Source organism: Pseudomonas sp. PvP009 (assembly GCF_017832995.1).
In the GTDB taxonomy this organism is placed as follows: domain Bacteria; phylum Pseudomonadota; class Gammaproteobacteria; order Pseudomonadales; family Pseudomonadaceae; genus Aquipseudomonas; species Aquipseudomonas syringae.
Genome location: NZ_JAFIBG010000001.1, coordinates 1 through 57,671, shown reverse-complemented (window position 1 = coordinate 57,671; position 57,671 = coordinate 1). Strand labels below are relative to the sequence as shown.

Sequence of the window (57,671 nt, the reverse complement as noted above, 5' to 3'; positions counted from 1 at the left end):
GCATTTGGCTGGTCAGGGTTTCTTCGAGAAACTCGAAGCATTGCGTACTGACGTGAAACGCAACCTTGATGTCCTTGAGGTTTATCACCTGTGCCTGGCACTGGGCTTTGAAGGCAAATACAGCCTCGAGAAGAAAGATCAACTTCGTTACATCGCCAATACCCTGGGGCAGGACATCGCTCGTTACCGAACCCCGCGCAAAGCGCTTTCCCCAGATTGGGCACTGCCCGATCAAGTGTCTCAGATGTTCCGTTATGAAGTCCCCTTGTGGCTCTACCTGGTACTCATCGCACTGATATGCGGTGCCGTTTACCTGACCCTGGACTGGCTTCTGGGCAAAGAGGTGGCAGCACTGGCCGAACAGGTCCGTCAGCTGTTCGGCGTTTAATTCAGTTACGGATCCGGTCAGGAAGACATGAAAGCATTATTGCGTTGTTTAAAAAATTTCTGGTTTGCACTGGCACTCCTGTGGACAGTCGGTTTGCTCGCCTGCTGGCTGGCACTCCCGCGCTGGAATTTCACGCGGGAAAACATTTACGTGGCCATGGCGCTGATCAGTGCCTTCTGCCTGCTGCTTATTGTGCTGCGTCAGTACCGCAGAATTCGCGCCGAACAGAACATCGAAAGCCTGGTGCAACTGGAGGTAGACCGGTCGTTAGGGGCCGAGGGCGAGTTTCGTGACCAACACGTACTGCGCGAGCGCCTCAAACACGCTATATCGATGCTGCGCTCATCGCGCTCTGCGGGCGGCGGCGGAGCATCTGCGCTTTCTGATCTGCCATGGTATCTGGTCGTCGGCATGTCAGCATCGGGCAAGACCTCGCTACTGACACGCTCAGGTCTGTCAGCGACCATTGCCGGAGCCCAGGCGAGCGGCATGGACAGCGGGACTCAGCACTGCGACTGGTATTTCAGTCCTGACGCAGTCTTGATTGATACTGCGGGCCGCTACTTGCGCGATGACCAGTCAGCCAGCGAGTTCGCCTCGTTCCTAAAGCTACTGCGCAAGCAACGCGCCAAACCCGCCGTTAACGGGTTGATTCTGGTGGTGAGCCTGCCAGAGATTGTCTCTGCTACCTTGGCCGAACGCGAAGCCCTGGCTGCCCGTCTGGTTTCTCGTATTGATGAATACAGCGAATGCCTGGGTGTTAACCCTCCGCTTTATCTGATGCTCAGCAAGACAGATCTGCTGCCAGGCTTCAACCAAGCCTTCGACGGCATGGACACTGCACAACGCCAGCAGCCTCTGGGCATGACGTTCGCCTTGTCGGATGTGCGCGCCAAAGGCCTGCGCGCCGTCATGGAAACCAAGTTTGCCCATTTGCTGGAGAGCGTGCGACACCACGTGGATACTCAGCTGATTATCGGGGGCAAAACCGCCAGCGCCGAGCTGCTGCAATTTCCCAATTACTTTGCCGAACTGTCGACCGTTATCTCTGGTTTTCTTGACCAGTTCGAACGCTCAGCGCAAGGGCATACGCCTCCTATCGTGCGAGGCGTCTATTTCACCAGCGCCCTGCAGACAGATGAGCAGTTGCCACCTGTCTATGAGGATGCTCTTGGAGATTACTACGCGCTTGAGCCCAAAGAGCATCCGATACACAGCGATATACGTAGAAAGATAGGCGACAAGAGCTACTTTATTACTGAGACATTTCGTCAGGTAGTGTTCCCGGATCGCAATCTGAGCCTTTACTACTCACGCCTGGGCCGCACACGATCCTTGACCCCTGCATTGATCGCGTTAGCGGCTTTGGCAGGTATAGGCTTGATCGCGTGGGAGGCGGTTTCTTATAACAAAAACCGTGAAATGCTGGCGGGCATCGCAAACGAATTGACACAGCTTGAGACTGCAGCCGATCGGTCAGATCGGCTGCGCTCGGGACAGGCGATGGAAACATTGCGTGTTTACCTTAGCGAGTTCGAAGGATACGGCAATCACGGCGTACCCTTCGCGTTGGGCGCAGGCCTGTACAGCGGCGATGATCTGCTGATCCCGCTGCGTGAGGCGTACCTGCAGCAGCTATGTACCCAAGCGCTGGAGCCCATCGGCAAGTACTTGCAGGTGCAACTGCGCGAGCTTAACCAGTTTGCTCAGACGGTGGATCGGAGCCCACTGGCGCCTACCGATAAACGTCGCTCGGCCAAGTCCCCGTTAAAAAAACCGGCAAAAACACCGAGCATCAGCGCGTTGAAAGCGACTGTCAGCCTTCCGCGTAACAGCGCAGATCTGACCGGACAGTTACGCTCGGGCGTCAACGAGGCAGGTGAAGCCGGGCGTCGCAGAACGCTGGATGCTCTTCGCGATAACGCCAAGTCCGAATCAACTACGGATCTTGCCGAAGACACCGCACTGACTGCCGGGTTGTCACTGTCGGAAGACAGCCTCAGCCGGCTGACAGAGCAACAAGTGTCTTCAGTGATCAAGGCTTACAGCGCACTTAAGCTGTACTTGATTCTGTCGCGTCCGGATGAACACCGCGATGCCGAATTCGTTGCTGATGAACTTCCTCAAGCCTGGGCACTGGCGGCGCAGGCAGAGGGCCAGGAGATCAGTCCAGCACTGATTGAAGCCAATACCGCGATGTACGTGCGCTACCTGCAACAAGGTACCGCGCCAGCGCTGCGACGTAATGAGCAACTGGTCAACGAAACACGGCAGAGCCTGCGTTCCTTCATGATCGCCAGTTCTCTGGTTGATCGTGAGTATCTGCGCCTTCAGCTGGAGTCGAGCCGTCAGTTCCCGTCGCTTACGCTATCGGACATGGTGCCCGCAGCCGGACGTGATCAGTTATTTTCGGCGGAAGCAGTACCTGCCATTTACACCCGACAAGGTTGGGAAGAGTTTCTGCAGCCCGAACTGATCAAGTTGCTGTCAGGCAACCTGCGCAACGACAGTGACTGGGTACTCGATAGCGAAGGCAGCAATGGCATGGTTCAGAAAGCCAACTTCGTGCGTGAGCTGATGGCTCGCTACAAAGCCGACTACGCAGATGCCTGGTTCAGGATGCTCAGAGGCGTAGGTGTGCGTCATTTCACCGACATGGCCAATGCTACCGAGCGTTTATCAGTGCTTAGCGACGTGCAGAACTCTCCCGTCAAGAGTCTATTGCACGCCGTGAACCAGAACACGTCGTGGGACTTGCCCAAAGTCAACTCTGCGGCGTCTCCGAATAAAGCGGACGACGGGTTCTGGAGCGGCATCAAAGGCACCTTCAGTACTCAGAGCGAGCAAGCCGAAAGCCTGGTAGTGACATTGCCACGTGTCGACGATGGGAGTCTGGCAAAACGCTTCGAACCCGTCGCACGCCTGTTCGCAACGCAAAATGCAGAGGGCGCGGACAGCACGGTGATGGATCGATATCTGGCAGCGTTACGCAAGCTCAAAGTGCGTTTGACCAACATTCAGCGATCGCAGGATGTCGGCAAGAACAGCAAGCTATTGATCAGCGAAACACTGGAAGGACAGCCGTCCGAAGTTACACAGGTACGCAACTACATCGAGACCAGCGTCGATACCAGCGAAGGAGGCCTGTCGAACTCCTTGCAACGCCTGTTCAACTCGCCACTGCAGTTTGCCTGGGAAACACTTCGCGACCCGGCTGGCCAACAGATCGCAAAAGCATGGTCGCAGGATGTCGCCCGCCCCTGGAAACAGGTCATGGCTTACCGGTACCCCATTGTGGCTGGCAGTGAAAACGAGGCATCAGTCAAGGATTTGCAGCGTTTCGTCGATCCTGAAACAGGTTTGCTGCCCGCGTTCAAACGCAACGAAATCGGCAACCTCGCCGGCGGCGAAGGATTGGGCATGGGTACAGGCGGCAACGCTGCGCCTCTGGTCAATACACGCATGATTGACAGCATCGACAAGGCCAGCTCGGTAGGACAGGTCATCGCCAGTTTGTCTGATCGTGAAAACGGCTTCGAAATCATGCTGGAGCCATCGGCTCGTTACACGGACATCATTTTCACGCTCGACGGACAGGAACAGCATTATCGAAACGGTCGTACCAGTTGGAACCGGTTCTCCTGGCCGGGTACCTCCAACGCACCGGGGGCACGTCTGGATGTAGTGACTCTGGAAGGCCAACGCATCACTGTTTTCGACTACCCGGGCCGTTGGGGCTTGCTGAAGATGAACGACAGTGCTCGCGTCACCGATCTGGACACGGTTCAGCAACGTTTCAGCTGGCAGTCGGCCGCCGGGCCGGTAAGCCTGGTCGTTCGTAACTATGGCGGCGTCAAAATGACTGACCTGGCACAGGTCAAATCATTGAGCGTGCTTAACGACCCTGGGCAGAAAAACTGATTATGGCAAGCCATCGCAGAGGGGGCACAGCCTGATGATCGGATGTTTTGGCAAAGTGCCCGCGAGTGCCGACTTCGTCAGTTTGAACGGAGCCCTGCCTGAGGTATGTGAGTTCGATCTGTGGCTACAAAACAGTCTGGGACGCATGCAGACGCGTGAGGATTGGCGGGAATTGTTTGATGAGTTGCCCGTGTGTTTTTTCTCATACCGCAGTCGCAATGGACAGTGGCTGCTGGGTGGATTCATAAGCTCGCGGGACGCCAGCGGCAGACGTTATCCATTTATGGTGTTTCAAAGCATAAAGGTGGACTCCAGCGACCCGTTCACCAATCCGCACACGTTGTGCGAATTGTTCGCCGGGCAGATCAAACCGCTTCTCATGCAGGGCGCGCAAGGGGCGGATATAGAGCAGATTTTTGCTCGACTCAGAACCATGCGTCTGTGGACCGCCAAGGACTTGGATCTCTATCGACGTGTGCATGACAAGTTTCTTATGGACTTTAACCTGCGTGATGTGTCGCGGCCACTGCGACACAGCTATCCGGAGTTCGGTACCCAGTCGGGGCTGGCCAGCCTTTACAAACTGCGCAAGGCCATGAGGAACAATGAGCCGCCCGCAATAAGCCTGCCTCTGCCAGCAGAGAGCGGCCTGAAGCGCCCGATGGCTGACTTGTGGTGCACATTGCTGTCACGTCTGCGCGGCAAAACGGGCATGCCGGATGTCAGCGTGCTGGTAGACAGCTTTATGCGCCCAGGGCTGCTGTGCTTTCCGTCGCGTGGAAACAGTGAAATGTATCGGATGTTGACCGGTATCGCTGCATCCGAGGACCGCTACAACCTGCTGGATCCTTTACCGGAGCCCGCGTCTGCCGCCTCGCTTGTGTTGCCTGCCGATCACCTTGCATTGAACGACTTTATTGAGCGTTTTATAGACGCTCGGGATGAACAGTATTGATGAACAGGCTCAAATATTACTTTCTCAAGTACCAGCCATATGTTCTGGGGATTGCGTTCTTCCTGGCCATCTTCCTGGTGTGGTCGCTCGGTGTAGCGATGGGGTTTTCCTCCCTTCACAGCCTGCTGGCCGGGATAGGAGTGTTTCTGTTGCTATCGGCTGGTTATGTCCTTTTCATGGGACGAAGCCACGCACCGCGCCACGACCTTGAAGCGCTTCTACGTGATGACGCCGATCAGGCCGTGTTGAATTCCAGCCCGCAGGATCGCGAGGAAGTCAGCCTGCTACGCGAGCGCCTGCTGCAAAGCATCGAGCGCCTGCAGGGCAATTCAGGGAAGAACGCATCCAGTAAGGACGCACTCTATGCCCTGCCCTGGTACCTGGTAATCGGCCAGCCCGCGTCCGGCAAAAGCACCATGCTGTATCAGTCCGGATTGAATTTTCCCTATGCGGAGCGCGAAGGCGCACGCGTCGCAGGACTAGGCGGCACTCGCAACTGTGACTGGTTTTTCAGTTCTGAAGCAGTGTTACTGGACACTGCCGGCCGCTATATGGATAACCAGGAAGAGGCTGGCAAATGGCGTGCGTTTTTAAGTCTGCTTCGACAACACAGGCAACGACGCCCGCTGAACGGCCTGATCGTCGCAGTGAGTGTAGAGGATGTTCTGAAGTCAACGCCCGACAGCCTCGAACGTCTTGCCAAGCGCCTGCGCGAACGCATTCAGGAAGCGCATGATCTGCTTGAGCTGCGCCTGCCTATCTATCTGGTGTTCACCAAATGCGACCTGATACCAGGCTTCACTCACTTCTATCGCCAGCTCGATAACCAGACTCGTGGCGAAGTAATGGGCAAGACATTTGCTCACGAAGGTTTCAGGCAGTCCGATTGGGGTAAGCGCTTCACTGCGGCAATGGGCGAATTGGTAGACCATTGGCAGCAAATTGCCGATCAGCAATTGGTGCAACAGGACATTCAGCTGACCAGACAGGACCCGGCGGCGTATCGCTTCCCTCTGGAACTGACAGCGCTCAAACCATTGCTTGAGACTTTTGTTACCGACTTGCTCAGAGCGAACCCGTATCAGAGTGCCGAGCTGCTCCGCGGCTTCTATTTCACCAGTGCACTCGACGCTGATAAAGCTACGCAGGGATTGTATGCACAGCATATCACCGAGCGCTTTGCGCTGGCCGACTCGTCAGCCGAACTGCCGGTTACCGGGCAGACGCAGCCGATGTTTATCAATAGCCTTTTTCAGAAGGTCATTATCCCTGATCAACATCTTGTGGCGCTGTACACCAGCAATCGCAGCGAAACCCGGCGCAAAGGTATATGGATCGGCACAGCCGCATTGGCAGGCTTGCTGCTTTGTGTAGGCTGGGGCGTTTCGTACAGCAATAACAAAGCAGCCATCCAGGCAATTTCCGGCGGGCTGGTCGCAGCACAGCAAAAAGACGAACACACCAGCGGCCAATACACCCAATGGCAGACACTGGATCAACTGCGGCAGACTTCATCAGATCTTTATACCCGTCACCACGGTGGCGGCGTACCGCTGAGCATGCGTCTGGGGCTGTACAAGGGTTATGACGTGGAGCCCTATGTACGTCAGCGCTATTTCGCACGTCTTGAAAGCGTAATGCTCAAACCGACTGCCGATAACCTGACCCGCTCGTTGTACCTGTTGAGCAGTATCAAGATATACCAGCGCAACGCGCCGACGCTTACAACCGTGACAGGAATCGACAGCGTCGAGCCGCGCGCGCTCCCTGTGGATAACCGCGCGCAGTCAGTTGCGACCTTTGGCAAGACCACGCTGGACACCTACTTGATGCTGTCCAAGGCGCAACGTGAGCAAGCCGATCCTGCGGTATTAAAGGCTCGCATTCCTGATTACTGGTATCCGGCGATCTACAAGCAGGTTCAACGCGATACAAACGTGTCAGCTCAAGCTGCTGGCGAGGTCGATGACTATCAGTTTGCCGGGCGTCAGATAGCATTCTATAGCGATCAGATCCGTGAACTTGACGTACCACGCATTCTCAACAATGCATTCTTGATCTCCAGCTCGCGCAATTACATAAATAGCCTGCTCTCACAGTCGTTGCGCGCTATCGAAACCATCACGCTGGAGTCCGACACCCTGTTTGCGTTTGGCCGCGCGGACTTTCAAAGCCTTGAGCTTGCCGGGCAACGCCAGTTGAGCGCCATCGCCGGGAAACTGCTGAACACACCGAACGTGGGCAAGATCGTGATCACTGGCCACGCAGACCAGATTGGCGATGCGCAGAGCAACCTGCAGGTATCCAGACAGCGCGCGCAAACCATCAAAACCTACCTGGTAGGTAAAGGCTTGCCGAGCGAACTGGTCGACGCGGTCGGCGAAGGCAGCAATAAACCACTGGTGCATTGCGACATGCAGATGCCACGCGCCGAGCTCATCCACTGCCTCGAGCCCAACAGACGAGTCGAAATCGAGGTGCGTGCGCTTAACTGAGCCGCCCCCAAGGTAAAACGATCGCCATGTGTGTGCCTGCTTCGGCATGCATGGCTTTAGAACGGCCCAGCCATTATGTGGCAGGGTCAAACACAGGGCGATCCAACTTGTGGATCAATGAAAGCCCTTTTAAGGAGAAATGAAAAATGGCATTTGACGCATTCCTCAAAATTGACGGTATCCCGGGTGAAAGTCTGGACGACAAGTTCAAGGACTGGATCGAAATCCTGAGCTACACGCACGGCGCTACACAGGCGACTTCGGCGACTGCCAGTTCGTCTGGGGGCGCATCTTCCGAGCGCGTTAACCTGAGCGACTTCACGGTTATCAAGTATGTCGACAAGGCTTCTCCCAAAGCCTTCGAGTCATGCTGCAAAGGCCAGCACATCAAGGAAGTTGTCCTCAACCTTAACCGTGCCGGCGGCGACAAGCTGACCTACATGACCATCACACTGGAAGAAGTGGTCATCTCTTCTGTCACCTTCCTGGGCAACATGCCTGTGGCTGGCGAAACCAAGGCGGAGAGCGATCTGCCATTGGAAGAGATCAAGTTCAACTTCTCCCGCATCAAGATCGCCTACACCCAGCAGAAGCGTTCCGATGGCGCAGGCGGCGGTAAAGTTGCAGGCGGCTGGGACCGCTCGTTGAACAAGGTCTACTCCTGAGTAAGGCCTCGGGCGACTGAAGTTGTTCGGCCGCTCAATCGAGGGTCCCGCGCCTGCAAGGGCGCGGTGGCCTTCTCTTTTCACCTTTGAATGCAGAGCCGTCCATGTCTGACATCCTCGAAGACCTTTCGCTGGCCACATTGCGTACACCCATTCAGGGTGGCGCGGGCGAAGACCTGAGTTTTTCCAGCCTGTTCGATCAGATCAAGGAGGCACGCCGCGCCGATGTCGACTATCTGACTCAGGGCGACTGGCAAACCGATCTGAAACAGGCCGACTGGGAACAGGTTGTGCAACTGGCCAGCGCCGGGATTGCAGAACAGAGCAAAGACTTGATGCTGGTCGCATGGCTAGGTGAAGGTCTGGCGCACAAATATCATTTCCGCGGTATCCGTTTCGCGCTGGCAGTGGCTCAAGCCATGCTGGAAGATTTCTGGGACACCCTGTTCCCTTCTCTGGAAGACGGCACCGAAGAGCGTTCTGCTCGCTTGGGGTGGTTGAATACAACCTTGGCCGAAGTGGTCCGTACGTTACCGATTACCCAGGGACAGGGCTACAGCCTGTTCAAATATGATGAATCTCGACAAGTTGAAAACCTGGCTCGACAGAACTCGTCGGCAATGAACCAGGCTCTCGAAGAAGGCAAGATCAACGCTGAATTGTTCCAGCGCTCGGTAGTACTCACCGACACCGATCACCTGAACCGCAAATACGCGGAAATGAGTGAATGCCTGGTTGCATGCAAACAGCTGCAGTCAACCATCGATAGCGTCTTCGAACGCGATATACCCAGTTTTCTTGCCCTCAACGATGTACTCACTCACGCTCGACAGCTTGTTGAGCGACTGCTCAAGGAGCGCGGTGTCGAACTCGTGACACCGGCAAGCCAGTCAAAAGAAGACGTTGCAGATGAGCCCGTCAAAGAACGACCAGCGGCACGCGACGACATTCCTGCAGCCAACGCCCCTATGCGCACCGTGCCACTGACCCGTGACGAAGCGTTTGCCTTGTTGCAAGGCGTCGCACAATTCTTCAAACAGACAGAACCCCACAGCCCGGTGCCCTACCTGGTAGAGCGCGCAATCAAATGGGGAAATATGCCGCTGGAAAGCTGGCTGAGCGATGTGATCAAGGATGGTAGCGTCGTCGATGGAATCCGCGATGTTCTGGGCACCCTGCAACAGCGCGACTAAAAGGCTGTGATAGCCACCAAAAGGAGTTTCAACATGCGTCCGATCATTTTGCTGAACGACCCGACCGACAAGGCCGGGGTTGTTGTCGAAGGATCTCCGACCACTCTGGTCAATGGTCGACTGGTGGCCAGAGTCGGCGATAAAGTCATGTGCCCGCATGGGGTCTGTGCAATCGCGACAGGTGACACGTCAACGTTGGTAGATGGCCGGCCGGTTGCCCGCCATGGCGACAAGACTGCGTGTGGCTCCAGTCTGATCGCCACCAACAGTGACTGTGGCATATTTTAAGGACGACAGCATGTTGAAGCCCTACGGCCAAGGTCATCGCTCTTTATGGGATGTCATTGGTGAGCGACGCGAACAGGAACAACGTCAGGCAACTCCGGCACGTCCGCCGGCAGACTATGACCTCACACGCGTCAAAATAGACAACGCCTGGCTGTGGCTGCCGAATCTCGAACCTGCTCAAGCGGCTTCAGGCGCATGGCTTGGAGCCGTTAACGGCGATTTTGAACACGACCCCAGGCTGGTCAGTCCGTCGGGCCACCGTTATAACCTGCGCCGCATTCGTCTGCCCCAGCACAAACCGGAAATCGATACGTTGCCACGTACGCTTCAACTGCTTGAGGCCATGCTCGCACAATGGGCTGATTTCGCAGCCAGCGTCGATTGGGAAAACACGAAGGTAGTACTGTTTGCGCCGTCGGGCATCGCCCCATCAGCATGGGAGAACCATGCGTTGCCGATCTGGCCGTTTGATTACCTGCCCGGCGAGGGTTTCGACACCCCTTCGCTGAACTTTGATGAATGGTTGCCCTGGGCGCTTCAAAACGATACCGAAGCTTCTACTCTGCTGTGCGTCAGCATAGACACCTGGGCGACAAAAGACCGGGCTGGCGCTCTATCCAGCGACGCCATGGTCGGTGAAAGCATCTCGATCGTGCACCTGCAGCGCGTAGACCACGCCAACCCCGACGAGGAAAATACCTGGCAACTCTATCCAGCCATGACTCGCGAACACTCTCCGCGTGCATCGCAGCCAAGGCAAAGCAGCGCCGATCTGCAACAGCTGGCAGAGGCCCTTTGCGAGCAGAGGGGTATTCAACCGAACGACATCCAGGCACTCGTCATCGACGGTCATCTTCATGACAGACGTCTAGAGCAGCTCTCTCATTACGCAAGTACCCAACTGCCGAACCTGGTGGTATCGGAGCATGTCACTGGGCAGGCATTGCTGGCAGGCGAGCGAGGAAGGAGCGCGACTCAGCTGACGTCGCTGGCACTTGCTTTTCACGTAGGCAGGGCGAGGCAGGGATCGGTGCTGATATTTGACAGACACGCCTCCACTCAGACTCAAGCCTGGTTGCTGAGTACCGGCAAGACGATAGCGCAAGCTGGCGATGAGGTAGCCGAACACCGCGGGCTTGAACACGACGGACAGAGCAAAGACTCATGAAGGAGAATTTCGATTTCAATCCAAAATCCTGCTCGATCAATGATCTGAATCCGGGTTGTGTCGAAATGTGGACACTTGGCCAGCAAGTGGCTGTCAGGCGCTTGTGCGTGAAGACCCGCGCCGAATACAAGCAACCGGCCAGGTATGAACTGCTCAAAGACTTCAGTACGCGGGCTGCGCGGATCGCAGGCAATTACGCACGTATTTACCTGGAGCAAGAGCACAACGGCCAGCCCGAACAAAAAGGACGGTTTTACTGGACAGGGCTAGCGGCGTTTGCAAGCAAACAGGTCATGTGTGCACTGGATTACTCCAGCAACACAAAAATGCGCTATTTGCCGCCCGCCGTACCGCCCTTGGAGATTACCAAGATATTTTTGGGCAAGGGAAACTTCTGGCTATTCCAGGACATCTTCGTCTGGCACTGGTTTTATATTAATTACCCGCAGCAGTTCAATGAGTGCATAAAAACTCGGGACTTCAGTACGTATGACCCACGATTCAAGCAAAGCTTTGCGCAACTGCCATGGATTGATGATGCGCTGCCAAGGATAAACAACCTGAAGGTGACTGATTATCTGGAAAGCGGCTTCAAGTTGATATCGGCCATTGAGAAGGAGCCGGCAGGCACACTGCGTGAAAAATATAAATTTCAGTCCCTCCTGGCAATTGCCAAACATGAACAACTGATGATACTGCAACCGTTGATATACGAGGATAAAAGCTTCAGGGCACTGTTGTACATGCAAACGTGGGTTGAGGGGTACGGGGATGTTCCGCGCCGACTGGCGTCCCTGAGTGTTGAATGCGATACAGGCGACCCGGAGCAGGATGTCATCATGTCCGATGGCGAGCTGTACGACGCCGAGGACAGAATGATCTTTATTACAACAATTGCCTCTACGTATCATCGGAGAATGCAAAGAAAAAATGTTGAGATGGAAAAGGCAATTATGACGATAGGGACGTGGAATGAACGCACTACTTAAATATATGATAGCGGCTTTCATACTGCTGACCGGTTGTGAGGCTTCGGATATGAATACAAAAAATCGTGAGATCGAACTCTCTCTTGGAGTGTCAATTGATACTGTCTTGGCTTCAACATCTGTAAAACTGCGAAAAGACTGCGATGATACGATGTGCCTCTACCAATTTATAGTGCCGTCAAAATCCTCTGAACTGATCACTGTAAAGGTACGCTCAGCATCCACCATATTAGCGATTGAGAACGTTAGTTCAACCACTATCGTCACCAATCCATTGGGGCTTATTACAGATATAGACGTGTATGTAGCAGGAGTGTCAACCAATGCGAAACATGAAGACGCAATGGCGTACTTTTATCAACAAGTACAGAATCTAAACGCTGCGGGATGGCAGCGTTACATTTTCCCTAATGAAGCGAGAATACCCGGTACAGAAGCCGGCAAATTTACCAACATAAATGAAGTGCTAGGTAAAAATGTTGGTACAGGCCCCTGGATGGACCCGAATCTCAAGCTTACGAAGCAGGTATGGGTCTCATTGCCTATGATCAATACGTGGATGTTCTACAGCGGTCACGAGTATCTTGATCTGATGGTACAGCGCGAGAACAGCAAAGACGACCCGCAAAACCGTGGATCTTACTTGTTTACATGGACGTTCAAATCAGAAAGTGAGTTCTACGCTGAATTCGTGAGAGCCGAAGATCACGCACGCTGGAGAGAACTTCTGCCTGCCGAATTAACCCGAATGGGGAAAGAGCGGCAAAAGACAGAGGCGCAGCTGAAAAAAATGGGCATCAAGATCGATGAAAACTATAAAGATGCCAAACCTCCCGTAGAAGCGGGTTAAACCGAAGATACGTCGCAAACCGATTCAAGCAGTAAAGGAGTTACACCATGGATCTGACATTCGGTACCGCCCTCAGCCAGAGCGGACGCCTGCTGCAACTCACCACCCCGCTGGGCGAGCATCAGCTCCAGGCCCTGCGCGTACACGGGGTCGAGCGCATCGGCCGTGTGCCCCGCTACACCCTCGACGTGGTGGTGCAGGACACCGAATACGATCCTGAAAAACTCATCGGCCAACCCGTCAGCCTGGCCATCCTCTGCGATGACGGTTCTCCCGCGCAGCGTCATGGCCTGGTCGAGAGCGTGCGCTATCTGGGTAATGACGGTGGTCTGCATGACTGGCAACTGGTCTTCGCGCCCTGGTTCAGCCTGCTCGAATACCGCCTGGATTGCCGTATCTGGCAGGACAAGAACCTGCCGGCGATACTTGAAGCCGTTTTCTCACTGTACGAACAGGCCAAGGGCAATTACCGTCTGGACCTGCGACGCGAATACGCCCCGCTGTCCTACGTCACCCAGTTCAATGAAAGTGATGCCAACTTCGTGCAGCGCTGGTGCGAACAGGAAGGTCTTTTCTGGTACGTCGAACATACCGCTGACAAACATTGCATCGTTTTTACCGACACAGTGGACACCCTCCCCGCGCTGGCCCCGCAGAGCATTCGCTTTCACACCCAGAACGCCACCGAGAAACAGGACGGCATTACCCAGTGGAGCAGTGGCTCGCAGTTGCTCAGCGGCAAGCTGCATTGGCGCAGTGTCGATTACCTGGCCCACGGCCAGCCACGCGAAACCGTGATGCCTGCTTTGCAGGCGGCTTCGGCGCCACAGGCGCTGGAACGTTACGAGTATCAGGGCCAATACGGCTGGCAGAAGCAGGACCGGGGCGAATGGCTGAGCCGCGTACAGATCGAGCAGCGTGAATCGCAGGCACGTCGTGTGCAAGGTCAAAGCGGCGTGCGGCAGATGGAAGCCGGACGCTGGTTTGAGCTGACCCAGCATCCGCTGTACGAACGCAAGGCGGCTGAAGAGCGACAGTTTTTGCTGATCGAAGTCGAAATATTCGCCGAGAGCAATTTGCCGCTGGCCAAGGAGAGACGCGAAGTGCCGGGTAGTCTGGCAGCGCTGTTCAGATCTGTTCGTCCTGAGCCATCACCCCTTACCGGTGTGGCAGATACGCTGGGCGTCGGCAGCCACGGCTTCTTCCTCAATCGCTTTGAAGGCCAGTTGCACAGCGTGCCGTTCCGCAGCCCGTCGGAGCATTTCAAACCCAAGAGCCTCGGCCAACAGACCGCCGTGGTCGTCACACCCAGCGGCCATGAAGTGTTTACCGACACCTTGAACCGGATTTGCGTACGCTTTCACTGGGACCGCCTGTCTCAGGATGGCGAGTTAGGTTCCTGCTGGCTGCGCATGATGCAACCGAGCAGCGGACCGGACTGGGGCAGCGTACATGTGCCGCGTGCCGGTGAAGAGGTGGTTATCACCTTCCTGGATAACGACATCGACCGGCCACTGGTGATGGGGCAAGTCTACGGCGGCCACAAACCCGCATGGCACTCCAGCGGCTTGATGGCCGGCTACAAGAGCAAGGAAGTCGGCGGCGGAGGTTTCAACCACTGGGTGATGGACGACTCGACCGGCCAGGTCCGTACCCAGATCCACAGCAGTCACGGCCACACCCAGCTAAACCTCGGTTACCTGATCGACCAGCGCGGCAACAACCGTGGCGGCCTGCGCGGTACCGGGTTTGAACTGCGCACCGATGCTTACGGTGCTTTGCGCGCCCAGCAGGGTTTGTACCTCAGCACCTGGAAACGCAGCGGCGCACAGGGCGCACAGATCGATGCCAGCGAAGCGCAGCAGCAACTGAAAAACAGCGAACAGCGCGTCAAGACCTTGTCCGACACCGCGCAACAGCACAATGCCCTGCCCATGCAGGAAGGCCTGGACAGCCTGACCCAGCTCAACAGCGATGCCGACGTGACTTACGGCAGTGACGACGGCGCCCCGAGCCAAGGCCCCGGCGAGCAGCAACGCAACGGCGGCGACACCGCTTGGGCGATCCGCAGCGGTGGACGTGGCAAGACACCGGGTTACCAGCAGCCATTGCTGATCGCCTCCTCCCCTGCCGATATCGCCACTGCGACCCCAAAAAGCACACACCTGCACAGCGGCAAACACCTGACCCTGAGTACCGGCGAAGACGTCAGCATCGCCAGCGGCAAATCCCTGCTGGCCAGCGTCGCGCAAAGCATCAGCCTGTTTGCGCAGAACGCCGGAGCCAAGCTGTTTGCTGCCAAGGGCAAGATCGAGCTACAGGCGCAAAGTGATGCGATGGAGTTGACGGCGCAGCAGAAGGTGATGATTACCTCAACCGCCGCCGGAATAGAGATCGCCGCACAGGAAGGCATCCTGCTCACCAGCGGTGGCGGCTACATCCGCATCAAGGACGGCAATATCGAGATTCATGCGCCGGGGACTATTGATGTAAAAGGAGCGAAAAAGACGTTTAGCGGGCCGACCAGTCTGTCGCACAGCTATAACGAGATGCCCAAGACCGACTTCGCGGACCCTTATGTGGTTCGCAAACAGAGCACTGGAGAACCTGCTGCTGGTATGAAAGTTGAAGTGACCCGCGCGGATGGGAGTGTCATGCAGTACGTTTCTGATGCCGCTGGGAAGATACCGCTTCAGCAAAGTCAGATTGCAGAATTTGTAAAAATCAAAGTGCTGGGAGAAGCGTAATGCCTGATTCCTCTTTCTTCGTCGCCCAGACAAACCAATGCATGGAGGCCACCCATGGGCAATAACAGCTCACACTCAACTGACAATACGCTCCATCTGGCTCAGGAACATGATGCAGACGGCGAGCTAATGGCCACTACGACCATGTCACGGTCAAACGACCCAGTGGAAAAGTCTGTTCCGTGTAAAAGCGGGAAAGTGGTTCCCATAATTTTCATACCCGGGATCATGGGTACCAATCTGATGAATATGAGGACCAAAAAAAGAGTGTGGGTAGCGCCGAATATTGATGGCGTTCTTCCAGTAGTCAAGACGGTAGGAGTGCTGCTAGGAAGCTGGTTCAAATCTGCCAAACAAAGGCAGGCTGAACTTGACTCAACACCTGGAGCTGTAGGCGTATATGAAGACGGAGAAGTCGAAGATGGCGGTTGCGGCTTATCCGAACAAGAATTACGCGTTAGAAAATGGGGCTCGATTATGCGCTCGGCTTATCATCCGATAATGGGCGAAATGCAAAGCCAGATGAATAACATCATGCTATCAGGTGATCCACAAGGTGACTGGAAGGCTCGCATCGATCAGAAGCCTGCAGACTGGGGAGATTGGGAGGAAAATCCAAGCCTCTCATCGCTAGCCGCTGCCAGCGGCCTGGAAAAAGCAGCAGATACTCAGTACGAGGTATGGGCAGCAGGCTATAACTGGTTGCAGTCAAATCATGACTCAGCGAAGTACGTTATTGACTACATTAAAGATACAGTGTTGCCCCACTATAAAGGAAAAGCTGAGAAAGTACTAATTGTCACCCACTCTATGGGCGGCCTTGTCGCAAGAGCCATGGTTAAGTGTCATGCCTTCAGTGAACTGTACGGCGTCGTTCATGGAGCAATGCCTGCAACAGGCGCGCCAGCAAGTTATAAAAGGGTGCGAGCGGGGTTCGAAGCATTGGCAGAAAAGAAGATCCTTGGGCGCGACGCTGCAGATGGGGTAGCAGTAATGGCTTTTGCAAGAGGCCCCTTAGAATTGTTGCCCACACGAGACTATAACAACGCGCAACCTTGGCTATTTGTCAGGGACCAGAAAACCGCAAAAAAGATGCTTAACCTTCCTAAAGCTTGCCCCTATGAGGAGATCTATAAGTCCGATCAATGGTGGGGTTTGATCCCGAAAAACAACGATAAACTATTTGACCCTGCGGGCCTTGTATCAAAGGGGAAGACAGGTATCACAAAGTTGAGCGGTGTAGATTCAAAGCAAGCATCTTTACGTGATCTATTCTACGAAGTTATTGATAGCGTAAAGAATTTTCACACTCAAATTGAGGAAGGCTATTACCCTGAAACGTATGTGCATTACTCGGCTGAATCAAAATCCCCGGATCTCTATACATGGGGCACTATCGAATGGGCTGCAAAAAACCTGGCAGGGCTCAATGTAGAGTCGGCGGAACTTACAGGGGATAACCTAGATGCCCAAGTGCAGCTCAATGGCATGTATTCGCTGGAAATCGGGCCTAAATTCTATCCTGGAGATGGTACAGTTCCTGCATTTTCATCCTCAGCTCCACGCGGCAAAAAAGAAGTAAAAGCGGCTTTCGCTCATGGGCAAAACAGTGACGGGCTTAACCAATATTGCAAAACAGGTCCGTTCAATAACTCAAAAGGCTATGGGCATCAAGACGCTTACACCGATAAAAGCGGCAGAACACTTTTTGCAACGCTCTATAGTTTGGTGAGGCTATCATCCAGAATTAGCTAAAAAACATTGCGCGAGGATAAACAATTGTACATGACAAATAGATTCTTACTCTGCATGTTTGCGCTAGGACTATTCAATAACTCTAGCGCATTAGCCAGTACTACTGAAGGTGGCAAAATGAACGATAATAGTTGGAACACTCACTACTTCGGTAGATTTGAAATTTCACTACCGCGTGGTTCAGAAGTCTCTGCAGACTATAAGCTATTCAACGAAAATTTAGAGCTGATTAGTAAAAACGGAAAGTCACAGATAAGAAACTCTGTCGACCAGAAAGTGGAGGAGTTGAAAAAAGGAAGAGCGATTGGAACACCAACTTTTTACGAAAAAACTGTCCCGCTAGATAATGGCAGCGTGCTTATAATTTCACGCCTTAATAAATTTCGCACCTTCAACGTATATCTACTAACTTCAAAAAACACTCTTTACCACATGATGGCAAATAATATATCTGAAGAAGGATTAGAGGGAGGAATCGAAAAAATGCGCATGTTAAGTAATGCAATCTACTTTCGCCCTCCTCAAGAGGCTCCCCCTCGAGGTGGTTTTGCAATCGAAGCCGGCTACACAATGCTCGATAATGATAAGTTTTTTGAAACCATTTATATGGGAGCGCAAATCGCCGGACACCCTGGTACCTACGTTAGCCTGCTGACCAAAAGCATCCTCACCCAAGAGGACAGTTTGATAAAAAGATTTGAACAGCGCCAATATGATGAGGCAATCGGAGAACTTGTTAACTCTGGAGCAGTTAAAACATTAAGAAAGCGGGAGCGCGTAGTAAATAACATTAAAACTGAAGAAGTAGCAGTTAGTGCACGCACAGATGGCAAACAGTTTTATGCTTTCCAAATAGAGTATGCAGGCACCATAGAATCTAATACGCGCCCCTATATTGCACTTGAGCTAGGCACACATGACAAAGGTAGTGACTTTAAAACTGACGAAGAGGCGTTGAAGTTTTGGGATCAAGTAGTCGACAGTCTAAAACCTCTGCCTTGACTAATCTATTCCTGCCTTGTCTTGCATAATGGGAAAATACTACATTTCCCATTATGCCATGGGACAGCCCAAGATAATGCGAGCATGAAGCGTTTGTCCAGACCGCATCAGAGTTACGCGGATATCCAGAGTTAAGGAGCTACACCATGGATCTGACATTCGGTACCGCCCTCAGCCAGAGCGGACGCCTGCTGCAACTCACCACCCCGCTGGGCGAGCATCAGCTCCAGGCCCTGCGCGTACACGGGGTCGAGCGCATCGGCCGTGTGCCCCGCTACACCCTCGACGTGGTGGTGCAGGACACCGAATACGATCCTGAAAAACTCATCGGCCAACCCGTCAGCCTGGCCATCCTCTGCGATGACGGTTCTCCCGCGCAGCGTCATGGCCTGGTCGAGAGCGTGCGCTATCTGGGTAATGACGGTGGTCTGCATGACTGGCAACTGGTCTTCGCGCCCTGGTTCAGCCTGCTCGAATACCGCCTGGATTGCCGTATCTGGCAGGACAAGAACCTGCCGGCGATACTTGAAGCCGTTTTCTCACTGTACGAACAGGCCAAGGGCAATTACCGTCTGGACCTGCGACGCGAATACGCCCCGCTGTCCTACGTCACCCAGTTCAATGAAAGTGATGCCAACTTCGTGCAGCGCTGGTGCGAACAGGAAGGTCTTTTCTGGTACGTCGAACATACCGCTGACAAACATTGCATCGTTTTTACCGACACAGTGGACACCCTCCCCGCGCTGGCCCCGCAGAGCATTCGCTTTCACACCCAGAACGCCACCGAGAAACAGGACGGCATTACCCAGTGGAGCAGTGGCTCGCAGTTGCTCAGCGGCAAGCTGCATTGGCGCAGTGTCGATTACCTGGCCCACGACCAGCCACGCGAAACCGTGATGCCTGCTTTGCAGGCGGCTTCGGCGCCACAGGCGCTGGAACGTTACGAGTATCAGGGCCAATACGGCTGGCAGAAGCAGGACCGGGGCGAATGGCTGAGCCGCGTACAGATCGAGCAGCGTGAATCGCAGGCACGTCGCGTGCAAGGTCAAAGCGGCGTGCGGCAGATGGAAGCCGGACGCTGGTTCGAGCTGACCCAGCATCCGCTGTACGAACGCAAGGCGGCTGAAGAGCGCCAGTTTTTGCTGATCGAAGTCGAAATGTTCGCCGAGAGCAACCTGCCGCTGGCCAAGGAGAGACGCGAAGTGCCGGGGAGCTTGGCGGCGCTGTTCAGATCTGTTCGTCCTGAGCCATCAGCGCTTACCGGTGTGGCCGATTCACTGGGCGTGGGCAGCCACGGCTTCTTCCTCAATCGCTTTGAAGGCCAGTTGCACAGCGTGCCGTTCCGCAGCCCGTCGGAGCATTTCAAACCCAAGAGCCTCGGCCAACAGACCGCCGTGGTCGTCACACCCAGCGGCCATGAAGTGTTTACCGACACCTTGAACCGGATTTGCGTACGCTTTCACTGGGACCGCCTGTCTCAGGATGGCGAGTTAGGCTCCTGCTGGCTGCGCATGATGCAACCGAGCAGTGGTCCGGACTGGGGCAGTGTGCATGTGCCGCGTGCCGGTGAAGAAGTGGTCATCACTTTTCTGGACAATGACATTGATCGGCCACTGGTGATGGGGCAAGTCTACGGCGGCCACAAACCCGCATGGCACTCCAGCGGCTTGATGGCCGGCTACAAGAGCAAGGAAGTCGGCGGCGGAGGTTTCAACCACTGGGTGATGGACGACTCGACCGGCCAGGTCCGTACCCAGATCCACAGCAGTCACGGCCACACCCAGCTAAACCTCGGTTACCTGATCGACCAGCGCGGCAACAATCGCGGAGGCCTGCGCGGTACCGGGTTTGAATTGCGCACCGATGCTTACGGTGCTTTGCGCGCCCAGCAGGGTTTGTACCTCAGCACCTGGAAACGCAGCGGCGCACAGGGCGCACAGATCGATGCCAGCGAAGCGCAGCAGCAACTGAAAAACAGCGAACAGCGCGTCAAGACCTTGTCCGACACCGCGCAACAGCACAACGCCCTGCCCATGCAGGAAGGCCTGGACAGCCTGACCCAGCTCAACAGCGATGCCGACGTGACTTACGGCAGCGACGACGGCGCCCCGAGCCAAGGGCCAGGCGAGCAACAACGCAACGGCGGCGACACCGCCTGGGCAATCCGCAGCGGCGGACGCGGCAAAACACCGGGCTACCAGCAGCCATTGCTGATCGCCTCCTCCCCTGCCGACATCGCCACCGCCACGCCGAAAAGCACCCACGTGCACAGTGGCAAGCACCTGACCCTGAGCACCGGTGAAGACGTCAGCATCGCCAGCGGCAAATCCCTGCTGGCCAGCGTTGCGCAAAGCATCAGCCTGTTCGCGCAGAACGCCGGGGCGAAGCTGTTTGCAGCCAAGGGCAAGATCGAGCTACAGGCGCAGAGTGATGCGATGGAGCTGACCGCGCAGCAAGGGATGAAGATTACTTCGACCGCTGCCGGAATAGAAATCGCTGCACAGGAAGGCATCCTGCTCACCAGCGGTGGCGGTTACATCCGTATCAAGGACGGGAATATCGAGATCCATGCGCCGGGGACGATTGATGTGAAAGGGGCGAAGAAGACGTTTAGCGGGCCGACCAGTCTGTCGCACAGCTATAACGCAATGCCCAAGACGAATTTTGAAAAAAGGATCGTCGTAAATTATCAAAATGGTGATGTAGCGCGTAACGTCAAATATGAAATACATCGCGATGACGGCACCGTAATAAGCGGTATAACGGATACCGAAGGTCGTGCCCAACAGCAAAAAAGCGACTTAATAGGTAAGTACCTATTCAAAATCGTTGAGTAATTGGAGAAGACGCATGGTTGATAATAGAGTTGTTCTCACGACCGAGATAGGACCTGATGGCCGCGAGCACGCAACTGTGCCTTTGGAAAAGGTTGGCTGTGAAGACAACCTACTTTATATCAGTCCAAGACAAGCAATACCCGTGATCTTCGTACCTGGAATAATGGGAACACCATTACTAGCTACAGGTAGCAATAAAAATCTAATCACAAAGCTGGATGGTAAATGGTGCTGGTTCCCTGATAGCATGCCGTGGTTAGGTTTTGTTAACTTTAGCGGTTTCAATACTCTTTCTGCCAAAGATAGAAAAAAACTTTTAGATCCTGCCAGTACTAAAGTTCCCTCAAAAACCGGGGAGGACTCACTCATTGTTCTTAAACAAGAAGATTGCATTCTTCCAATGTCCGAAATGAAAGCTCGAGGGTGGGGCACTGTAATATTGGGCGACCAAGGCTATGGAAGCTTTTTAAATTTTCTAGAGAAAAATTTCAGAAATATTTATAGTCAAGGCAAGATGAATGAGAACTTTAAGAGCGGCCTTACTGGAAACCAAGATGATGTAGAGAAATTCTCAGGCTATGAGAAAATCAGTGATGAAGATCTAAAGACTGTTTCTGGATGGAGTTATCCAGTTTACGCTTGCGGCTATAACTGGTTAAAAAGCAACGAAGACTCCGCAAAGAATCTTGAGAGCTATATAAATTTCGTATTGAACGACTGCAAGACTCGCCTTAAATATACATGTGAAAAAGTAATCATAGTGACTCATTCAATGGGTGGGTTAGTAGCAAGAATGTGTGCAAAAAAAAACCCACATAATATTATGGGTATTGTACATGGTGTTCAACCTGCTATTGGCGCAGGAACGGCTTATTACAGAGTGCGTGCGGGATGGGAAGATATCGCAGGCCGCTTGGCGATCGGTGCAAACGCTGTAGAAGTGACCCCAATATTTGCGTCTCCAGGACCGCTACAGCTTTTGCCTAATCATTTATATGGTAACAATTGGCTATCAGCACGGTGGGAAAATAATACTGGTGATTTACTAATGCAATTACCAAAGAACAACGATCCTTATAACGAGATATATGCTATCCCTAACAAGTGGTGGCGCCTAATGAATCCTTATCTTATAGACCCTGGAAACAAAAACCTAGAGAGCACTTGGAAACAATATATTACGGATCTTGTGACAGCAAAAGAGTTCCATGCGGAACTCGAAAACTACTACTTCAACCCAACTTATGTGCATTTTGGAGCAGATAAAAAACAACCAGCCTGGAATAAAATAACCTGGATAATTACTCCATTAAAAAATAACGCCATGATTTGGTCATCAAAACTGAATCAACAGCAGACTCCAAGTCTAGAATTAAATTCTGATACTGGCAGTAATAGCTTAGTCGTGAGAAATCTTGAAACTGCAGGGAAAATAGCCTATAGCACGTTTAATGGGCAAGGCGTAATCGGCGCAGATTATGCTGGGGATGCTTACCGTGCCCACATGGGCAAGCAAGATGAGGGCGGCGATGGAACGGTGCCAACACTGTCCGGACAAGCGCCTACTGCTCACGTAAAGTTTTCTGCAATGCTTAAAGGTTTCGCCCACGGCACATCATATGATAACCAAACAGTCAGAGCAGTAACCGTACACTCTATAATAAATATAGCTAAAAGAGCAAAAAATCTATGTTGACCGCGCAACTTAAAAAGAACTATGCAATCATAGCACTCGGCTTTGCCATCAGCTTATCAATTATTTTTATGCTATTTTACAAAGAGGAACCCGCAAAAATGCCAACCGCCAAAAGTACCAAAACATATTCCGCGGCCATCGCTCGCTACAGTGTTGAGATACCAGAGAGCATGAAGCTCGCTGATGTTGCACTCAACAAGAATGGCATTCCTATAAAGGTATACTTTGATTATATAAAACCGCGTGCAGAACGATTAGTCGACAGTTCACTGGCGGCGATAAAGAATAATGAGACAGGCCGTAAAACTATAGAAAAGCCAGCGGAGATATCACGCCCATCGGACACTGCGTGGCTCATTGCATATAATCACAAACGCCTGACAGGTGTTGATGTCTATGGTAAACCGATGAACGAGATTTCAAACAGCTCTCTAGGATTTGTGTGGAAAAAAAATATACTGCTGGAGGTAGGCGGAGAACGCACTTTAGAAGATCCATCTCGCATTGCTTTCTTAATGTCACGCTTTGATGTATCAGATGATAGGAATAGCGGGTTTTGTTTTGTCAAAGGCTGTATTGAAGGTAACGAAAATGAACGTGAGTCCGTAAGTGTTTCTTTTGAAGACACTAACATCAAGGGATTTAATATCGGATTCAACATTGACGCCTACCAAGGCGAACCTAACCTTCCACTTTCTGATCGGACGCCCAGCATCCCTGACTTGGAATTACCTGGCGCCTTAAAATGGCTCAGTGACTCAGACAATAGAATCAAAAAATTTAAAAACTCCAGTAGAGTGATACACGATTTTAACGGAGAAGAGATCATTGAAGGCACAACTCAAAAGCTGAATGGCACGTACCTAACTGAAATCACCGGTATGTGGTACTACCCCGGCATGCCGGAAGACGTTCAGAAACCAGAAATCAGGATAACCGCGACTTACTCGTTCACCTCCGATCATTTACCTGACAACGCTCCTAGTTTTCCAAACCGATCACAAGACGGTTTGACTGAAGAAGAATTTCTCTCAGCTTGGAACAATTTGCTTGAGTCTTTCCATCCGAATAAACTCTAAAAATCCGCTAAGACTTAGAATACCGAGAACACATGAAAAACCTATTAAAACTCATAAAATTCTGCGTATTTTCGGCAATATTAATTACTACTCATAGCGAGCCAACCTTGGCTCAAGAGACCGAAAAAAATTACATAACCACTAAAAAATGGGATGCGCATTACTTTGGAAGATTCAAACTAGAACTTCCTGCAAACTCTAAAGTTCTAACCGATTATAAGATATACAACGAAGACGTTGAACTAATCGGAAAAAACGGGAAATCCCAGATAAAATCAGCTGTTGAAAGCTACATTAATGACCTTAAAAAAGGAATAGCAAAAGGGACATCAAGCGAATACGAAAGAACGGTTCCGCTCAGCAATGGCAGCATTTTAGTAGTCTCTAGACTGAAAGAGTTTTATACGCTCAATGCTTACCTTCTGACGACTAAAAACACATTATATCGTATGGGTGCTGACGCGATTTCTGTCAAAGGTCTAGATGGAGCCATCAATAAAATCCGAGTGATTAGTGAATCTATATTCTTCAGGGCGCCTCAAGATGCTCCTCCTGCGGGCGGATTCGCTTTGGAAGCGGGTTACATCCAGCTTGATCCTGAGCAAGCATTGGAAGGTATTTACATGGGAGCACAAATTTCAACTCACCCTGGTACATATGTAAGTTTATTAACGCAGCAGATAGCTGAACATGAAGATAGCCTGCTAGAGCGATTTAACGGCAACAAAGGAGATGAATTCATTCCCGGCGGCGCTGAGTTGATGAGCAAGACACAGACACTTAGGAAGCGAGAGCGCATGGTTGGAAACCTCAAGGTGGAAGAGGTTGCTGTCACAGCGATCGTTAATGGCAAACGGTTCTATACATTTCAAATTGAACACAAAGGCACTCTGGAATCAAACACACGACCTTTTATAGATCTTGAGTTAGGTACACACGAAACTGGCAGTGATTTCAAGTCAGACGAAGAAGCTCTGGCTTTTTGGGATAAGGTAGTAGACAGCCTGAAACCGCTTCCCTGACTTGGCTATCTATACAGCAATAAAGAATAAAATAAATGGAACAATTTAATGCCCGACTTTATAGGCTACATACTAATTGCTCTAATCCTGGCATTGCCCCTCTACGGAGCTTGCTATGCACCGTTCAAAATACTGACGTTTCTGGTAAACGGCAAAAGCCCACTAAACCACATTTTGCGATATCAGTGTTTTATCTCATGCGCATTATCTTTCATCGCTGCTTTTTGCGCATTTTTCTTATACTTGGCGACACGTGGCAATTACGACTTTCTCATGCCCGTGGCATGCTACTTCTTCATCCAGGCGGTTTCGATGCTTATAATGACGATAAAGGCAAAGACAGCCATCTAAAAGAAACCACATGGACGACAATCCGTGTTAAATCAGGGATACGAGGCCATTCCAGGTAGTGGAGCTACACCATGGATCTGACATTCGGTACCGCCCTCAGCCAGAGCGGACGCCTGCTGCAACTCACCACGCCGTTGGGCGAGCATCAGCTCCAGGCCCTGCGCATGCATGGGGTCGAGCGCATCGGCCGTGTGCCCCGCTACACCCTCGACGTGGTGGTGCAGGACACCGAATACGATCCTGAAAAACTCATCGGCCAGCCGGTCGGCCTGGCAATCCTCTGCGATGACGGTTCTCCCGCGCAGCGTCATGGCCTGGTCGAGAGCGTGCGCTATCTGGGTAATGACGGCGGTCTGCATGACTGGCAGCTGGTCTTCGCGCCCTGGTTCAGCCTGCTCGAGTACCGCCTCGACTGCCGTATCTGGCAGGACAAGAACCTGCCAGCGATCCTTGAAGCCGTTTTCTCACTGTACGAACAGGCCAAGGGCAATTATCGCCTGGACCTGCGACGCGAATACGCCCCACTCTCCTACGTCACCCAGTTCAATGAAAGTGATGCCAACTTCGTGCAGCGCTGGTGCGAACAGGAAGGTCTTTTCTGGTACGTCGAACATACCGCTGACACGCACTGCATTGTCTTCACTGACACCGTCGATACCCTCCCCGCGTTGGCGCCCCAGAGCATTCGCTTTCACACTCAGAACGCCACCGAGAAACAGGACGGCATTACCCAGTGGAGCAGCGGTTCGCAACTATTGAGCGGAAAGCTGCATTGGCGCAGTGTCGATTACCTGGCCCACGGCCAGCCACGCGAAACCGTGATGCCCGCCTTGCAGGCCGCTTCGGCCCCGCAGGCGCTGGAGCGTTACGAGTATCAGGGCCAATACGGCTGGCAGAAGCAGGACCGCGGCGAATGGCTGAGCCGCGTACAGATTGAACAGCGTGAATCCCAGGCACGTCGCGTGCAAGGTCAAAGCGGCGTGCGGCAGATGGAAGCCGGGCGCTGGTTTGAGCTGACCCAGCATCCGCTGTACGAACGCAAAGCAGCTGAAGAGCGTCAGTTTTTGCTGATCGAAGTCGAGATCTTCGCCGAGAGCAACCTGCCACTGGCCAAAGAACGTCGCGAAGTGCCGGGGAGCATGGCGGCGCTGTTCAGATCTGTTCGTCCTGAGCCATCAGCGCTGACCGGAGTGGCAGATACGCTGGGCGTCGGCAGCCACGGCTTCTTCCTCAATCGCTTTGAAGGCCAGTTACACAGCGTGCCGTTCCGCAGCCCGTCGGAGCATTTCAAGCCGAATAATCCCGGCCCGCAGACCGCCGTGGTCGTCACGCCCAGCGGCCATGAAGTGTTCACCGACACCCTGAACCGGGTGTGCGTACGCTTTCACTGGGACCGGCTTTCCCAAGAGGGCGAACTGGGTTCCTGCTGGCTGCGCATGATGCAACCGAGCAGCGGCCCGGACTGGGGCAGCGTGCACGTGCCGCGTGCTGGTGAAGAAGTGGTCATCACTTTTCTGGACAACGACATCGACCGGCCGCTGGTCATGGGCCAAGTCTACGGTGGTCATAAACCCGCCTGGCACTCCAGCGGGTTAATGGCAGGCTACAAGAGCAAGGAAGTCGGCGGCGGTGGTTTCAACCACTGGGTGATGGACGACTCGACCGGCCAGGTCCGCACCCAGATCCACAGCAGTCATGGCCACACCCAACTCAACCTCGGTTATTTGATCGACCAGCGCGGCAACAATCGCGGAGGCCTGCGCGGTACCGGGTTTGAATTGCGCACCGATGCCTACGGCGCACTGCGCGCCCAGCAGGGTTTGTACCTCAGCACCTGGAAACGTAGCGGTGCTCAGGGCGCACAGATCGATGCCAGCGAAGCGCAGCAGCAACTGAAAAACAGTGAGCAACGCGTCAAGACCCTGTCCGACACCGCGCAACAGCACAACGCCCTGCCCATGCAGGAAGGCCTGGACAGCCTGACCCAGCTCAACAGCGATGCCGACGTGACCTACGGCAGTGACGACGGCAGCCCGAGCCAAGGCCCCGGCGAGCACCAACGCAACGGCGGCGACACCGCCTGGGCAATCCGCAGCGGCGGACGCGGCAAGACGCCGGGTTACCAGCAACCTCTGCTGATCGCCTCCTCCCCTGCCGACATCGCCACCGCCACGCCGAAAAGCACCCACCTGCACAGCGGCAAACACCTGACCCTGAGCACCGGCGAAGACGTCAGCATCGCCAGCGGCAAATCCCTGCTGGCCAGCGTCGCGCAAAGCATCAGCCTCTTTGCCCAGAATGCCGGGGCGAAGCTGTTTGCAGCCAAGGGCAAGATCGAGCTACAGGCGCAGAGTGATGCGATGGAATTGACCGCGCAGCAGGGCATGAAAATCACCTCTCTTGCACAGTTAGTGGAAATGTCTGCACAGAAAGAAATTTTGCTCACCAGTGGCGGCGCTTATATCAGGATCATACGCGGCAATATCGAGGTGCATGCGCCAGGCACAATAGACATCAAAGGTGCCAAAAAGACCCTCAGCGGTCCCGCAAGCATGGACTATGCAAATAAGGAGCTTCCCATCGCAGTACCCGCAGGGCTGTATGACGAGCAAAATCGCCTCATGACCACTCACGGTGTACCGCTTGAGGATGTCGCGGTCGAGGTTGATATTCCTGACGAAGGCAAGAAAATATTTTTTACCGACCAAGACGGTAATATTCCACGGATTTTTAGCGACAAGCCTGGTAATGGCAAGGTTACGCTGGTACCTGACGAGTTGATCGTGCCCGCGGGGTCGGACGAATACTCTCCGAGTAAAAAATCATGAAAGATGACTTTAACTTTAACCCTCATGCTTGCTCGATCAATGACCTGAATCCTGGATGCAAAGCGCTATGGTCGATCGGCCAGCAAGTTGCCGTTCGCCGATTGAGTGTACAGTCTCGCGTACCCTGCCTGAAACCAGCACAATATAAGTTAATAAGCGACTTTAGTGCACGTGCCGCGCGCATTGCAGGCAACTACGCCAGAATTTATCTAGAACAAGAGCTCAACGGGAAGCCCGCATTGAAGGGGCGATTTTACTGGACCGGTTTAGCGGCGTTTGCGAGCAAGCAGGTAATGTGTGCGCTAGACTATTCCAGCACTTCAAACTGGCGCTATGCATTTCCATCATTGGCTGCGTTTGAAGCAACAAAAAATTACTTAGGCAAAGGAAATTTCTGGCTATTCCAAGACATCTTCGTTTGGCACTGGTTTTATATAAATTTTCCAGAGCAATTCACTGAATGTATTGAAAAGCGCGACTTCAACAAGTACAACGAAGAATTCAAAGCGTCATTTAAAAAGCTGCCTTGGGCAGAAGACGCGCTACTGAAAATAGACAATCTCAAAGTCACTGATTATCTGAGACTGGGATTTTCCTTGATAGCTAAAATTGAAACCATCCGTGGCAGGGACGCCCAAAGACAACAGCAGCTAGCCTCTTTAATAGCCATCGCAAACCATGAGCAAAGGAAAATATTACAACCTTTAATCTATGAGAGCTTCGGATTCAAAACTCTTTTATACGGTCAATCTAAACTGGAGGGTCATTTCGGCGTGCCTCGTCGGCTTGCTGCCTTTAGCACTGCTTGTGAGTCAGATAATCCTAAGCTCAATGTAACAATGACCGAAGGTCAACTGTACGACCCTACCGAAAGAATGAAGTTTATCACTAAAATCGCAGACAAATTTCACACACTTATGGACATAAATAAAAAATATATGGAAAACACCATTATAGAAATATCGTCCTGGCACGACCATGCATAAAAAATTTTTTTTGACGCTACTTTTGTTTCTTACAGCCTGTGGAAACCCTGATATGAAACAGAAACCGCTACTGATAAAATTTAAACTGGATGAGCCTGTTGAAACCTTGCTTTCAGCGTCAACTGTGAATTTTGACAGGGACTGTAATGACAAAATTTGCTTTTACGATTTTGACATTCCTCTACAAAGCTCAAGCAAGGCGACGGCTGTCATCGAGTCAAGCCAGCAGCCTCTGATATTTGACGATGTTGTCAGCGCTGTATTCAGCACGGTTGAAGACAGTAACATTACTAATGCCAAAATTATATTAGGTGGAGTACCCTCAAACTCGGAACACACCAAGGCCATCGACTATTTTTACCAGCAACTCGGAAATCTGAAAGCAACAGGCTGGAGGCGCTACATTTACCCCAACGAAGCAAGAATACCGGGATCCGAGGCTAGAAAATTTAAAGACTTTGACACTGTGCTTGAAAAGCCTGCTGTTACAGGGCCCTGGAAGGATCCAGCCTTAATCCTCTCCAAGGAAGAGTGGCTGTCTTCACCGATGCTCAGCGACTGGTATTTTTATAAGGATGGTGTATACCTTACCTTTAGTGTTCAGCGTGAAAATACACCTGACTCCAAGCAGGAACGTGGTTCTTATTTATTTACCCTCAGCTTCAGGTCGGAAACTGAGTTCTATAAAAGCTTTATAGACAGCGACGATCGTGAACACTGGAAAACTCTAGTGCCCGCCGAACTAAGAAAAATGGCAAAAGAGCGAGCAGCGGCAGAGTCATTATTAAAAAAATCGGGTATTTTGATAGATGAAAACTATCAAGAACCAACGATCAGTACCATGGAAGCAGAGCATTGAACCTGATGCGCTTCGTAAAAATGATTGATGCACGTCCGGTCATGGGGACGGGTCAGCCGCGACAACCGATAATCTGGCAGCAACCTGACCAGAAAAACGAGCGACTCCAGTCAATGGCTGCCTATCAGACTGAGCAGATGAAGAATTGTGGCGATTTAGCGCCCAGGTTACGTGGTTGCGTAGTACACCACCCGAAAACTCCATACACTCAGCAACCTGATCATAAAAACGCCAGAACACAGGGTTTCCCGGAAGAAAGACGTCACCCCAATGGAACATCAGGAGCAGCACCATGAGCACAGCAGATCAGACGCGCAGCACTGGCACGTACAGCGCCAAGTGGCAGGAGCGCTTCAATTTCTTCGAGACGTATGGTGCGCCGAACGACCCGCGGTTCAAGGCCGGCCTCAAATCACTTCCTGGCTTCAGGAAGAAAATGCGGATCAATTTCAACGTCATCGCGTATTTCTTTGGCCCCATTTATTTCTTCGTGCTGGGCCTGTGGAAAAAAGGCATTGCGTTGATTGGCATAATGCTCGCGACCAACGCCTTGATCCTTCTGGTATGTACGCTTTTGGGAACCGAGGTTCCTTACGCGCTGGGGGGAGGTTTGAATGTGGCCTTCTCGCTGATGTATGCCTTGACCGTCAATTATTCGTACTACCTCAAAGAAGTAAAAGGCGAGCAAGGCTGGAACCCGTTCAAAGGCATGCGTCTTTAACCCGAAAAGATAACCGATGACACCCTACCCTTGCCGAGCATGAGGGTTCGCGGTTCATCGACCCATGCCATGGTCAGCCAGCGTTATATTTGAATCAGTCATTCAGGTAATTGCCACATGGATGCGAAGCCAGGACTCCAATGACAGCGCCCTCCTCCCCCGCAGCCTTGCTGCCACTGAAAATTATTGCGACTGGCGTAGCGGTGCCCGCAAATCGAGTGGACTCGTCTGCGCTGGACACGTTATTGAACAAGCCTGCGGGTTATGTCGAAAAGCGCTCCGGCGTACATTGCCGTTTTCACGCAACACTCGATGCCAGCCAGGCCGAACTTGCAGCGCAAGCACTTCAGGATGCCTTGAGAAGAGAGCAGATCCCGGCGGGTTCGATTGATCTGTTGATCTCGGCCTCGGCAGTACCCATGCAGGCCTTACCCTGCACGGCAGCATTGATTCTCAAAGCGGCCCACCTGCCATCGGGTACGCCCGGCTTTGATATCAACAGCAGTTGTGTCGGCTTCATTACAGCGCTACAGGTCGCTGCTGGCTTGCTCAATGCCGGGATCTACAAGCGCATTGCGATCGTCTCGGCAGATCTCGTTTCGCGCGGTATCGACTGGGATGACGAGGAAAGCTCGCTGATCCTCGGCGACGGAGCAGCCTGCGCCATTGTCGAACGCGGTGACGGCAGCAGCGGCATTCTGAGCAGCCTGTCCGAGACTTATCCACAGGGCAGCGACCTGTGCGAGATTCAAGCAGGCGGTACACGCCGCAATCCACGTGCAGGCATGACTGACAGTGACTTTCTGTTCCATATGAAGGGCAAGCAGCTGTTTCGTCAGGCTGCCGCGTTGATCGAGGGCTACCTCGCACGTCTGTTGGAAAGGAGCGGATTGACGCTTGCCGAGATCGCCACCGTGGTCCCCCATCAGGCCAGCCATCTTTCGCTTGAGCACATGCGAAAAAGGCTTGGAGTACGGCCTGAGGTACTGGTGGATATTTATCGCTATCACGGTAACCAGGTCTCGGCATCGATTCCGACGGCGCTGCATACTGCTTTTACCACCGGCCGCTTTACACCCGGCAAACCCGTGATGCTGATCGGTACCGCTGCCGGTTTGACATTGGCGGGCATGGTGCTGCTGCCATGAAGGTTCTGCTGACCGGCGCCACCAGTGGCCTCGGACGCAATGCGGCAGAGTGGCTATTGAACGCAGGCCATAGGGTACATGCCACCGGACGTGACTCGGCAGTGGGGAATCTGCTGCGAGAACAAGGAGCGGCGTTCACCGCCCTGGATCTGACCCGGGCTACAGCACAGCAATGCGAGCAATTGATGCTCGGCAGTGACGTGGTCTGGCACTGCGCGGCAAAGTCTTCTCCCTGGGGTAGCGAGGCCGAGTTTCATGAGGCCAATGTAGTCGTCACAGAAAAGCTGGCCGAGGCAGCTGGCCGCTGCGGCGTTTCGCGCTTCGTGCACATATCCACGCCTGCGATCTATTTCGACTTTCAAGACCATGAGTGTATTGACGAGCAATACCGTGCCCGACGATTCGCCAATCACTACGCCAGCAGCAAGTACCAGGCAGAACAATCCATACAGGCGCTGGTACCGCTTTATCCACAGACCACGTTTATTATCCTGCGGCCCCGTGGCTTGTTCGGCCCGTATGACCGGGTGATTCTGCCCCGGATTCTGGGCCAGATAGAGCGCGACCGCGGCGTGCTGCGTTTGCCCGGTGGTGGTGAGGCGGTACTGGACCTGACGTTTGTACTAAACGTTGTGCACGCCATGGACCTGGCGAGCCATAACAATTCTTTGTCTTCAGGTGCCGCCTACAACGTCACCAATCATCAGCCCATGCGACTGGTGGATACCTTGCAGTTGTTACTGCACGAACAACTCGGCATTCGATATCGTGTGCAGCGTGTGCGTTACCGATTGCTGCACTCGCTGGCGACGGCACTCGAGCTTCTGGCCTGTATAACGCGCAAGGAGCCCGTGCTGACTCGATACAGCGTGGCGGCGGTGAACTTCGATATGACCCTGAGCCAGACGCGAGCCATTGAAGAACTGGGCTACCGGCCGCGATACTCGATGGAAGAAGGCGTTCAGCTCACGGGAGAGTGGCTTAAGTCTCACGCGGTGAAGCCCCATGGCTAGCATTACCACCTTTGAAGTGGGTTACTGCACGCATATCGGTTGTATGGCGTTGCAAGGCGCGGGCCTGAGGGTCTGCAAATTTCCGTCCAGAGCGTATCTGCTGGAGGTTGGCGATCGCCGCTGGTTATGGGATACCGGCTACGCCAACCATTTTCAGGAGCATACCCGGTCGGGTGTGTTCCGCATCTACAGCCAGGTTACCCCGGTATACCTGGATGCGGGTGAAACGCTGCTGGATCAGCTGCGTAATGCGGGTTACGCGGCCAACGATATTCAGGCGCTGATCATTTCCCACTTTCATGCCGATCACATCGCCGGCCTTCGGGACTTCAGTCATCTCGACTTTATCTGCTCGGGCGAAGGCTGGCAGAAAACCCGCTCATTACGTGGCATCGCCGCGCTCAAGCGCGCCTTCGTACCGGGACTGATTCCGGAAGGTTTCGAGGCAGCGTTGCAGTTCGTCGAGGGCTTTGAGCAGGTCAGCCTGACCGAGCAACTGGCACCGTTTACAAATGGCTACGAACTACCGGGCAGTGACGGGCAGATTGTTCTGGTGCCGCTACCAGGTCATGCCGCCGGACACCTGGGTGCATTTATTCTCACCGACGATGGCTGGACATTGCTGGCCAGTGATTCCGCATGGTCGCCGCTGAGCTATCAAGAATTGCGCGGGCCTTCTGTGCTTGCCAACGTGCTGATGGACGACAGCAAGGCCTACTACCAGACGCTGAACCGTCTGAACCTGTTGTGGGCAGGAGGCCATGTGGATATCCGATTGTGCCACGAGGGCGATTTATGATCCCGGTGATGACGCTCTGGCACTATTGGCGAGCGCGTCGCCTGCGCTTTTCCAGTCGCCAGGCACTGGAGCATTTTCAGAACAGGCAACTGAAACGCTTTGCCCATAGGGTGCTGGCCAAAAGTCCCTATTTTCGGGCTTACAGCGCTCTGCCATTCAACGAATGGCCGCTGATGGACAAAGCGCTGATGATGACGCAGTTCGACCAGATGAACACGGCAGGTCTGCAACGTGATCAGTTGCTGGCCTACGCAAGGCGCGGCGAAGCCGAACGCGACTTCACGCCACGCATCGGCCGCTTTAGCGTCGGGCTGTCCTCGGGCACCTCAGGGCAGCGCGGCGTTTTCGTCGTGAGCCCGCAGGAACAGCAGATCTGGGCGGGCGGGATGCTTGCCAAGATGCTGCCAGACGGTATTTTCGCGGGTGAGCGAGTCGCGCTGTTTTTACGTGCGGACAATAACCTGTACCACAGCGTCGACAATCGCTGGCTGAGCCTGGCCTTTTATGACTTGTTCGCGCCGTTCACTGAGCAGTTGCCTCGCTTACAAGCACAGGCGCCGACCATTATCGTTGCGCCAGCACAGGTGCTGCGCGCCCTGGCCCTGGCCGTTCTGGGCGGGCAGATCCAACTCGAAGTAAAGAAAGTGATCTCCGTCGCCGAAGTCCTGGATGCGCAGGATCGCCAGTTGCTGAACACGGTGTTCCGCGAGGTCGGCGAGGTCTATCAGGCAACTGAAGGTTTTCTGGCGGCCACGTGCTCTCATGGCACACTGCATTTGAACGAAGAATTCGTGCATATCGAGCCCCAATGGCTTGATGAGCAGCGCTTCACGCCGTTGATCACCGACTTCACTCGCAGCACCCAGCCTATCGTACGCTACCGGCTGGATGATGTACTGGTCAGGCAATCCGAGCCCTGCCCGTGTGGTCAGCATTCGATGGCAATTTCCCGAATAGAAGGTCGCCGCGACGACCAGCTTTCGCTGCCCGACCAGCACGGTGAGATGCAGATTATCTTTGCCGACCTGTGCAGTCGGGCAATTGCCAATGCACTACCACTGAACAGTGACTACCGCTTGATTCAGCTTTCGAAAACCCGGCTGCAGCTGATTGCAGACTGTACGCAAACCGAACTGGAGCAAAGCCGCAGACAACTTGTCGCCCTGTTCACACAACAGGGTGTTGCCACTGACAAACTTGAATGGCAACTGACGGTGCAGAACGTGATGCCGAACTTCGATCGAAAGCGACGCCGTATTGTCCGGCAGGCAGAAGCATGAACAACCCAATGATGTTTCGGTTGTGGCACATGCTGCTTGGCTGGGGTTCGGTCGGTCTGATCTATACGCTGACCGACCATTTGCAGAGCACCGGCCAGGTCATGACACCCTCGCCGTTCGACCGAATGATCGCATTCACGCCCCACGCAATCTGGCTGTACCTATCGTTCTTCGTGGTTGTTCCACTGGGCTATCTGATGACCCCACTCGATCGGGTGCGCTGGCTGTCTCGCGCCATGCGTCTTACCGCACTGGGTGCCGGAACGGTCTATCTACTGTGGCCGACAACGATGGTGTACCCGGTCGATGAGGGCACAACGTTAAGCTCTACACTGCTGGCAGCACTGACTTATGTGGACTCGACCCAGAATTGCCTGCCATCCCTGCACATGGCCCTGATGGTGCTGGCAGTCTGGGGGATCAGTGCAGCAAGGTGTAGCGTGCGCACTGCAGTGTTTGTCTTATGGGTGGCCGCCATTGCCTATTCGATCCTGCAATTGCGCCGTCATCTGTTCATCGACGTGGTCAGTGGCGCCGTGCTCGCACTGGTGGCGGGTATGCTGGTCGATGCGCTCGGCCGAAGCAGGCCAGTCGCACTCAAAGGGAATATGCAATGAGCGGTCTGGCCATTCCGATCATCATCATGCTGCTGGCCGTAACAGGCGAGGCCGTCATTCTGCAGTGGATGCAGCGCAAGCCGGTTGACTGGCATGACGTGGTGTTCAATCTGAATTCCGGCCACCTCATGCTGTGGCTGTTCCGTGGCCTGGAAGTCATCTGTTACGGATTTGTCGCCACGTACTTGAGCCTTGGCCTGCTGGATACATGGCCGCCACTATGGGTCTGGGCGTTCGCGTTGCTGGCCTGGGATTTCTGTTTTTACTGGTTGCACCGCCTGCATCACCACGTTGGCGTACTCTGGGCCGTGCATGTGGTGCATCATCAGGGCGAGCACTTCAACCTGTCCCTGGGCGTGCGTAACTCTTGGTATTCGTCACTCACCTCGATTCCGTTCTTCATTCCGCTGGCCGTGCTGGGGGTGCCCCTGCATGTGTTTGTCGCAGTGTCGATCCTGCATTACTCGATGCAGTTCTTTAACCATAATGCGCTGACACCCAGGCTGGGCGTGCTGGAGAAGATTTTCGTTACTCCGACCCATCATCGCGTGCATCACGTCAAAGACCGGGCCTACTCAGACAAGAACTTCGGCGGTACTTTCATTTTCTGGGACAAGCTGTTCGGCACATTTTCCAGGCTGCCCGATGTGCCTTACACGTTTGGAATCGGAGGGCCTCGCTCTTCCGCAAATCCGTTCTGGGCCAGCAACGTACCTTTTCTGCATTACCTGCGACTGTCGATAAAATCGAACGAACCGACCCGCTCGCGCGTTTCGGGTTTGAGCATTTTCAGCGGCGCGTTGCTGCTCTTCGCGCTGGTGGTGGGCTATATCTATCAATACGGCTATGGCTACAGCGACATCACTTGGCCGCAGGTCGTCCTGTTCGTCTTTATTGTGGTGGGCTCGGTGGCGCTGGGAGGAATGACCGAAGCGAGGACCTGGAGTGTTCCCGTCTGGCTGATAGTCAGCCTGGGGCTGGCGTTGCTGTTTCTGGGTTATTACGGCTGGTCGCAGGTTTACTGGCAATTGCCGATGGTCGCCCTCGCCCTGCACGGCGCATGGGTGGCCGTGTCTTCTCGCGGCTACAACCTTCCAGCCGCAAATCCGGTGGAAAAACATCATGGCTGAGTCACTTGCCCCCCTGTCATTTCCTGCCGATGGCGAACAGGCGTTTCATCACGCCCTCAAGCAGGCGGCCCACGCCTACCTGGCAGACGACCATCGCTACGCAAGTATTCGGCAAAAGGGGACGGCATTGCTCCTTACCCTGCTGTGCGGCGGTTTTTATGCCTCGAGCCTTATGCAACACAATGCGTGGGCATTCGTGGGCTGCTATTTCCTGTTTGTCCTGACAGGCATGCTACTCAACGTGATGGTGTTTCACGACGCCACCCACAATGCTTTTTTCCGGGCGACCTGGGCAAACCGGTTGGTGGGCAGGTTGATGACCTTGCCGCTCGGGATTGATCCGGATTATTGGCGAGTCAGGCATGTGCAGTTTCATCATGCCTATGCCAACGTTGAACATTACGATCTGGACACCGAGGAGAATGGCGTCCTGCGACAGTCGCCCTTCCAGGGCTGGCGTAAGCACATGCGTTATCAACATCTTTACTGGCCCATGGTCGCAGCGTTGTCGCTGCCCTACATCTCATGGATATTCGACTGGTCGGACCGTCTTGGAAAGACGCCGCTCAAAGCCAAAAGAATACTTCCGGGAAACAAAGGCTGGGCGGTATTTCTGGCCAGTAAGGCATGCCATCTGCTGCTGGTACTGATAGTGCCGCTGGTGATATTCGAGGGCAGCTGGACGACGGTGCTGATCGCGTACTTTGTGAGCCAGATGCTCGCCTCTCTCTGGGTGGTATTTCTGCTGCTCGGTACGCACTGGGCAGAAGCAGAGTTCTATCAGCCATCAGGCAGCCCGTTGATGCCACACGGCTGGTATCGACATAACTTCGCGACAACCTGCGACTGGCAAACCTCTCCACGCTGGCTGCACCATGCCGTGGGCGGGCTGAACTTTCATCTGACTCACCACCTGTTCCCTGGCTGGAGTCATCGACACTACCCGGCGCTGGCAAACATCATCGCCGACCTGGCACCCCGCCACGGTCTGCACTATCGCTGCATCGACTACCGTGAGTTGCTCAGGCAGCAGCGAAAGTTCTTGCGCAGTATGGGGCGGGACACGCAGGTGACGAACATCACCTGACTAACTCAGAGCCAGAAGCTTTGTGACTTCTGGCATGACCGCACGGATGTTGTTTGTCTGCGTACTTTCAAGTATTCCGGCATTCATATCGCCATCCAGCACAATCGGTTTCGTCGAATCCGACACTCTGGCATTTCGATATGTCCCTATTGAAGCCAGAGTAGTAAGTCCATCAGCAAAGACAACTGGCCACCGAACCCAACCAAGGAAGAAAAATGGGTAAACAATCTCGCAGCAAGCGGGCCTCGCCGGAGCCTATGGTGATTTACCGCAGTCACGTTGCCGCTTTCCGCTCGCGTTATCTGCTGTCCTTTCTGACTCCGATCTTCATGGGCATATTTTCTCTCGCCATTACCGCAGGCACGATGGTCGATGCGTACTTTCCAAATGAGCCGGAGAGAACGGGCCAGTCAATGATGCTCATGATGGGCGTATCACTGGTCTTGAGTTTCGGCGGCATCATGATGAGTCGCGGGCATGCCTGCGGAATGTGGATATTGGCGGCCATTCTGGTGAGCTGCTTTTTTGCCGTGTTGCCCACTGCCCCTGCGCACTGGCGGCGTTTTGAATTGATGCTTTACGTGCTGGGGCTGCTTTTCCCGTTGCTGGGCCTTTTATCGCTCAACAGCGAGCGCGGCCGGGAGTTGCGCATGCAATGGAGGATTATTCGATCCGAACGCAAGGAGATCCGTCAGGAGATGCGGCGGCGCAAGGATCTCGAGGTGCATCGTGAAAACCTGCGCAAGAGAAAGGCGCTACGCAAATAGCCCGGGCTCAACGAGGACTTTATAGCGCCCAACAAAAAACCCGCCGAAGCGGGTTTTTCCAAGACCATCCCGACTCCCTGTCGGCTGCCTCCGAGGCGATGGTCGATCATCCTTGATCCTGGTGAACTCCTGTTCACCACTTGATGGATCCAATAGTACGGAGGAAGGACCAGATCGGAAATGGCCAAATCCCTACACCGCGTGTAAGCGTTTGGCTATACCTTGTCGAGGCGGGCATGAAGAGCTCGGGGCGCAATTGCGTAGTACGCCACCTGGAAACTTCATACAATCGCTCGCCGATCACAAAAGCAGCAACGTCAGAGATACAGGATTTCCCGGAAGAAAACGTCACCCCACGGAACACAAGGAGTAGAACCATGAGCACGACAGATCAGACCCAAAGCACTGGCCAGCACAGCGCCAAGTGGCAAGAGCGTTTCAATTTTTTCGAGACGTATGGTGCGCCGAACGATCCACGCTTCAAGCCGGCAGTGAACGCGCTGCCTGACTTCAAGAAGAAGTTGCTTGTCTGCGCCAACATCATCGCGTTTTTCTTCGGTCCGATTTACTTCTTCGTGCTGGGTCTGTGGAAGAAAAATCTGGCGCTGATCGGCGTCATTATCGCGGTCAACATCGTTATAGCGCTGCTTTTCGGGATCCTTGGAATGGAGGTTCCGGCAGCATTGGGCACCGGCTTGAACGTCGTGTTTTCTCTGATGTACGCCCTGACGGCCAACTACTCCTACTACCTCAAGGAAGTGAAAGGCGAGCAAGGCTGGAACCCGTTCAAAGGCATGCGCCTCTGACCTGCAGACGTAGCCAGCTGAGCACCCGCAGCGCTCAATGAGCGTGCGGGTTGGCTGTGGATAACTCCCCTCGGGCTTTATGCCTGCCCTTCCACCAGCCGCAACTCCCCATCCACATACAGCACTTCGCGCCCCACCCACGCCAGATCAACCTGCGGCAGCACGGCCGAGGGTTTGCGCAGTTCACGCAGCAATGTCGAGCCGTGCGAGAGACGTCCGCCCATGCGCGCGATTACCGCGCGGGCGTTCTGGTAGTGCGCGTGGCGTCCGGGGTCGAGGGTGTCTTCCAGCAGGATGTCCTCGCCCAGAATGCCCTGGACCTGGCCCGGATAGATCATGAAGCCGGTGGCCTGCTCGGTGCCTTCGCGGCCGTCCTGCCAAAAGCTGCCTGCACGGCTGCGAATGTCCGGATGGGGCGCAAACCAGTGTTCCCGGTCGGCGCCGGGCATGGCGTGATGCAGGCGGAAGAACAGGCGCATCAGGTTGTCGCGATACCACTCGCGCACTTGCAGGTAGTAGCCGCGCATGCCGGGCAGGCCTGCGCGGTGGGCGATGCGAATGAAATCCGGCCAGGTCGGGAAGGCTTGTAAAGGAAGGTCAGTGGCTGCCGGGCGCTGGGTCGCGGGATCGGTTTCCCAGGGCAGCCGGTGCGGGCAGTGCTCCAGATCGTCGTAAGCGGTCGGCGGACGTCCCAGCAGGTCTCCGCCGCTGCTGGCCAGCGAGGTGGCGATGCACAGGTTGCCTTGCACGACGAATACGTAGAAACGGGTGAACCAGTCAGCCAATTGCTGGCCGTCAGCATCTTGGGCCGTGAGGGCATGCAGCTCTCGGTCGAAGCGGTGCAGTTGCTTTTCCAGGGTCAACAAGTGGCCACGCGCGACACGCTGCATCCGTAGAAAGACCGGTAATGAGCGCAGCAGACGCAGCGGTCGCCACGGTAGATGCGGGGTCGCGCCGCCGACCTCATCGGCGTAGCTGCTGGAGGCGATGCCCCAGTCAGCCAGGCGTGCGAGAAACAGGTCGTTGTTGATGTAGGAAGCTGCGCCAAACAGTGCGGTAAATGGCTCGTTGTCCTGCAACACGCGCGAATCCCAACGCGCCATGATCGCCGGGATGCTGCCTGCGGCACGCCGCTGTGCGTACTCGACCAGCCTGCTGGGCTGTGGCGGCAGGATCTCCGCAATATTGGCGGCGGTCAGGTGGCGACGCCAGCCGTAGTCACTGATCGGTCGGTACTGCAGCAGCCACAGCTGGCGGCCATCCCAGGCCCATTCGACGTCGCCCGGCACGTAGTGAAATACGCGCAGAACGCCCTGCAGGAAGTCCCAGAGCACCTCCTCAGTCAAACCGTGGGATGGCTTGAAGTCGCCGCTGCTCCAGGCCGCGCCGAGGCGGGAAATGATCGCTCGCTCAGGGCTTGCCTGACCGTCGGCCAGCGACTCCAGGTGCCCTTCCACCCACTCCAGCTCGACCGACAGGTGACGCACGAAGGCGATGCCGGAAAGCACCGGCGTGATGAAGCGCTGCACCACAACCTCTTCGACGCCAGCGTTGTGCAGCTCTGCGACGCGCGCGGGCACGTTGTGGTCGGGCTCGCGAAGAAAAGTGGTACTCAGACCGGCATTGGCCGCATCGGCCTGATCCTCACCGAAACTGGATGAGCGCACGGCCCAGATAGCGTCAGGCTGACGGGCCAGAAACGCGGGCAAGGCCGAGTCATCGCCCTGCACCAGAGACAGTGCCTCGGGCACCGGTTGCCCGGCGATGGCCGCCAGACGCAGACGGCCGCCTTTGGTGTGCGCAACGAAGCCGCGCTCGCCCGACTCCAGCCACTGCGCAAACTCGGCCGGCGCGTCGATCCACGGGTAGTGACCCCAGCCCGGTTTGAGGCTGATGGTCAGGTCGGCACGCGCCAGAATGGCCGACCACGCCGCTGCCTGCTCGATGCCCAGAACCTTGTCCTGATCGCCCCAGACCAGCTCTATCGGATCCTGCACCCACTCCAGCAGCGGCAGCGCGGTGTCGGCACGCAACAGATCCCAATACGGCACGAAAGCACGGCAGCGGGCGTAACCGGAACCCATGCGCTGGTAATGCGCGGCAGGCCAGCTCTGCCTGGAAAACTTGTGCGCAAACAGCGTGGGCTTGTTGGCCAGCAGCCAGTGAATGGTCTTGCGAATGGGTAGCGGCGACATCAGCGCAGGCAAGCGCCGCTGCCACAGAAAAGCCCCCACCGGGGCCAGCAGCACGCTTCTGCAGAAGTGCCCCGGCTGGCGCTGCAACGCATGCATGACCAGCAAGGCATTGACCCCCACAGCGACGATGGCGCTGCCCTTCACGGTCGCCGCCAACAGCGCATCGGCGTAGGCGGCGAGGTCTTCGCAGGGTGGCTGAGGATTGTTGCCGAAGCCTGGTAGTTCCAGCGGCACGACCTGATGCTGCTGAAAATGCGGCAGCGCGTCGTCCCACCATTCGGCACTGCTGCCGTTGCCCGCCAGCAGATACAGCAGCGGCAAGTCAGACATGACGAGGCCCCTTCGACGCGTGAACAGCCGAAGTGCGGCGATCATGGCGATACAGCCAGATCAGCGGCGGCAACAACGCCAGCAGCGCCGCCAGATCGAGCCAGACGTGAGACCAGACGCCCCCACGCACGGAAATCAGGATGTCCTGAGGCGCCCAAAGCAGCAGGCCCGCAATCAGCCAACCCCAGGGCATTGCACTTTTCAGGCGATTGCCCAGGTGCACCAGCGCCAGCATGTACACGGAGTACGTTTGCAAGGTTGCGCCAAACAGCGCCATCCACCAGACCTGTTGCGCGCGGGCAGCGGCGGGAACGGCCTCGGTCCAGAACGCCTGCTCGAGGCTAGTCAGATAGCCATCGAGCAAGCCGGAAAAGCCTGCCCAGGTGAACACCAGACTGCCCAGCACATGCGCAACTGCGACGGCATACAGCCAGGTCACCAGCGTACGGCGCAGGGTGTCAGAAGAGAGCGGCATACCAGGTCCTTGAATCGTCCTTGTGAGGTGGCGAGTTTAGCGATTTCTCGATGGGCTTAATACGAGCATGGCCAAACTGCTCAGACCTCCCACTGTTGAACAGCTGTTATTAATGTCAGTAGACAGCTTTTCTGCTGCGGCCTAATTTTAGGCCTTCAGTAGTCAGTAAAAACCGCAAGCGAGGAGATGATGATCATGGAAGATGTAATGACACGTGTAAAAGAATTGGTGGCCGAGCATTTGGAAGCAGCGGAAGTAGATGTAAAGCCGACATCTGACATAACCAAGGATTTCAAGGGTAGGCGTTTAGAACTTGTTAAGCTCAGCATGGCTCTAGAAGAAGCATTCGACATCATTATCCCGGATGAAGAAGTTGAAAAATTCAAAACGGTACAAAACATAGTTGACTACATCTCAAAAAATAAAAAATAGACACGATGTAGGCTCACAGCCCACCACACCTGCTGAGCCCCCAACGCCAGTTGCAGGCCCTTTGCCTCCAGTCATAACTACCAGTAGCCATCAACCCGCTTTGCCCTTCAATGTACGGCTCCGCTCGTCAGGCCATCTGCCGGGCGAGCCCAGCAGTCGGGAGTAGCGGTGATGGATGCGCTGAATGTCATCAATATCGACACTGACGGAATCAACTCGCTGTTCAACACTGTTATGCAGTACGGAGCGACCGTTGTTTTGAGACTGGTGATCGCAGCGTTGCTGTGGATTGTCGGTCGCTGGCTGATCGGTGTGCTGGTCAGGATGGCGCAGCGCTCGCTGACGCGGCAGCGGTTTGATCCGACGGTCCTGCGCTATGTCGGCTCGTTCATCACGGTGACGCTGAATATCATTCTGGTGATCGCCATTCTGAGCTATTGCGGCATCGAGACCACCAGCTTTGCGGCGCTGCTGGCGGCCGTGGCGCTGGCGATCGGCATGGCCTGGTCGGGTTTGCTGGCCAATCTGGCCGCGGGTGGTTTCATCATCGTGCTGCGGCCCTTCAAGGTCGGCGATCTGATTTCAGCGGCGGGCGTGACCGGAACTGTGGTCGAAATCGGTTTGTTCGTTACGTCGATCAACACTCCGGAAAACGTGCTGAATCTGGTGGGCAACAACAAGATCTTCTCTGACACGATCGTCAATTTTTCCAGCAATGCCTTTCGCAGTGTCGAACTGACCGCGATATTGCCCGGCAGCGCCGACGAGCAGAAGATCATCCCGCGTCTCAAGGATCAGATAGCCCGCCTCCCCAACGTACTGAGCAGCCCTGCGGTCGATGTGCACCTGTCCTCTGCGACAGCCGACTCCATCACCTTGTCAGTACGGCCCTATTGCCACAATGATCACTATGATTCAGTGCATCGCCAGACGCTTGCCCTCATCAGAGCGTTGATGCTGCACCTGTCCTGAGCGGCACGCATAGGCAAAATTCATCGCCTTTCAAGCTCACCCGAACCTGTTGGCAGCCGATCAATAAGGATCGGTCCATATTCCGCGTGGCCTCTGCTTTTTTATCTTTACGGGTTTAACCATGAGCCTTTTATCTCGTTTTCGGGCCGGCACATCGCGGACCGAAGGCGCCATCAGTGTCATTACGTCCGCCCGAGAATTGAACGCCAAGCTGTCTGCGCTGAGCTTCGATCCGGTCTATCTGACCGGTTTCGTTTCGCCGCACGTCGACTTCGATCAGGTGGCCAAGTCTGTCGCTGCGCGCTTTCCCAACGCGAAGATCAGCCTGTGCACAACGTCAGGCGAACTCTGCTCGGGCAATGATTCGCTGTACTGCGCGGCGGATAACCAGTGGGACCGGATCGTCCTTGCGCTGTTCGACTCAAGCGTCATCAAGAGCGCGGAGGTGGTGCACATTCCGCTGCACAGCGAAGACATTCGCGGCGCGGGCAAGCGACTGTCGATGCGTGAGCGCATTGCGCGCCTGACCGATTCGATCAAGCGCACGCAGATCAACACCCCCATCGACCACCGCGATACGCTGGCCTACGTTACGTTCGACGGGCTGTCGGCGTCGGAGTCGTTCTTCATGGAAGCGCTGTATGAGTCCGGGCGCTTTCCGTGCCTGTTCGTGGGCGGTTCTGCGGGAGGCAAAGGCGACTTCAAGAAGACCTTGATTCACGACGGCAAACGCAGCTACGAAAATCATGCCCAGGTGGTGTTTCTCAAGAGCGCGAAAAACGTGCGCTTCGGCGTCTTCAAGAGCCAGAACTTCGAGCCGACGCCATTGAGCATGAGCGTGCTGACGGCCTCCCTGGAGGAGCGTTACATCAGCCAGGTGGTCAACGCCCGAGGCGAGATCACCACGATGGTTGCGGCGCTGTGTGACGCGCTCAAGTGCGAGCGGCATGAGCTGGAAGGCAAGCTGGCGCAGTACTCGTTCGCCATCCGGGTGGGCGAAGAGCTGTTCGTGCGCTCGATTGCGCGCATTGATTATGAAAGCGAGCGGGTTCACCTGTTCTGCGACGTGGCGCCCGGCGAAGAGCTGGTGATGGTCAAACGAACATCCATGATTGACACCACGCGCAAAGACTTCGCGCGCTTTCTGCAGGGCAAGTCCGGAAAGCCGCTGCTCGGCCTGTTGAGCGACTGCATCCTGCGGCGCCTGAACAACGGCAGTGAACTGGGCCGGATGAATGACGTGTTCGGTGCAACGCCGGTGGTGGGCTTCTCGACCTTTGGCGAGATTCTGGGGTTGAACCTCAACCAGACGCTCACCGCCGTGTTCTTCTTCAAGGTGCCCGAAGGGCAGCCGTTCCGCGACGACTACATCGATAATTTCATCGCCTATTACGGAGAGTTCAAGGCGTTCTTTCTGCGCCGGCAGATCAAGAAACTGGCCGGTCTGAGCCATGTGGTGGTCAAACAGATCGATCAGTTCAAGCAGCGTAACTTCGTGCAAACCATTGACCCGAGCGGTCTGGACGAGCAGATCCGCCCGGTGTTCGGTGGCCTGAGCGACCTGGGCGATGTGCTGGTCAAGGCCCATCATGATCAGGAAGAAATCGCCGCTCAGTTGCGCCACTACTCTGGCGAACTGCATGTTTCGATGGACGAGCTGTCGCAAACCATCACCCAGCAGGAAACGGTTATCGACAAAGCAGGCAATACCGTCAAAAGCCTGGTCAGTCAGGCGGACGAGGTGGTGCTCGGCTCGCGGGAGCTGGCCAAATCCAGCCTGCGCATTCAGTCGGTGGTGCAGATGATCCAGCAGATCGCCGGGCAGACCAACCTGCTGGCGCTCAACGCCGCCATCGAGGCTGCACGGGCGGGCGAAATGGGACGTGGCTTTGCAGTGGTGGCCGATGAAGTGCGCCAGCTTGCGCAGAAGACGTCGCAGAACGCCAACGACATCGGCACCGATATCGAGCGTCTGGCCGAGGAAATTCGCAAGGTGGCGCAGCACATCGAGGAACAGTCCCTTGAGGTCGGAACGCTGACGGGGCTGTTGTCGGAGCTGGAAGGCTCCAGTGACATGACGGCAGGCACATCGCAGCGTACCCGGCAGCTGGCGGACACCCTGCGCGGCCTGACTCAGTAGCAGCGCCTGCTGTCAGGACGGCGCATTGCCCTTCCTGACAGCAGACCGTGTTACAAGCGGCTTACTGGTTACCCAGCACGCCGACCTTGCCCATGACGTTGCTCATGAACTGCTGCACGGTCATTTTCTGGCCATTGAAGTCGACCATCTGGTTGGCGTAATGCAGGTCGGAGACGATGTTGTCGCCGTCGACCTTGGCCAGTTGCATCATCTCGGCCATGGCACTGGCCATGTCGCCAGCGGCCTTGGCCTGATCGGCGATGACCTTGAGGTCGGTCTGGCCTTCACGCATGGCTTGCTGGGTCGCGAGATCGCGAATCATCGGTTTGGACAGGACCACCTTGGCGTTGACTTCGCCCAGGCTCTTCATGAGCAGCGCATCGGAAGGCTGATCGAGCGCGCCTGGATCGGCCAGGTCCACGGCGATACGCATGTGGCTTTCACCGTTGCTGGTCTTGAGCGAGAGTTTTTCCAGCTCGATGTGCGGTTTGGCTGCCAGCAGCGTTTTCATCTGGGTGTTCATCAGCTCCTGATCAGCCGGGCTCAGCTCCAGACGGAACGGACGTTTCTCCTGCGCGGCCTCTTGCTGTTGAGGCAGGATTTTATCCTGATACAACTGATACAGCGCCTGAGTCGCCAACACATCGAAATTGGCGATCTTGAAGCCCATGTGCGCAGAACCGACGTCCTTGCCAGCGTAGGCAATCATGCCGGCATCGTAGTTGATCTGGGCTGCCAGGTTACCGGCATCTTCCTGCACCAGATTGGTGTTGGTGAAATCGCGGATCTGTACCTGTGGCTTGCCCACCACCTGGAAACCCGCGTTCTGGATTTTCATGTTGGTGTGGCCCAGGTAGAAACCGGACTTGCCTTTGGTGCCGCCCGTGTCGAAGGTCATGCCTTTGATCTCGATGCTGACCGGACCGTCAGGCGACGCGACATTGAGTTGCAAATTGTCCATGTTGCCCGCAAGGGTGAATTTTTCCGCGTTGGCCGACGACTCGGCATTCAGGTCCAGACCTGAAAAACGGAACGTGCCGTCGACGTCGGTCATCTCCAGAGGGGCCATCTGCAGCGTGCCTTTGGTGGCGCGGTCATAACCAATGCTGGCCTGGCCCGTGAGCGGTGGCACATCCTTGCTCATGGCGAACCATTTCTCGGCGCTGGGGCTTTTTTCCATCTGGAAATTGCTCAGGGCCATGACCGGCAGCAGGTTCAGGGTCTTCAGATGCGACAGCGGAATGGGGCCGTGCTCGATATGGTCGACGAACAGAAACTGGCCGCCCTGGGTGCTATCGGACAGGTTCTGGATGTCGACGCGGTAGTGCGCCGTGCTGCTGAAGAAGTGCTTGTCGAGCGAGAGCATTTCCAGCTTGACGCTGGTGTCCGTGCCTTTGAACGACTTGGCCAGTTCCTGATTGGTCTTGCTGATCGAGTCGTTCAGCGCGCCTTCCAGTTGATTGCCGGTGTACCAGGCACCAGCCGTAGCCAGTGCGCCCGCTACGACGATGACGCCAATCGCTATACCTGCTGATTTATTCATAGTGACGTAAAGATATCCGTTCTGATGATGGGAAAGTCGTACCGGGACCGGCAGCGCCGATTGAAAGCCGCGAGAGACTATCATCGGCAGATCCCGTGAGCCCAGCCTTCACGGCCATTTCTGTGGGCGCGTAGCCGTTCCGTAAGCGCGTTGGACATGGCCTTGTGCCTTTTGTTGCGCACGCCAATCCTGTGGAAAGGTTTTGAAACAGGCCCTAGCCACAGCCTTCCCGGAAACGTTAGGCTGAAACGAATTTGCGAACAGGACGTGATCACATGAGCGAGCAGCAAAAACAACGAGGTCCGATCAAGGCCGTCATTTTCGACATGGATGGCCTGTTGCTGGACACCGAGGGGGTTTACACCGAAGTCACCCACTTGATTGCCAGTCGCCACGGTCGCACCTTCGATTGGTCGGTCAAGCAGCACACCATTGGCCGTGGTGCCCGGGACTTCTCGGACTACGTGATCAAGGCGCTGGAGCTGCCAATGTCGATCGACGAGTTTCTCGAAGTCAGGGAGCCCATGCTTGAAGAGCGTTTCCCGCGCGCAGCAGCCATGCCCGGTGCCGAAGCCCTGGTCCGTCATCTGGCTGCGCATAATATTCCGATCGCCGTGGGCACCAGCTCGTCGGTGCATTACTTCAAGGCCAAGACCACCTTGCACCGCGCATGGTTCGAGCTGTTCGACACCGTCGTCACCGCCGACGACCCGGAAGTCGGCGCTGCCAAGCCAGCCCCGGACATCTTTCTGGTCGCCGCCCGCCGTCTTGGCGTCTCGCCAGCCGATTGCCTGGTCTTTGAAGACTCACCGTTCGGTGTGACCGCCGCCAAGGCTGCCGGGATGTACGCCGTGGCCGTGCCGGACTCGCACATGCCGGTCGAGCAGTACGAGCATGCGGACCTGCTGCTGGGCTCGCTGGCCGACTTCCCGCTCACGGCGTGGGGGTTGCCTGAGCTCGCCTGAATGACAAGGAGATGCTGAGCATGAATTATCGAACCCTTGGCCAGTCCGGCCTAAAGGTTTCCACACTGACACTCGGCTCGATGATGTTCGGTGAGCAGACCGGCGCCGAAGAGTCGCTGCGTATCATCGACAAGGCCAGGGATCAGGGCATCAATTTCATCGACACGGCGGATGTATACAACGCCGGGCGCTCGGAGGAAATCGTCGGTCGGGCCATCGCGGCACAGCGCAGTGACTGGGTGCTGGCCACCAAGGTCGCCATCGGCCCGGCCGACGGCGTGCCCAACCGGGCCGGCCTGAATCGCAAGCACATGTTCAATGCCATCGAGAACAGCCTGCGGCGACTGGATACCGACTATGTGGATATCTATTACCTGCACAAGGAAGATCACGACACCCCGCTGGAAGTGACGGTGTCGGCGATTGGCGATCTGATCCGGCAGGGCAAGATCCGCTACTGGGGCGTGTCGAACTTCCGCGGCTGGCGAATTGCCGAAATCGTCAACGTCGCGCAACGCCTGGGCGTCGACAAGCCAGTCATCAGCCAGCCGCTGTACAACATCGTCAACCGCCAGGCTGAGGTCGAGCAGATCACCGCTGCCACACACCATGGCCTGGGCGTCGTGCCCTACAGCCCGCTCGCCCGCGGTGTGCTCAGCGGTAAGTACGCCCCGGACATCGCTCCCGACAGCGAGAGCCGTGCCGGACGTCAGGACAAGCGGCTGCTGGAAACCGAATGGCGCACGGAGTCGTTGCGTATCGCGCAGCGAATTCAGGCGTATGTGCAGGACAAAGGCGTCGGCATTGTCGAGTTCGCCATTGCCTGGGTGCTCAACAACCAGGCCGTGACCTCAGCCATCGTCGGACCAAGGACCGAGCAGCAGTGGGACGGTTATACCAAGGCACTCACGGTGGAGATCACCGCTGAAGACGAAGCGTTCATCGATTCGCTGGTGACACCCGGCCATGCATCGACGCCAGGCTTCAATGACGTTCAGCACTTCGTCTCCGGCCGCCTGACGCGCTGAGACGATCACGCCTGCGGCCTTATGCCGCGAGCGTGTCACTGTTGCGCTCTGGAACGGTCGTTTCAGAGCGCAATGTCATAAAAACAATACGTGAAACTCCTGTTACCTATGAATGCGAACTCGGTACGTAAGGTCGATGAGCGCTAAGATAGACGCGTATTTTGTCGAGCTCGCCGGGCTGCAGCGCGGTCCTGCGCTCGCCGCTAAACATAATGATGTTTGTATTTTCGCGACGGACTGCCAAGTCTTGGCTAGTCTGTCGGCAACAAAGCGATTAATTGGACGTTGTCCAGCCAGGGTTGATGAAGAAGTAGGTCAATGCGCAAATCAGATAGAGAAGCCTTTCTGGGCTCCGTACTGGGCAATGAGCAGCCTCCGGCGCACCTTGCCAGAACCGTGATTGAAGAAAAGCTGCGAAACGCCATTATCGATGGCAGCCTGCCAAGCGGCACGGCATTGCGCCAACAGGAACTGGCGACGCTGTTTGGCGTCAGCCGCATGCCTGTGCGCGAAGCATTGCGCCAGCTCGAGGCGCAGTCGCTGCTGCGTGTCGAGACGCACAAGGGCGCGGTGGTCGCACCGTTGATCACCGAAGACGCGGTGGATGCCTATGCCTTGCGCATTCTCCTGGAGTCCGAGGCGTTGCGCCTGTCTATCCCATTGCTGGACGCCGATGATCTGGCGACGGCGAAGGGCTATATCGAGCAGCTTGAGGTCGAGACGGATTTCGGCCAGATCGGCAGACTCAATCGGATGTTCCACCTCTCGCTGTATGCCAAGACCCACAACAAGCGTCTCATGCGTCTGGTTGAAGAAGGCCTGAACGAAGAAGAACGCTTCCTGCGTTTCAATCTTTCTGACATGGGCCTGGGCAAGCTCTCTCAGGATGACCATTGGCAGCTGTTGCGGCTCGCCGAGCAGAAAGCGATCGAACCCTGTGTCGAAGCACTGCAGCATCACCTCAACCGTGGTGTTCACGCCGTCACTCAATACCTGACCAGCAAAAAGGCCACCAAGGCCAAGCCGACCCGCACAGCGAAGAAAACCCCCGCCTGAATCATCAAGGCGGTCTATCCAGCAGGCGATGACTCAACGTCTGCGGATTGGCCGCTTGCACCTCCCGCCCTCCTCTTCACACCTCCTCGATGCATTGCCAGGCTCAACCTCGGCATGGCGTTTTTATCGCTATTTTCCTGATCTGCCGGATGGCCCAACGTCGGAATAAGGCAAACTCGACCGTGGCGCTGAGGAAACCAACCGGAGGATGTTCCCTGGCTACGGCTGAACGGCTCGCGCAGGATCGGAGCGGTTCTCTGTTCATCTGAACTCAATGGATAAGGAGTTGTTGAACGGGGCACACAGACATTGGAAGTCATTTCCAACTTCGCCCATTAAAAAAACCAGAACCCTGATTATTCAGCACATCGGCAACGCTGGGCGAGGCATTCGCTCATTATTAATAATTCCGGCTTAATCAGTCGGGAGGGTTGTCTGCACGCCTGTAAAACGTATTCACCACGTTTTATATGGCAACTTACATGCTTAAAAACGGCTCATTAAATATTATTAAAAAAATGATTGCAGCCCTTGATAAGTTTGTTTTAAGTTTTCTTCGTCGTCAGTGATGTCGGCGGCTTACCGGGCTAGACCTCTTGATGTACAAGGGCCAGCGCTCGGAAAGCCAACGCGGCAGGGTGTCTCTAATTGAAATAACCGATGCGTGTTTGCGGCGAACAGGCCCCTCACACTCAGGCCTGAGTTCGCCTCTAACCCGGCATTTCATTGCGTTTTATCGCGGCACTGTCGACACGTTTATATCGTAGAAAACTGCAGCGCTACTTACCGCCCTCTTTCAATAGGACCGTCACTATGCCTTGTGAAAAAACACGACTCGCACATAAGAAAGTTGAACTTGGTCGTCATCCGATCTTTGCAGAAATCACGACATTGGATGTACTCCGGCGCTTTATGGAGACCCATGTATTCGCCGTCTGGGATTTCATGTCGCTGACCAAGCGCCTGCAACAGGAACTGACCTGCACCCAGTTGCCGTGGCTGCCGCCGACAGATGCTTCCGCTGCCCGCCTGATCAACGAGATCGTTCTGGGTGAGGAATCCGATAATCGACTGGGCGCGGGTCATTACAGCCATTTCGAACTGTACCTGGATGCGATGCGCGAGATTGGCGCGAGCACGGTACAGATCGAGCGCTTCATCGAACTGCAGAGACAGGGCATGCGTTACACAACCGCACTGCAACACGTCGACGCGGGGCAAGCGGCGACGGCATTCGTGACACACACGCTCGATATCGCCCTGCATGCGCCGGCACACAGCGTTGCTGCGGCCTTTCTGCATGGACGCGAGAGCGTCATCCCGCAGATGTTCCAGACCATCCTCGATGACTGGGGCATCACCGCCCACCAGGCACCCACCTTCCGCTACTACCTGGAACGCCACATCGAAGTGGACGCCGAGGACCACGGTCCGGCAGCAGAGCAGTTGCTGGCTCGTCTGGTTGCCGACGACGCGCAGCGCGAGCGAGAGGTTTATCAGACCGCCATCGCCGCTGTGGAAAGCAGGGTCCAGCTATGGGACACGCTGCGCCTGAGCATGCGAACGCCGCTCGTGCAGGCCAGCGCGTAAGACCCGCCCGCAACACCCTGAAGCCTTTACAAGGAAGCCATCATGAAAGCAGAAGACTACATGTCGTTCATCGATGCGTGGGAAGGTCGCGCCACCATTCGTACTCGCCCACGCAGGATGGTCGAGAACGATGACAAACTGATCTACCCCCTCAGCCGCCAACCGCTGGTGCTCAGCGACACGTTCACCCGCGAGTGTGCGCATTTGCGCGATTACGCGCTGGTGCAGAGCCTCTACAAGTTCATCAATGATGTGGTGATCTTCGAGACCGAGATCGTTGACAGGACCGCGCGCAGTATCGCCAAGGACCACTTCACGATTCGCTTCCCGTTTGCCTGTCGCTATGACGCGATGACGGTGGTGGTCGATGAGGACTATCACGCACTGGTCGCGATGGACTTCATGCAACAGACCATCGCCCTGACGGGCATAGAACCTATCCCGTTGCCGGACGAGATTGAACTCAGCCGGGCCATTCCGGCCGCACTGGCTCTGTCCCCCGAGCATCTGCGCAGCGCAGTGGAGCTGATCTGTGTCGCCATCGCGGAGAACACCGTGACCAATGACGTGGCGGCGTTCGCCAAGGACGAATCGGTCAAGCAATCGGTCAAGGGGCTGATGGCCGACCACTTGCTGGACGAGGGGCGTCATTCGGGCTTCTGGGCGCGGCTGGTACGCATCTACTGGCACACCGCTCCCCAACAGGACCGGGAATCCATCGCCCGCATCATGCCGGTGTTCATCGCTCAATACCTGACCAACGATATTCAGAATGGCTTCGACTTCACCCTGATCGACCATCTGCAGGTGCCGGACGCCATCAAGCACTCGCTCAGGGAAGAGACCAGGGCAGTGAGTTTTCCAGTCAACCGCCATCACCCACTGGTGGCCAACATCGTGCGTTTCTTCAAGAACAGCTCGATGCTGGACGATCCTTGTGTACAGCGTGGGCTGGCGGACTATCTGCCTGCGCAGGGGACGCTGCAATGAAGCGCCTGGAGATTGTGCTCATCGGTCACAGCCTGACCTTGAGTGAACTGAATGCCGAGCTGCTGGACCACGGGCATGGCGTGCGGCATCTGTCTGATCAGCAGGCGCTGGACGCGTTGACGATGCCTGATGGCGGCGTGCTGATCGAAGACGGCAGCCTGGACCTTTACGAGGAACAACTGAATGCGTTCGGCCACTGCACGCATCTGCGCCTTCGGGTCGGTTTCGGCAATGCGCTGGAGTACGGGTTACCTCGGCTGGAGCTGCTGTGCTGGCATGGCGCTGCCCAGGCTCGACGCTTGATCGTTCGTGAGTGGCTGCCGGTCGAGGAATCAGGCAACGGGCGCGTACTGCGGGATGCCACTGTCGCAGCCATGGTGGATCTGGCGACATTGCAGATCAGCCGCTTATCCAGAGAAGACGACTATTTCAACGGTCTGACAAGCGTCACATCGGCCCAGAGTGATCGACAGCATGGCTTGCAGGCGATTGATCAATTGCTGTTCGAGCATCGCCTGAATCAGACGGATCAACCGCACCTGCTGAAACTGGCCGAAACACCCATCACCGAGCGGCTGGAGCAGGCGCTGCTGACGTTTGCCGAACGCCCTGCATTGACCATTCGCAACCAGACGCTCAGCTATCGGCAACTGCACGCGCACAGCCTGGCTATCCAGCGCTTGCTGCGGCCATTGCTGGCGCACGCGAAAGCCGACGCACCTCCGGTGATTGGTATCTGCCTGCGCAAGTCAGCCGAGCTGTATGCCGGCATCCTCGCGATTCTGGGTTGCGGTGCGGTGTACCTGCCGCTTGATCCCGGCCAGCCTGTGCAGCGTCAGCAGTACATTCTGGAAAACTCGGGGGCGATGCTGTTGCTGCACGATGGCGCGCACCCGCTGGCGGCTGCGGAGTTTCCGGCGCTGAATATTGCTGCGCTGCCTGTAGAGGACGGAGCTTCAGCACATGCATGCGTTGCTGCCGATCAGGATGCGCCCTGCATGGCGCTGTACACGTCGGGCACCACCGGGCAGCCGAAAGGCGTATTGCTCAGCCAGCGTAATCTCAGCCACTTCACCGCCTGGTATGCCGAGCATGTGAGCCTGAACGAACACAGCCGGGTGCTGCAATTCTCTACGCTGAGTTTCGACTCGTCGATCATCGACATTTTTCCCACCTGGCTCAGTGGCGCCGAACTGGTGGTGCCCGATGAAGACCAGCGGCGTGATCCGTTGCAGTTGGTCCGCGTGCTGCAACAAGGCATCACCCATGCATTCCTGCCGCCGGCGCTGTTGAGCATCCTGCCGCTGGATCAGCCGCTGGGGCTTGAGCATGTCATGACCGGAGGCGACGTCTGTGAGCCGCATGTGATTGCGCAACTCACCGGCCAATGTCATTTCCACAACCTGTACGGCCCCACCGAAGCCACGGTGTTGGTTACCGCCTGCGAGTTCGCTTCGTCCAGCAGCAACCGGCATCTGGGCCGACCGATCGCTAACAGCCAGGCGTGGATTCTGGACGAGCAACTGCAGCCCGTGGCCGAGCAGACTCAAGGGGAGCTGTACATCGTCGGACCCGGTGTGTGCCTGGGCTATGTAAACAACCCCGAGCTTACCGCCGAGCGTTATGTGTGGCTGACGAAACCGGATGGGCAACTGATGCGTGCCTACCGTACCGGCGACATGGCCAAGTGGACGGCTGACGGCATCGTCCTCAGCGGACGCCGTGATAATCAGGTGAAGATTCGCGGTTTTCGGGTCGAGCCGGAAGAGATAGAGCATTGCCTGCGCGACAGCAGGCTGTATCGACAGGTCGCCGTGGTGATCGACAGGCAGCGGCGAATTCTGGCGTTTCTCGCTCAACCGTATCTTGAGCATGACGAACAGGCGTTAAAGGCGCATGTACAACGCCTGTTGCCTGATTACATGCATCCCGCCGTCTACACGATGTTGCCCGGCATGCCGTTCGCCAGCAACGGCAAGGTCGATCGCAAAGCGCTTCTGGAAATACCACTGAGCTTTATCGGGCAGCACACTCGTCGCCAACCCGAGACTGAGCAGGAACGGGCGCTGCTGGAGCTATGGGGCGAGCTGTTGGAACTGCCGCCAGACGACATCTCGACTGATGAAAGCTTTTTCAATCTCGGAGGACACTCGATCCTGCTGTCGCGCCTGTTGCTGGGCGTTCGTGAACGCTTCGGGCGGAGCATTCCCATCAATCGTTTTATCGAAGCACCTACCGTGCTGACACTCGCCAGCCTGATCGACAGTGACGGCACTTCTGCCGGAGCCCTCAGTGCTCAGGCCCTGCGGGATGCCAACCCGGACTTTCAGCTGGCTACATTGCCTGTCAGCAGAATGGGTGATGTTCATAAGGTGATTGTCACGGGTGCCAACGGCTTCCTGGGTGTGCATATCGTCGAAGCGCTGCTCAACTGGGGGGCAACCGAGATCGCCTGCCTGGTGCGCGAGGCTTCTGGACAAAGCGCGCAGCAGCGCTTCGAACATGCCCTGCGGGAAAACCGCCTGGATCACCTTGACCTGAGTCGCGTGAAGGTCTATCCCGCAGACCTGACCAAGCCTCGGTTGGGGCTCAGTGAAGCCGTGTATGAACGACTGGATCTCGAGTTTGGTGCGTTGGTGCACAACGCTGCCAATGTGAACCATGTTCAGGATTACGAAACCCTGGTCAAAGACAATGTGGCCCCGGTTTTTGAATGCCTGAAGCTCTGTGAGGGGCGCCGTAAAAAGGTCTTCAATTTCGTTTCGACGCTGTCAGCCTGCAGTGCCATCGATGCCGCCGGCAATGTGCTTGAACAACCCGCTGCCGCGACCCCGCCGATCTACATCAAGAACGGCTACAACCTCTCCAAGTGGGTGGCTGAGCGCATCCTGCAATGTGCCCGGGACCAAGGTGCCTGGGTAAACATCTATCGCCCCGGCAACATCGCCTTCAACAGCGTTACCGGCGTGTGTCAGCCACAGAAAAACCGCTTGATGCTGATGCTCAAGGGTTCGCTGCAATTGGGTCAGGTTCCGGCATTCGCCATCAACTTCGACCTGATGCCGGTGGACTTTCTGGCGCGCTTCATCGGCTTCCATGCCAGCCGTTATCAGCCAGAACACGCGGTGTTCAATCTGCATAACCCCGAGCCCTTGAGCTGGAGCGACTACGTGCACGCCTTCCGCGAGGCAGGGCGTCAGTTCGAGCTGGTCAGCGTCGAGCAATGGCAGGCGCAACTCAAGCGCGTCGACAGCCAGAACGCGCTGTTTGGCGTGCTGGGGTTCTACCTCGACGGGTTTGAAGAAGACATCGGCGACATCTCGATGATCGAGCACCGCAACACCCTGAACGGCATTCGTCGCATGGGCGAACAGTACCCGCAAAAAACTCCGGCGTTGCTGCGCAGGGGCTGCGATTACCTGAAAGAAATCGACTTCATCTGAGCCATTACCCACTGAGATAAATGGAGAACGACATGAACACACTTCACAGCAATCTGAAACCCGACACCCTTATCAAGAATCCGGTGGCGTGCCGAGTGGTGTCCGCCGTGGACGTCTCCGGTGACGCGGCCAGCGTGTGGGCTGTCGTCGGCAATTTCGGCGGCTTCCAGGCATTCATACCGGCGCTGGAGAGCATTGAGGTCACTGGCGAAGGTCCGGGCTCGGTTCGTAACAAGCTGTTCAAGGATGGCAATGTGGCCATCGAACAACTGAACTCCAGAGACGATCAGGCGCTTTATATGACCTGGTCACTGATCCACACCAGCTTGCCAGTCAGCAATCTGTGGGCAGCAATGACAGTGGAAGCCAGCGGTGATGGCGATACCTGCATCGCCAGTTGGACGATTGTTGCCGACCCTGTTGAGGGAGGGCCTGAAGGGGATGCATTCGAGGCGTTTCTTCAGGGGTTTGCAGATGGCGCAATGAGTAACGTGCGCAGCCTGTTTGGCTGATTGACGCGGCATCACAGCAGCCCGCTCGGAGCAAATGCCTGAGCGGGCTTCTTTATTTGATGACCCATAACGACAAAACCCCTCATCGCATAAGCGATGAGGGGTTTCGGAATTCAATCTTGACGATGACCTACTCTCACATGGGGAAACCCCACACTACCATCGGCGATACATCGTTTCACTGCTGAGTTCGGGATGGGATCAGGTGGTTCCAATGCTCTATGGTCGTCAAGAAATTCTGTTGCCGATCCGTTAGCAGGTAACGTTCCAGCGAATTTTGGTGACTTCTACTTAAACAAAAACCCTCAACGCGTAAGCGATGAGGGTTTCTGGAATTTAATCTTGACGATGACCTACTCTCACATGGGGAAACCCCACACTACCATCGGCGATACATCGTTTCACTACTGAGTTCGGGATGGGATCAGGTGGTTCCAATGCTCTATGGTCGTCAAGAAATTCGGGTACCGAATCGTGCCCTGCGGCGCGCTTCAGCAAATCGGGTATGTGATAGCAAGCTGTTTCAGGTGTCGTTCGTGACGCAAACTTTCGGTTCGT

Annotated in this window: 42 protein-coding genes, 2 rRNA genes and 1 pseudogene (1 of these 45 running past the window's edge); 40 read left to right on the top strand and 5 right to left on the bottom strand. The window is 55.4% G+C overall.

Annotated elements, in window-relative coordinates:
- The 30 genes and pseudogenes from icmH to JOE29_RS00080 form a co-directional block, all read left to right on the top strand.
- Positions 1 to 388, top strand: the 3' portion of a protein-coding gene (icmH, locus tag JOE29_RS00225) for a type IVB secretion system protein IcmH/DotU (protein WP_010406254.1). It extends 326 nt beyond the left edge of the window; only the last 388 of its 714 coding nucleotides appear in the window; its start codon lies beyond the left edge, outside the window; it ends in the stop codon at positions 386 to 388.
- Positions 389 to 415: 27 nt separating this feature from the next.
- Positions 416 to 4,309 carry a type VI secretion protein IcmF/TssM N-terminal domain-containing protein gene (locus tag JOE29_RS00220; RefSeq protein WP_137982851.1) on the top strand — a complete coding sequence of 1,298 codons (3,894 nt, stop codon included), beginning with the start codon at positions 416 to 418 and terminating at the stop codon, positions 4,307 to 4,309.
- A gap of 34 nt (positions 4,310 to 4,343) precedes the next feature.
- Positions 4,344 to 5,264: a type VI secretion system-associated protein TagF gene (gene tagF / locus JOE29_RS00215; RefSeq protein ID WP_046265631.1), complete on the top strand. Its 921-nt coding sequence runs from the start codon at positions 4,344 to 4,346 to the stop codon at positions 5,262 to 5,264.
- Positions 5,264 to 7,759: a type VI secretion system membrane subunit TssM gene (gene tssM / locus JOE29_RS00210; RefSeq protein ID WP_137982849.1), complete on the top strand. Its 2,496-nt coding sequence runs from the start codon at positions 5,264 to 5,266 to the stop codon at positions 7,757 to 7,759. Before tagF ends, tssM begins: the two co-directional genes overlap by 1 nt.
- A 146-nt stretch (positions 7,760 to 7,905) precedes the next feature.
- Entirely contained in the window at positions 7,906 to 8,424 is a 519-nt protein-coding gene (locus tag JOE29_RS00205) for a type VI secretion system tube protein Hcp (protein ID WP_005730234.1), read from the top strand.
- Between the two features lie 104 nt (positions 8,425 to 8,528).
- Entirely contained in the window at positions 8,529 to 9,617 is a 1,089-nt protein-coding gene (tssA, locus tag JOE29_RS00200; protein WP_137982848.1) for a type VI secretion system protein TssA, read from the top strand.
- A 33-nt stretch (positions 9,618 to 9,650) separates the two neighbouring features.
- Positions 9,651 to 9,905 (top strand): PAAR domain-containing protein, encoded by a 255-nt coding sequence (locus JOE29_RS00195; protein WP_024959075.1) that lies wholly within the window; start codon positions 9,651 to 9,653, stop codon positions 9,903 to 9,905.
- 10 nt (positions 9,906 to 9,915) lie between these two features.
- Entirely contained in the window at positions 9,916 to 11,073 is a 1,158-nt protein-coding gene (locus tag JOE29_RS00190; protein WP_137982847.1) for a hypothetical protein, read from the top strand.
- Entirely contained in the window at positions 11,070 to 12,062 is a 993-nt protein-coding gene (locus tag JOE29_RS00185) for a hypothetical protein (protein ID WP_137982846.1), read from the top strand. The genes JOE29_RS00190 and JOE29_RS00185 overlap by 4 nt, the downstream gene beginning before the upstream one ends.
- A complete protein-coding gene (locus JOE29_RS00180) occupies positions 12,046 to 12,912 on the top strand; it encodes a hypothetical protein (protein ID WP_137982845.1) in 867 nt (288 codons plus the stop codon). The genes JOE29_RS00185 and JOE29_RS00180 overlap by 17 nt, the downstream gene beginning before the upstream one ends.
- 47 nt (positions 12,913 to 12,959) lie before the next feature.
- Complete coding sequence (locus JOE29_RS00175) at positions 12,960 to 15,659, top strand: type VI secretion system Vgr family protein (protein ID WP_245226637.1); 2,700 nt, start codon at positions 12,960 to 12,962, stop codon at positions 15,657 to 15,659.
- 54 nt (positions 15,660 to 15,713) lie between these two features.
- Complete coding sequence (locus JOE29_RS00170; RefSeq protein ID WP_137984117.1) at positions 15,714 to 17,414, top strand: alpha/beta hydrolase; 1,701 nt, start codon at positions 15,714 to 15,716, stop codon at positions 17,412 to 17,414.
- Between the two features lie 117 nt (positions 17,415 to 17,531).
- Positions 17,532 to 18,416 carry a T6SS immunity protein Tli4 family protein gene (locus JOE29_RS00165; RefSeq protein WP_137984116.1) on the top strand — a complete coding sequence of 295 codons (885 nt, stop codon included), beginning with the start codon at positions 17,532 to 17,534 and terminating at the stop codon, positions 18,414 to 18,416.
- A 146-nt stretch (positions 18,417 to 18,562) separates the two neighbouring features.
- Positions 18,563 to 21,079: pseudogene (locus tag JOE29_RS00160) on the top strand (type VI secretion system Vgr family protein); the annotation flags it as partial.
- 187 nt (positions 21,080 to 21,266) lie between these two features.
- Positions 21,267 to 22,949, top strand: coding sequence for an alpha/beta hydrolase (locus JOE29_RS00155; RefSeq protein ID WP_235204057.1), 1,683 nt, complete (start codon positions 21,267 to 21,269; stop codon positions 22,947 to 22,949).
- Entirely contained in the window at positions 22,943 to 24,028 is a 1,086-nt protein-coding gene (locus JOE29_RS00150) for a T6SS immunity protein Tli4 family protein (RefSeq protein WP_235204058.1), read from the top strand. The genes JOE29_RS00155 and JOE29_RS00150 overlap by 7 nt, the downstream gene beginning before the upstream one ends.
- A gap of 32 nt (positions 24,029 to 24,060) precedes the next feature.
- Entirely contained in the window at positions 24,061 to 25,050 is a 990-nt protein-coding gene (locus JOE29_RS00145) for a T6SS immunity protein Tli4 family protein (protein ID WP_024683377.1), read from the top strand.
- A 422-nt stretch (positions 25,051 to 25,472) separates the two neighbouring features.
- Positions 25,473 to 28,229 (top strand): type VI secretion system Vgr family protein, encoded by a 2,757-nt coding sequence (locus JOE29_RS00140; RefSeq protein ID WP_137984113.1) that lies wholly within the window; start codon positions 25,473 to 25,475, stop codon positions 28,227 to 28,229.
- A complete protein-coding gene (locus JOE29_RS00135) occupies positions 28,226 to 29,215 on the top strand; it encodes a hypothetical protein (protein WP_245226636.1) in 990 nt (329 codons plus the stop codon). The genes JOE29_RS00140 and JOE29_RS00135 overlap by 4 nt, the downstream gene beginning before the upstream one ends.
- A 52-nt stretch (positions 29,216 to 29,267) precedes the next feature.
- On the top strand, positions 29,268 to 30,074 hold the full coding sequence (locus JOE29_RS00130) for a hypothetical protein (RefSeq protein WP_245226634.1): 807 nt from the start codon (positions 29,268 to 29,270) through the stop codon (positions 30,072 to 30,074).
- A 292-nt stretch (positions 30,075 to 30,366) separates the two neighbouring features.
- On the top strand, positions 30,367 to 30,795 hold the full coding sequence (locus JOE29_RS00125) for a DUF2628 domain-containing protein (protein WP_004404851.1): 429 nt from the start codon (positions 30,367 to 30,369) through the stop codon (positions 30,793 to 30,795).
- Between the two features lie 140 nt (positions 30,796 to 30,935).
- Positions 30,936 to 31,943, top strand: a complete 1,008-nt coding sequence (locus tag JOE29_RS00120) for a 3-oxoacyl-ACP synthase (RefSeq protein WP_003343707.1) — start codon at positions 30,936 to 30,938, stop codon at positions 31,941 to 31,943.
- The gene (locus JOE29_RS00115) at positions 31,940 to 32,956 is read left to right on the top strand and encodes an NAD(P)-dependent oxidoreductase (RefSeq protein ID WP_137984111.1); all 1,017 of its coding nucleotides are present in this window, start codon (positions 31,940 to 31,942) and stop codon (positions 32,954 to 32,956) included. The genes JOE29_RS00120 and JOE29_RS00115 overlap by 4 nt, the downstream gene beginning before the upstream one ends.
- Positions 32,949 to 33,755, top strand: a complete 807-nt coding sequence (locus JOE29_RS00110; RefSeq protein WP_137984110.1) for an MBL fold metallo-hydrolase — start codon at positions 32,949 to 32,951, stop codon at positions 33,753 to 33,755. The genes JOE29_RS00115 and JOE29_RS00110 overlap by 8 nt, the downstream gene beginning before the upstream one ends.
- Positions 33,752 to 35,035, top strand: coding sequence for a F390 synthetase-related protein (locus JOE29_RS00105; RefSeq protein WP_210078688.1), 1,284 nt, complete (start codon positions 33,752 to 33,754; stop codon positions 35,033 to 35,035). The genes JOE29_RS00110 and JOE29_RS00105 overlap by 4 nt, the downstream gene beginning before the upstream one ends.
- Complete coding sequence (locus tag JOE29_RS00100; RefSeq protein ID WP_210078687.1) at positions 35,032 to 35,652, top strand: phosphatase PAP2 family protein; 621 nt, start codon at positions 35,032 to 35,034, stop codon at positions 35,650 to 35,652. The genes JOE29_RS00105 and JOE29_RS00100 overlap by 4 nt, the downstream gene beginning before the upstream one ends.
- On the top strand, positions 35,649 to 36,782 hold the full coding sequence (locus tag JOE29_RS00095; RefSeq protein ID WP_210078686.1) for a sterol desaturase family protein: 1,134 nt from the start codon (positions 35,649 to 35,651) through the stop codon (positions 36,780 to 36,782). The genes JOE29_RS00100 and JOE29_RS00095 overlap by 4 nt, the downstream gene beginning before the upstream one ends.
- Positions 36,775 to 37,869 (top strand): acyl-CoA desaturase, encoded by a 1,095-nt coding sequence (locus JOE29_RS00090; RefSeq protein ID WP_137984106.1) that lies wholly within the window; start codon positions 36,775 to 36,777, stop codon positions 37,867 to 37,869. The genes JOE29_RS00095 and JOE29_RS00090 overlap by 8 nt, the downstream gene beginning before the upstream one ends.
- Before the next feature lie 215 nt (positions 37,870 to 38,084).
- Entirely contained in the window at positions 38,085 to 38,636 is a 552-nt protein-coding gene (locus JOE29_RS00085) for a hypothetical protein (RefSeq protein ID WP_003407945.1), read from the top strand.
- Between the two features lie 377 nt (positions 38,637 to 39,013).
- Positions 39,014 to 39,442: a DUF2628 domain-containing protein gene (locus JOE29_RS00080; RefSeq protein WP_003424322.1), complete on the top strand. Its 429-nt coding sequence runs from the start codon at positions 39,014 to 39,016 to the stop codon at positions 39,440 to 39,442.
- Between the two features lie 77 nt (positions 39,443 to 39,519).
- Here the strand turns inward: JOE29_RS00080 and JOE29_RS00075 are convergent, their stop codons facing one another.
- Positions 39,520 to 41,967 (bottom strand): PEP-utilizing enzyme, encoded by a 2,448-nt coding sequence (locus JOE29_RS00075; protein WP_210078685.1) that lies wholly within the window; start codon positions 41,965 to 41,967, stop codon positions 39,520 to 39,522.
- Positions 41,960 to 42,442 carry a cell division protein gene (locus JOE29_RS00070; RefSeq protein WP_103689861.1) on the bottom strand — a complete coding sequence of 161 codons (483 nt, stop codon included), beginning with the start codon at positions 42,440 to 42,442 and terminating at the stop codon, positions 41,960 to 41,962. Before JOE29_RS00070 ends, JOE29_RS00075 begins: the two co-directional genes overlap by 8 nt.
- A 195-nt stretch (positions 42,443 to 42,637) precedes the next feature.
- Between JOE29_RS00070 and JOE29_RS00065 the strand changes: the two genes are divergently transcribed.
- From JOE29_RS00065 to JOE29_RS00055, 3 genes are all read left to right on the top strand, one after another.
- Positions 42,638 to 42,874, top strand: coding sequence for an acyl carrier protein (locus JOE29_RS00065; protein WP_245226631.1), 237 nt, complete (start codon positions 42,638 to 42,640; stop codon positions 42,872 to 42,874).
- A 171-nt stretch (positions 42,875 to 43,045) separates the two neighbouring features.
- Positions 43,046 to 43,846, top strand: coding sequence for a mechanosensitive ion channel family protein (locus JOE29_RS00060; RefSeq protein ID WP_210078684.1), 801 nt, complete (start codon positions 43,046 to 43,048; stop codon positions 43,844 to 43,846).
- Between the two features lie 121 nt (positions 43,847 to 43,967).
- Positions 43,968 to 45,986 (top strand): FIST N-terminal domain-containing protein, encoded by a 2,019-nt coding sequence (locus JOE29_RS00055; protein ID WP_024693675.1) that lies wholly within the window; start codon positions 43,968 to 43,970, stop codon positions 45,984 to 45,986.
- A 61-nt stretch (positions 45,987 to 46,047) separates the two neighbouring features.
- On the opposite strand, the gene JOE29_RS00050 is transcribed toward JOE29_RS00055, so the two are convergent.
- Positions 46,048 to 47,529 (bottom strand): YdgA family protein, encoded by a 1,482-nt coding sequence (locus tag JOE29_RS00050; RefSeq protein WP_074997984.1) that lies wholly within the window; start codon positions 47,527 to 47,529, stop codon positions 46,048 to 46,050.
- Between the two features lie 275 nt (positions 47,530 to 47,804).
- Between JOE29_RS00050 and JOE29_RS00045 the strand changes: the two genes are divergently transcribed.
- From JOE29_RS00045 to JOE29_RS00015, 7 genes are all read left to right on the top strand, one after another.
- On the top strand, positions 47,805 to 48,494 hold the full coding sequence (locus JOE29_RS00045) for an HAD-IA family hydrolase (RefSeq protein WP_016569314.1): 690 nt from the start codon (positions 47,805 to 47,807) through the stop codon (positions 48,492 to 48,494).
- Between the two features lie 20 nt (positions 48,495 to 48,514).
- Positions 48,515 to 49,522 carry an aldo/keto reductase gene (locus tag JOE29_RS00040; RefSeq protein WP_004415202.1) on the top strand — a complete coding sequence of 336 codons (1,008 nt, stop codon included), beginning with the start codon at positions 48,515 to 48,517 and terminating at the stop codon, positions 49,520 to 49,522.
- A gap of 318 nt (positions 49,523 to 49,840) precedes the next feature.
- Positions 49,841 to 50,578 carry a GntR family transcriptional regulator gene (locus tag JOE29_RS00035; protein ID WP_210078683.1) on the top strand — a complete coding sequence of 246 codons (738 nt, stop codon included), beginning with the start codon at positions 49,841 to 49,843 and terminating at the stop codon, positions 50,576 to 50,578.
- An 813-nt stretch (positions 50,579 to 51,391) separates the two neighbouring features.
- Positions 51,392 to 52,168 (top strand): DUF3050 domain-containing protein, encoded by a 777-nt coding sequence (locus tag JOE29_RS00030; protein WP_017279059.1) that lies wholly within the window; start codon positions 51,392 to 51,394, stop codon positions 52,166 to 52,168.
- A 42-nt stretch (positions 52,169 to 52,210) separates the two neighbouring features.
- Entirely contained in the window at positions 52,211 to 53,158 is a 948-nt protein-coding gene (locus JOE29_RS00025; protein ID WP_210078682.1) for a diiron oxygenase, read from the top strand.
- Entirely contained in the window at positions 53,155 to 56,601 is a 3,447-nt protein-coding gene (locus JOE29_RS00020) for a non-ribosomal peptide synthetase (RefSeq protein WP_210078681.1), read from the top strand. The genes JOE29_RS00025 and JOE29_RS00020 overlap by 4 nt, the downstream gene beginning before the upstream one ends.
- 32 nt (positions 56,602 to 56,633) lie before the next feature.
- The gene (locus JOE29_RS00015; RefSeq protein ID WP_003424356.1) at positions 56,634 to 57,113 is read left to right on the top strand and encodes an SRPBCC family protein; all 480 of its coding nucleotides are present in this window, start codon (positions 56,634 to 56,636) and stop codon (positions 57,111 to 57,113) included.
- Between the two features lie 117 nt (positions 57,114 to 57,230).
- On the opposite strand, the gene rrf (JOE29_RS00010) is transcribed toward JOE29_RS00015, so the two are convergent.
- Positions 57,231 to 57,346 (bottom strand): 5S ribosomal RNA (rrf, locus tag JOE29_RS00010).
- Positions 57,347 to 57,453: 107 nt separating this feature from the next.
- Positions 57,454 to 57,569, bottom strand: a 5S ribosomal RNA gene (gene rrf, locus JOE29_RS00005).
- Between the last annotated feature and the right edge of the window lie 102 nt (positions 57,570 to 57,671).

What these genes read in the sequence shown, in the direction of transcription:
- JOE29_RS00070 (WP_103689861.1), bottom strand. Translation starts at nt 42,442, where the DNA reads ATGCCGCTCTCTTCTGACACCCTGCGCCGTACGCTGGTGACCTGGCTG.
- JOE29_RS00170 (WP_137984117.1), top strand. Translation starts at nt 15,714, where the DNA reads ATGGGCAATAACAGCTCACACTCAACTGACAATACGCTCCATCTGGCT.
- JOE29_RS00030 (WP_017279059.1), top strand. Translation starts at nt 51,392, where the DNA reads ATGCCTTGTGAAAAAACACGACTCGCACATAAGAAAGTTGAACTTGGT.
- JOE29_RS00065 (WP_245226631.1), top strand. Translation starts at nt 42,638, where the DNA reads ATGGAAGATGTAATGACACGTGTAAAAGAATTGGTGGCCGAGCATTTG.
- tssM (WP_137982849.1), top strand. Translation starts at nt 5,264, where the DNA reads ATGAACAGGCTCAAATATTACTTTCTCAAGTACCAGCCATATGTTCTG.
- JOE29_RS00165 (WP_137984116.1), top strand. Translation starts at nt 17,532, where the DNA reads ATGAACGATAATAGTTGGAACACTCACTACTTCGGTAGATTTGAAATT.
- JOE29_RS00045 (WP_016569314.1), top strand. Translation starts at nt 47,805, where the DNA reads ATGAGCGAGCAGCAAAAACAACGAGGTCCGATCAAGGCCGTCATTTTC.
- JOE29_RS00180 (WP_137982845.1), top strand. Translation starts at nt 12,046, where the DNA reads ATGAACGCACTACTTAAATATATGATAGCGGCTTTCATACTGCTGACC.
- tssA (WP_137982848.1), top strand. Translation starts at nt 8,529, where the DNA reads ATGTCTGACATCCTCGAAGACCTTTCGCTGGCCACATTGCGTACACCC.
- JOE29_RS00050 (WP_074997984.1), bottom strand. Translation starts at nt 47,529, where the DNA reads ATGAATAAATCAGCAGGTATAGCGATTGGCGTCATCGTCGTAGCGGGC.
- JOE29_RS00105 (WP_210078688.1), top strand. Translation starts at nt 33,752, where the DNA reads ATGATCCCGGTGATGACGCTCTGGCACTATTGGCGAGCGCGTCGCCTG.
- JOE29_RS00095 (WP_210078686.1), top strand. Translation starts at nt 35,649, where the DNA reads ATGAGCGGTCTGGCCATTCCGATCATCATCATGCTGCTGGCCGTAACA.
- JOE29_RS00090 (WP_137984106.1), top strand. Translation starts at nt 36,775, where the DNA reads ATGGCTGAGTCACTTGCCCCCCTGTCATTTCCTGCCGATGGCGAACAG.
- JOE29_RS00060 (WP_210078684.1), top strand. Translation starts at nt 43,046, where the DNA reads ATGGATGCGCTGAATGTCATCAATATCGACACTGACGGAATCAACTCG.
- JOE29_RS00195 (WP_024959075.1), top strand. Translation starts at nt 9,651, where the DNA reads ATGCGTCCGATCATTTTGCTGAACGACCCGACCGACAAGGCCGGGGTT.
- JOE29_RS00145 (WP_024683377.1), top strand. Translation starts at nt 24,061, where the DNA reads ATGAAAAACCTATTAAAACTCATAAAATTCTGCGTATTTTCGGCAATA.
- tagF (WP_046265631.1), top strand. Translation starts at nt 4,344, where the DNA reads ATGATCGGATGTTTTGGCAAAGTGCCCGCGAGTGCCGACTTCGTCAGT.
- JOE29_RS00110 (WP_137984110.1), top strand. Translation starts at nt 32,949, where the DNA reads ATGGCTAGCATTACCACCTTTGAAGTGGGTTACTGCACGCATATCGGT.
- JOE29_RS00130 (WP_245226634.1), top strand. Translation starts at nt 29,268, where the DNA reads ATGAAACAGAAACCGCTACTGATAAAATTTAAACTGGATGAGCCTGTT.
- JOE29_RS00080 (WP_003424322.1), top strand. Translation starts at nt 39,014, where the DNA reads ATGAGCACGACAGATCAGACCCAAAGCACTGGCCAGCACAGCGCCAAG.
- JOE29_RS00175 (WP_245226637.1), top strand. Translation starts at nt 12,960, where the DNA reads ATGGATCTGACATTCGGTACCGCCCTCAGCCAGAGCGGACGCCTGCTG.
- JOE29_RS00025 (WP_210078682.1), top strand. Translation starts at nt 52,211, where the DNA reads ATGAAAGCAGAAGACTACATGTCGTTCATCGATGCGTGGGAAGGTCGC.
- JOE29_RS00020 (WP_210078681.1), top strand. Translation starts at nt 53,155, where the DNA reads ATGAAGCGCCTGGAGATTGTGCTCATCGGTCACAGCCTGACCTTGAGT.
- JOE29_RS00015 (WP_003424356.1), top strand. Translation starts at nt 56,634, where the DNA reads ATGAACACACTTCACAGCAATCTGAAACCCGACACCCTTATCAAGAAT.
- JOE29_RS00190 (WP_137982847.1), top strand. Translation starts at nt 9,916, where the DNA reads ATGTTGAAGCCCTACGGCCAAGGTCATCGCTCTTTATGGGATGTCATT.
- JOE29_RS00085 (WP_003407945.1), top strand. Translation starts at nt 38,085, where the DNA reads ATGGGTAAACAATCTCGCAGCAAGCGGGCCTCGCCGGAGCCTATGGTG.
- JOE29_RS00185 (WP_137982846.1), top strand. Translation starts at nt 11,070, where the DNA reads ATGAAGGAGAATTTCGATTTCAATCCAAAATCCTGCTCGATCAATGAT.
- JOE29_RS00115 (WP_137984111.1), top strand. Translation starts at nt 31,940, where the DNA reads ATGAAGGTTCTGCTGACCGGCGCCACCAGTGGCCTCGGACGCAATGCG.
- JOE29_RS00205 (WP_005730234.1), top strand. Translation starts at nt 7,906, where the DNA reads ATGGCATTTGACGCATTCCTCAAAATTGACGGTATCCCGGGTGAAAGT.
- JOE29_RS00040 (WP_004415202.1), top strand. Translation starts at nt 48,515, where the DNA reads ATGAATTATCGAACCCTTGGCCAGTCCGGCCTAAAGGTTTCCACACTG.
- JOE29_RS00155 (WP_235204057.1), top strand. Translation starts at nt 21,267, where the DNA reads ATGGTTGATAATAGAGTTGTTCTCACGACCGAGATAGGACCTGATGGC.
- JOE29_RS00055 (WP_024693675.1), top strand. Translation starts at nt 43,968, where the DNA reads ATGAGCCTTTTATCTCGTTTTCGGGCCGGCACATCGCGGACCGAAGGC.
- JOE29_RS00140 (WP_137984113.1), top strand. Translation starts at nt 25,473, where the DNA reads ATGGATCTGACATTCGGTACCGCCCTCAGCCAGAGCGGACGCCTGCTG.
- JOE29_RS00125 (WP_004404851.1), top strand. Translation starts at nt 30,367, where the DNA reads ATGAGCACAGCAGATCAGACGCGCAGCACTGGCACGTACAGCGCCAAG.
- JOE29_RS00150 (WP_235204058.1), top strand. Translation starts at nt 22,943, where the DNA reads ATGTTGACCGCGCAACTTAAAAAGAACTATGCAATCATAGCACTCGGC.
- JOE29_RS00120 (WP_003343707.1), top strand. Translation starts at nt 30,936, where the DNA reads ATGACAGCGCCCTCCTCCCCCGCAGCCTTGCTGCCACTGAAAATTATT.
- JOE29_RS00220 (WP_137982851.1), top strand. Translation starts at nt 416, where the DNA reads ATGAAAGCATTATTGCGTTGTTTAAAAAATTTCTGGTTTGCACTGGCA.
- JOE29_RS00035 (WP_210078683.1), top strand. Translation starts at nt 49,841, where the DNA reads ATGCGCAAATCAGATAGAGAAGCCTTTCTGGGCTCCGTACTGGGCAAT.
- JOE29_RS00135 (WP_245226636.1), top strand. Translation starts at nt 28,226, where the DNA reads ATGAAAGATGACTTTAACTTTAACCCTCATGCTTGCTCGATCAATGAC.
- JOE29_RS00100 (WP_210078687.1), top strand. Translation starts at nt 35,032, where the DNA reads ATGAACAACCCAATGATGTTTCGGTTGTGGCACATGCTGCTTGGCTGG.
- JOE29_RS00075 (WP_210078685.1), bottom strand. Translation starts at nt 41,967, where the DNA reads ATGTCTGACTTGCCGCTGCTGTATCTGCTGGCGGGCAACGGCAGCAGT.